Origin of the sequence: Streptomyces sp. NPDC093546 (assembly GCF_044765045.1) — a bacterium.
In the GTDB taxonomy this organism is placed as follows: domain Bacteria; phylum Actinomycetota; class Actinomycetes; order Streptomycetales; family Streptomycetaceae; genus Streptomyces.
The window spans coordinates 56294-112354 of the sequence record NZ_JBIWJG010000001.1; the positions used below are offsets into that span (position 1 = coordinate 56294).

Annotated in this window: 54 protein-coding genes, 2 tRNA genes, 1 pseudogene and 1 riboswitch (2 of these 58 only partly in view); of the genes and pseudogenes, 36 read left to right on the forward strand and 21 right to left on the reverse strand. The window is 71.6% G+C overall.

The window, feature by feature from the left end; genetic code table 11:
* The 3 genes in view from ACIRNI_RS00260 to nudC are tightly spaced (at most 46 nt apart) and all read left to right on the forward strand, a layout consistent with a single transcriptional unit that may run on beyond the window.
* Positions 1-600, forward strand: partial view of an ATP-dependent helicase gene (locus ACIRNI_RS00260; RefSeq protein WP_403546941.1) — the final stretch only. Its footprint begins 2862 nt before the window's first position; the window shows 600 of its 3462 coding nt (coding positions 2863-3462); its start codon lies beyond the left edge, outside the window; it ends in the stop codon at positions 598-600.
* Between the two features lie 10 nt (positions 601-610).
* A complete protein-coding gene (locus tag ACIRNI_RS00265) occupies positions 611-2077 on the forward strand; it encodes a dipeptidase (RefSeq protein ID WP_403546943.1) in 1467 nt (488 codons plus the stop codon).
* A gap of 46 nt (positions 2078-2123) precedes the next feature.
* Positions 2124-3059, forward strand: a complete 936-nt coding sequence (gene nudC / locus ACIRNI_RS00270; protein ID WP_403546945.1) for an NAD(+) diphosphatase — start codon at positions 2124-2126, stop codon at positions 3057-3059.
* Between the two features lie 42 nt (positions 3060-3101).
* Here nudC and ACIRNI_RS00275 read toward each other — a convergent pair whose 3' ends face one another.
* Complete coding sequence (locus ACIRNI_RS00275; RefSeq protein ID WP_355362642.1) at positions 3102-3344, reverse strand: mycoredoxin; 243 nt, start codon at positions 3342-3344, stop codon at positions 3102-3104.
* 194 nt (positions 3345-3538) lie between these two features.
* Between ACIRNI_RS00275 and ACIRNI_RS00280 the strand changes: the two genes are divergently transcribed.
* The 5 genes from ACIRNI_RS00280 to ACIRNI_RS00300 all read left to right on the forward strand — a co-directional run bounded on the left by ACIRNI_RS00280 (position 3539) and on the right by ACIRNI_RS00300 (position 7403).
* Positions 3539-5719 carry an ATP-dependent DNA helicase UvrD2 gene (locus ACIRNI_RS00280; RefSeq protein ID WP_403546947.1) on the forward strand — a complete coding sequence of 727 codons (2181 nt, stop codon included), beginning with the start codon at positions 3539-3541 and terminating at the stop codon, positions 5717-5719.
* A gap of 166 nt (positions 5720-5885) precedes the next feature.
* Positions 5886-6218 (forward strand): hypothetical protein, encoded by a 333-nt coding sequence (locus ACIRNI_RS00285; protein WP_403546949.1) that lies wholly within the window; start codon positions 5886-5888, stop codon positions 6216-6218.
* A gap of 169 nt (positions 6219-6387) precedes the next feature.
* Complete coding sequence (locus ACIRNI_RS00290) at positions 6388-6765, forward strand: WhiB family transcriptional regulator (RefSeq protein WP_355362636.1); 378 nt, start codon at positions 6388-6390, stop codon at positions 6763-6765.
* Positions 6762-7091, forward strand: coding sequence for a hypothetical protein (locus ACIRNI_RS00295; RefSeq protein ID WP_355362634.1), 330 nt, complete (start codon positions 6762-6764; stop codon positions 7089-7091). Before ACIRNI_RS00290 ends, ACIRNI_RS00295 begins: the two co-directional genes overlap by 4 nt.
* Before the next feature lie 114 nt (positions 7092-7205).
* Positions 7206-7403, forward strand: a complete 198-nt coding sequence (locus ACIRNI_RS00300) for a hypothetical protein (protein WP_355362632.1) — start codon at positions 7206-7208, stop codon at positions 7401-7403.
* A gap of 54 nt (positions 7404-7457) precedes the next feature.
* Here ACIRNI_RS00300 and ACIRNI_RS00305 read toward each other — a convergent pair whose 3' ends face one another.
* Entirely contained in the window at positions 7458-8834 is a 1377-nt protein-coding gene (locus ACIRNI_RS00305) for an ABC1 kinase family protein (RefSeq protein WP_403546952.1), read from the reverse strand.
* Between the two features lie 63 nt (positions 8835-8897).
* Positions 8898-10046 carry a ThiF family adenylyltransferase gene (locus ACIRNI_RS00310; RefSeq protein WP_403546954.1) on the reverse strand — a complete coding sequence of 383 codons (1149 nt, stop codon included), beginning with the start codon at positions 10044-10046 and terminating at the stop codon, positions 8898-8900.
* A gap of 200 nt (positions 10047-10246) precedes the next feature.
* Between ACIRNI_RS00310 and ACIRNI_RS00315 the strand changes: the two genes are divergently transcribed.
* The 4 genes from ACIRNI_RS00315 (at position 10247) to ACIRNI_RS00330 (ending at position 14082) form a co-directional block, all read left to right on the forward strand.
* A complete protein-coding gene (locus ACIRNI_RS00315; RefSeq protein ID WP_403546956.1) occupies positions 10247-10822 on the forward strand; it encodes a M48 family metallopeptidase in 576 nt (191 codons plus the stop codon).
* A 108-nt stretch (positions 10823-10930) separates the two neighbouring features.
* Positions 10931-12613, forward strand: a complete 1683-nt coding sequence (locus tag ACIRNI_RS00320; protein ID WP_403546958.1) for a TerD family protein — start codon at positions 10931-10933, stop codon at positions 12611-12613.
* Positions 12614-12626: 13 nt separating this feature from the next.
* The gene (locus ACIRNI_RS00325; RefSeq protein ID WP_403546960.1) at positions 12627-13307 is read left to right on the forward strand and encodes an AIM24 family protein; all 681 of its coding nucleotides are present in this window, start codon (positions 12627-12629) and stop codon (positions 13305-13307) included.
* Between the two features lie 19 nt (positions 13308-13326).
* Positions 13327-14082 (forward strand): AIM24 family protein, encoded by a 756-nt coding sequence (locus ACIRNI_RS00330; RefSeq protein WP_403546962.1) that lies wholly within the window; start codon positions 13327-13329, stop codon positions 14080-14082.
* Between the two features lie 54 nt (positions 14083-14136).
* On the opposite strand, the gene ACIRNI_RS00335 is transcribed toward ACIRNI_RS00330, so the two are convergent.
* Together ACIRNI_RS00335 and ACIRNI_RS00340 are read right to left on the reverse strand one after the other, a co-directional pair.
* Positions 14137-14649 (reverse strand): NUDIX hydrolase, encoded by a 513-nt coding sequence (locus tag ACIRNI_RS00335; RefSeq protein ID WP_403546964.1) that lies wholly within the window; start codon positions 14647-14649, stop codon positions 14137-14139.
* Entirely contained in the window at positions 14646-16073 is a 1428-nt protein-coding gene (locus ACIRNI_RS00340) for a zinc-dependent metalloprotease (RefSeq protein WP_403546966.1), read from the reverse strand. The genes ACIRNI_RS00335 and ACIRNI_RS00340 overlap by 4 nt, the downstream gene beginning before the upstream one ends.
* A 189-nt stretch (positions 16074-16262) precedes the next feature.
* Here ACIRNI_RS00340 and ACIRNI_RS00345 point away from each other — a divergent pair, with 189 nt between their 5' ends.
* The 4 genes from ACIRNI_RS00345 (at position 16263) to ACIRNI_RS00360 (ending at position 19444) form a co-directional block, all read left to right on the forward strand.
* Positions 16263-17375, forward strand: a complete 1113-nt coding sequence (locus ACIRNI_RS00345; protein WP_403546968.1) for an SDR family oxidoreductase — start codon at positions 16263-16265, stop codon at positions 17373-17375.
* Between the two features lie 130 nt (positions 17376-17505).
* A complete protein-coding gene (locus ACIRNI_RS00350; RefSeq protein WP_403546970.1) occupies positions 17506-17967 on the forward strand; it encodes a molybdenum cofactor biosynthesis protein MoaE in 462 nt (153 codons plus the stop codon).
* A gap of 146 nt (positions 17968-18113) precedes the next feature.
* The gene (locus ACIRNI_RS00355; RefSeq protein ID WP_355362611.1) at positions 18114-18284 is read left to right on the forward strand and encodes a hypothetical protein; all 171 of its coding nucleotides are present in this window, start codon (positions 18114-18116) and stop codon (positions 18282-18284) included.
* Between the two features lie 71 nt (positions 18285-18355).
* Entirely contained in the window at positions 18356-19444 is a 1089-nt protein-coding gene (locus ACIRNI_RS00360) for a PDZ domain-containing protein (RefSeq protein WP_403546972.1), read from the forward strand.
* 92 nt (positions 19445-19536) lie between these two features.
* Here ACIRNI_RS00360 and ACIRNI_RS00365 read toward each other — a convergent pair whose 3' ends face one another.
* Positions 19537-20094, reverse strand: a complete 558-nt coding sequence (locus ACIRNI_RS00365) for a PPA1309 family protein (protein ID WP_403546974.1) — start codon at positions 20092-20094, stop codon at positions 19537-19539.
* A gap of 137 nt (positions 20095-20231) precedes the next feature.
* Here ACIRNI_RS00365 and ACIRNI_RS00370 point away from each other — a divergent pair, with 137 nt between their 5' ends.
* The 4 genes from ACIRNI_RS00370 (at position 20232) to ACIRNI_RS00385 (ending at position 25569) form a co-directional block, all read left to right on the forward strand.
* A complete protein-coding gene (locus tag ACIRNI_RS00370; protein WP_403547757.1) occupies positions 20232-23216 on the forward strand; it encodes a UPF0182 family protein in 2985 nt (994 codons plus the stop codon).
* Between the two features lie 37 nt (positions 23217-23253).
* Positions 23254-23327 (forward strand) — tRNA-Met (locus ACIRNI_RS00375).
* A 209-nt stretch (positions 23328-23536) separates the two neighbouring features.
* Positions 23537-25405, forward strand: a complete 1869-nt coding sequence (locus tag ACIRNI_RS00380; protein WP_403546976.1) for a tetratricopeptide repeat protein — start codon at positions 23537-23539, stop codon at positions 25403-25405.
* 90 nt (positions 25406-25495) lie between these two features.
* Positions 25496-25569 (forward strand) — tRNA-Met (locus ACIRNI_RS00385).
* 143 nt (positions 25570-25712) lie between these two features.
* Here ACIRNI_RS00385 and ACIRNI_RS00390 read toward each other — a convergent pair.
* Positions 25713-26129, reverse strand: coding sequence for a Fur family transcriptional regulator (locus ACIRNI_RS00390; protein ID WP_403546978.1), 417 nt, complete (start codon positions 26127-26129; stop codon positions 25713-25715).
* Between the two features lie 143 nt (positions 26130-26272).
* Here ACIRNI_RS00390 and ACIRNI_RS00395 point away from each other — a divergent pair, with 143 nt between their 5' ends.
* On the forward strand, positions 26273-27724 hold the full coding sequence (locus tag ACIRNI_RS00395; RefSeq protein WP_403546980.1) for a catalase: 1452 nt from the start codon (positions 26273-26275) through the stop codon (positions 27722-27724).
* 101 nt (positions 27725-27825) lie between these two features.
* Here the strand turns inward: ACIRNI_RS00395 and ACIRNI_RS00400 are convergent, their stop codons facing one another.
* Positions 27826-28233, reverse strand: a complete 408-nt coding sequence (locus ACIRNI_RS00400; protein WP_403546981.1) for a cyclic nucleotide-binding/CBS domain-containing protein — start codon at positions 28231-28233, stop codon at positions 27826-27828.
* A gap of 190 nt (positions 28234-28423) precedes the next feature.
* Positions 28424-29224 (reverse strand): histidinol-phosphatase, encoded by an 801-nt coding sequence (hisN, locus tag ACIRNI_RS00405; RefSeq protein ID WP_355362597.1) that lies wholly within the window; start codon positions 29222-29224, stop codon positions 28424-28426.
* 120 nt (positions 29225-29344) lie between these two features.
* Between hisN and ACIRNI_RS00410 the strand changes: the two genes are divergently transcribed.
* Positions 29345-29980 carry a TetR/AcrR family transcriptional regulator gene (locus tag ACIRNI_RS00410; protein WP_403546984.1) on the forward strand — a complete coding sequence of 212 codons (636 nt, stop codon included), beginning with the start codon at positions 29345-29347 and terminating at the stop codon, positions 29978-29980.
* On the opposite strand, the gene ACIRNI_RS00415 is transcribed toward ACIRNI_RS00410, so the two are convergent.
* The 4 genes from ACIRNI_RS00415 to ACIRNI_RS00430 form a co-directional block, all read right to left on the reverse strand.
* Positions 29872-30201, reverse strand: coding sequence for a DMT family transporter (locus ACIRNI_RS00415; RefSeq protein ID WP_403546986.1), 330 nt, complete (start codon positions 30199-30201; stop codon positions 29872-29874). The two genes, ACIRNI_RS00410 and ACIRNI_RS00415, sit on opposite strands and share 109 nt — an antisense overlap.
* Before the next feature lie 95 nt (positions 30202-30296).
* Positions 30297-31310 carry a ribosome small subunit-dependent GTPase A gene (gene rsgA / locus ACIRNI_RS00420; protein ID WP_403546988.1) on the reverse strand — a complete coding sequence of 338 codons (1014 nt, stop codon included), beginning with the start codon at positions 31308-31310 and terminating at the stop codon, positions 30297-30299.
* 4 nt (positions 31311-31314) lie between these two features.
* On the reverse strand, positions 31315-32634 hold the full coding sequence (aroA, locus tag ACIRNI_RS00425; protein WP_403546990.1) for a 3-phosphoshikimate 1-carboxyvinyltransferase: 1320 nt from the start codon (positions 32632-32634) through the stop codon (positions 31315-31317).
* 86 nt (positions 32635-32720) lie between these two features.
* Entirely contained in the window at positions 32721-33434 is a 714-nt protein-coding gene (locus ACIRNI_RS00430; protein WP_403546991.1) for a M50 family metallopeptidase, read from the reverse strand.
* Between the two features lie 131 nt (positions 33435-33565).
* On the opposite strand from ACIRNI_RS00430, the pseudogene ACIRNI_RS00435 reads away from it, so the two are divergent.
* The 8 genes and pseudogenes from ACIRNI_RS00435 to def all read left to right on the forward strand — a co-directional run bounded on the left by ACIRNI_RS00435 (position 33566) and on the right by def (position 40922).
* Positions 33566-34380: pseudogene (locus tag ACIRNI_RS00435) on the forward strand (SOS response-associated peptidase).
* 48 nt (positions 34381-34428) lie between these two features.
* Positions 34429-35079 carry an alpha/beta family hydrolase gene (locus ACIRNI_RS00440; RefSeq protein WP_403546993.1) on the forward strand — a complete coding sequence of 217 codons (651 nt, stop codon included), beginning with the start codon at positions 34429-34431 and terminating at the stop codon, positions 35077-35079.
* 255 nt (positions 35080-35334) lie between these two features.
* Entirely contained in the window at positions 35335-35991 is a 657-nt protein-coding gene (locus ACIRNI_RS00445) for a sigma-70 family RNA polymerase sigma factor (RefSeq protein ID WP_355362581.1), read from the forward strand.
* Entirely contained in the window at positions 35988-36299 is a 312-nt protein-coding gene (rsrA, locus tag ACIRNI_RS00450) for a mycothiol system anti-sigma-R factor (RefSeq protein WP_355362579.1), read from the forward strand. The genes ACIRNI_RS00445 and rsrA overlap by 4 nt, the downstream gene beginning before the upstream one ends.
* 122 nt (positions 36300-36421) lie before the next feature.
* Positions 36422-37864, forward strand: coding sequence for an HD-GYP domain-containing protein (locus ACIRNI_RS00455; RefSeq protein ID WP_403546996.1), 1443 nt, complete (start codon positions 36422-36424; stop codon positions 37862-37864).
* Entirely contained in the window at positions 37861-39126 is a 1266-nt protein-coding gene (locus ACIRNI_RS00460; protein WP_403546998.1) for an HD-GYP domain-containing protein, read from the forward strand. Before ACIRNI_RS00455 ends, ACIRNI_RS00460 begins: the two co-directional genes overlap by 4 nt.
* A gap of 111 nt (positions 39127-39237) precedes the next feature.
* On the forward strand, positions 39238-40218 hold the full coding sequence (locus tag ACIRNI_RS00465; protein ID WP_355362573.1) for a hypothetical protein: 981 nt from the start codon (positions 39238-39240) through the stop codon (positions 40216-40218).
* Positions 40219-40289: 71 nt separating this feature from the next.
* Positions 40290-40922 carry a peptide deformylase gene (def, locus tag ACIRNI_RS00470; protein ID WP_403547000.1) on the forward strand — a complete coding sequence of 211 codons (633 nt, stop codon included), beginning with the start codon at positions 40290-40292 and terminating at the stop codon, positions 40920-40922.
* A 62-nt stretch (positions 40923-40984) separates the two neighbouring features.
* On the opposite strand, the gene ACIRNI_RS00475 is transcribed toward def, so the two are convergent.
* The 6 genes from ACIRNI_RS00475 to ACIRNI_RS00500 form a co-directional block, all read right to left on the reverse strand.
* Positions 40985-41995 (reverse strand): ribonucleotide-diphosphate reductase subunit beta, encoded by a 1011-nt coding sequence (locus ACIRNI_RS00475; protein WP_403547002.1) that lies wholly within the window; start codon positions 41993-41995, stop codon positions 40985-40987.
* Positions 41995-44361 carry a ribonucleoside-diphosphate reductase subunit alpha gene (locus ACIRNI_RS00480; RefSeq protein WP_403547004.1) on the reverse strand — a complete coding sequence of 789 codons (2367 nt, stop codon included), beginning with the start codon at positions 44359-44361 and terminating at the stop codon, positions 41995-41997. Before ACIRNI_RS00480 ends, ACIRNI_RS00475 begins: the two co-directional genes overlap by 1 nt.
* 159 nt (positions 44362-44520) lie before the next feature.
* A riboswitch (cobalamin riboswitch) is annotated at positions 44521-44597 on the reverse strand.
* An 88-nt stretch (positions 44598-44685) separates the two neighbouring features.
* Positions 44686-45186: a GNAT family N-acetyltransferase gene (locus ACIRNI_RS00485; protein ID WP_403547005.1), complete on the reverse strand. Its 501-nt coding sequence runs from the start codon at positions 45184-45186 to the stop codon at positions 44686-44688.
* A gap of 88 nt (positions 45187-45274) precedes the next feature.
* Positions 45275-46903 carry a monocarboxylate uptake permease MctP gene (gene mctP, locus ACIRNI_RS00490; protein ID WP_403547007.1) on the reverse strand — a complete coding sequence of 543 codons (1629 nt, stop codon included), beginning with the start codon at positions 46901-46903 and terminating at the stop codon, positions 45275-45277.
* Positions 46900-47145: a DUF3311 domain-containing protein gene (locus ACIRNI_RS00495; RefSeq protein WP_355362562.1), complete on the reverse strand. Its 246-nt coding sequence runs from the start codon at positions 47143-47145 to the stop codon at positions 46900-46902. Before ACIRNI_RS00495 ends, mctP begins: the two co-directional genes overlap by 4 nt.
* A gap of 152 nt (positions 47146-47297) precedes the next feature.
* Positions 47298-48065, reverse strand: coding sequence for a GntR family transcriptional regulator (locus tag ACIRNI_RS00500; protein WP_403547009.1), 768 nt, complete (start codon positions 48063-48065; stop codon positions 47298-47300).
* Between the two features lie 314 nt (positions 48066-48379).
* Between ACIRNI_RS00500 and ACIRNI_RS00505 the strand changes: the two genes are divergently transcribed.
* The 4 genes from ACIRNI_RS00505 (at position 48380) to ACIRNI_RS00520 (ending at position 53147) form a co-directional block, all read left to right on the forward strand.
* A complete protein-coding gene (locus ACIRNI_RS00505; protein ID WP_403547011.1) occupies positions 48380-49657 on the forward strand; it encodes an extracellular solute-binding protein in 1278 nt (425 codons plus the stop codon).
* A gap of 71 nt (positions 49658-49728) precedes the next feature.
* On the forward strand, positions 49729-50739 hold the full coding sequence (locus ACIRNI_RS00510) for a sugar ABC transporter permease (protein ID WP_355362558.1): 1011 nt from the start codon (positions 49729-49731) through the stop codon (positions 50737-50739).
* Positions 50736-51620 carry a carbohydrate ABC transporter permease gene (locus ACIRNI_RS00515; RefSeq protein ID WP_403547013.1) on the forward strand — a complete coding sequence of 295 codons (885 nt, stop codon included), beginning with the start codon at positions 50736-50738 and terminating at the stop codon, positions 51618-51620. The genes ACIRNI_RS00510 and ACIRNI_RS00515 overlap by 4 nt, the downstream gene beginning before the upstream one ends.
* Positions 51621-51629: 9 nt before the next feature.
* A complete protein-coding gene (locus ACIRNI_RS00520; protein ID WP_403547015.1) occupies positions 51630-53147 on the forward strand; it encodes a glycoside hydrolase family 3 protein in 1518 nt (505 codons plus the stop codon).
* 77 nt (positions 53148-53224) lie between these two features.
* Here the strand turns inward: ACIRNI_RS00520 and nagB are convergent, their stop codons facing one another.
* The gene (gene nagB, locus ACIRNI_RS00525; protein WP_403547017.1) at positions 53225-54010 is read right to left on the reverse strand and encodes a glucosamine-6-phosphate deaminase; all 786 of its coding nucleotides are present in this window, start codon (positions 54008-54010) and stop codon (positions 53225-53227) included.
* 111 nt (positions 54011-54121) lie between these two features.
* Here nagB and ACIRNI_RS00530 point away from each other — a divergent pair, with 111 nt between their 5' ends.
* Positions 54122-55171, forward strand: coding sequence for an SIS domain-containing protein (locus tag ACIRNI_RS00530; protein ID WP_403547019.1), 1050 nt, complete (start codon positions 54122-54124; stop codon positions 55169-55171).
* Between the two features lie 47 nt (positions 55172-55218).
* Here the strand turns inward: ACIRNI_RS00530 and ACIRNI_RS00535 are convergent, their stop codons facing one another.
* Positions 55219-55971, reverse strand: coding sequence for an SDR family oxidoreductase (locus ACIRNI_RS00535; RefSeq protein ID WP_403547021.1), 753 nt, complete (start codon positions 55969-55971; stop codon positions 55219-55221).
* A gap of 81 nt (positions 55972-56052) precedes the next feature.
* Here ACIRNI_RS00535 and ACIRNI_RS00540 point away from each other — a divergent pair, with 81 nt between their 5' ends.
* Positions 56053-56061 carry the start of a TetR/AcrR family transcriptional regulator gene (locus ACIRNI_RS00540; RefSeq protein ID WP_403547023.1) on the forward strand. 585 nt of this gene lie beyond the right edge of the window, so only the first 9 of its 594 coding nucleotides appear in the window; its start codon is at positions 56053-56055; the stop codon falls past the right edge of the window.

A 56061-nucleotide genomic window follows, 5' to 3' on the forward strand; every position in this document is an offset into this window, starting at 1 on the left:
CAGCTGCTGCGCCTCGCCGCCGACCCCGACGGCTTCGCGCAGGAGCTCGCCCGGCCCATGCCGCGCCCCCCGCAGCCCGCCGCGCGCCGCGGGACGCGGTTCCACGCGTGGGTCGAGGCCCGCTTCGACGCGGTGCCGCTCCCGATGCTGGGCCCCGACGAGCTGCCCGGCGGGGAGGTGTACGCCGACGAGCCCGAGATCGCCGACGAACGGGACCTCGCCGCGCTGAAGGAGGCGTTCGAGCGCACCCCGTACGCCCACCGCACCCCGTACCGCGTGGAGACGCCGTTCCAGCTCACCCTCGCCGGCCGGGTCGTCCGTGGCCGCATCGACGCCGTCTACCGCGACCGCGAGAGCGGTGCGTACGAGATCGTCGACTGGAAGACGAACCGCTCCCACACCGCCGACCCCCTCCAGCTCGCGGTCTACCGCCTCGCCTGGGCCGAGCAGCACGGGCTCGACCCGGAGGCGGTCGGCGCGGCCTTCGTCTACGTCCGCACGGGTGACGTCGTCCGCCCGTACGACCTGCCCGGACGCGCCGAGATCGAGCGCATCCTGCTCCGTGGGACGCCCGACGGGCCGACCCCCGATCCCGGATAGGCTCAAGGGCATGAGCGACACCCCGGACAGCGCCGTCCAGACCGTACGTACGTACATAGAGCAGCACCGCGCCGCCTTCCTCGACGACCTCGCCGAGTGGCTGCGCATCCCGTCCGTGTCGGCGCAGCCCGCTCACGCCCCGGACGTACGGCGCAGTGCCGAGTGGCTCGCCGCGAAGCTGGCGGAGACCGGCTTCCCGGTCGCCGAGGTCTGGGAGACCGGGGACGGCGCCGGCGCCCCGGCCGTCTTCGCCGAGTGGCCCTCCGGGGACCCGGCGGCACCCACCGTCCTGGTCTACGGTCACCACGACGTGCAGCCCGCGGCCCGCGAGGACGGCTGGAACACGGATCCCTTCGACCCCGTCGTCCTCGGAAACCGCCTCTACGCGCGCGGTGCCGCCGACGACAAGGGGCAGGTGTTCTTCCACACCCTGGGCGTCCGCGCGCACCTCGCGCTGACCGGCCGCACCGCCCCGGCCGTCACCCTCAAGCTGCTCATCGAGGGCGAGGAGGAGTCCGGCTCGACCCACTTCCGGGAGCTCGTCGAGCGGCACCGCACCCGCCTCGCCGCCGACGCCGTGATCGTCTCGGACACCGGCATGTGGTCGGAGTCCACCCCCACCGTCTGCACCGGCATGCGCGGCGTCGCCGACTGCGAGATCACCCTGTACGGGCCCGACCAGGACCTCCACTCGGGCGCCTTCGGCGGCGCCGTCCCGAACCCGGCCACCGCGGCCGCCCGCCTCGTCGCGGCCCTGCACGACGAGGACGAGCGCGTCACGATCCCCGGCTTCTACGACGACGTCGCGGAGCTCACCGACCGCGAGCGCGAGCTGATCGCGGAGCTGCCCTTCGACGAGGCGTCCTGGCTGGCCACGGCGAAGTCGTACGCCACCCTCGGCGAGACCGGCTACACCACGCTGGAGCGGGTCTGGGCCCGCCCGACCGCCGAGGTCAACGGCATCGGGGGCGGCTACCAGGGCCCCGGCGGCAAGACGATCGTCCCGGCCTCCGCCCATCTGAAGCTGTCGTTCCGGCTGGTCGCGGACCAGGACCCGGACAAGATCGAAGCGGCCGTACGCGACTGGGTCGCCGCCCGCGTCCCGGCGGGCATCCGCCACGAGATCGTCTTCGGCGCCCCCACCCGCCCGTGCCTGACGCCGCTCGGCCACCCAGCCCTCCAGGCGGTCGCGCGGTCGATGAGCACGGCCTTCGACGGCGCGAAGATCCGCTTCACGCGCGAGGGCGGCTCCGGCCCGGCCGCCGACCTCCGGGACGTCCTGGGAGCGCCGGTGCTGTTCCTCGGCATCTCCGTACCGTCCGACGGCTGGCACGCGCCGAACGAGAAGGTCGAGCTCGACCTGCTGCTCAAGGGCGTGGAGGCGACCGCCCACCTGTGGAGCGACCTCGCCACGGCACTGCCCGCAGGACCGCCCACGGCGTCGCCCGCAGCACAGTCCGCCGCCGCACTCCGCTGAACAGACACCCATTCACCCGGGGGAGTTGGAACCACCAGTGAGCACGATGAGCAACGAAGCCCACCGGCCGATCAGCCTGACGGCCCCGAGCGGCATCGACCGCGCGGCACACCACCGCCTGGACGAGGCCTGGCTGGCCGCGGCGTGGAGCCACCCGACGACCCGGGTGTTCGTGGTCTCCGGCGGGCAGGCCCTGGTCGACGACACCCCCGACGGCCGCACCGAACTGGTCATGACCCCGTCCTTCGAGGCCCCGGTCACGGAGACCCACCGGTACTTCCTGGGGACGGACGCGGAGGGCGTGAGCTACTTCGCGCTCCAGAAGGACACGCTGCCGGGCCGCATGGACCAGTCGGCCCGCCCGGCCGGCCTGCGCGAGGCGGGGCTGCTGCTGTCACCGCGTGACGCGGGCCTGATGGTGCACGCGGTGGCGCTGGAGAACTGGCAGCGGATGCACCGCTTCTGCTCCCGCTGCGGCGAGCGCACGGTGATCGCGGCCGCCGGTCACATCCGCCGCTGCCCCACCTGCGGCGCCGAGCACTACCCGCGCACCGACCCGGCGGTGATCATGCTGGTCACCGACGAGCAGGACCGCGCGCTGCTGGGCCGCCAGGTCCACTGGCCGGAGGGCCGCTTCTCCACGCTGGCGGGCTTCGTCGAGCCGGGCGAGTCGATCGAGCAGTCGGTCGCGCGCGAGGTCTACGAGGAGGCCGGCGTGACGATCGGCGAGGTGGAGTACGTCGCCAGCCAGCCGTGGCCCTTCCCGTCGAGCCTGATGCTGGGATTCATGGCCCGCGCCACGTCCTCCGAGATCAACGTCGACGGCGACGAGATCGAGGAGGCCCGCTGGTTCTCCCGCGACGAGCTGCGGGCCGCGTTCGAGTCCGGCGAGGTCCTTCCCCCGTACGGAATCTCGATCGCGGCCCGACTGATCGAGCTCTGGTACGGCAAGCCGCTGCCGAAGCCCGGAAACGCCGCCTGAGCGGGTTCCCGCCGCCGAAGCGGGTTCCCGTCGGGCTTTCCGTCAGGCGCCGATCTTCTGCTTGACCTGGGCCAGCGAGGGGTTCGTCAGCGTCGTGCCGTCCGCGAAGAGCACGGTCGGCACGGTCTGGTTGCCCCCGTTGGCCTTCTCGACGAACGCGGCCGACTCAGGGTCCAGCTCGATGTTGATCTCGGTGTACGCGATGCCCTCGCGGTCCAGCTGGCTCTTCAGCCGCCGGCAGTAGCCGCACCACGTCGTGCTGTACATCGTCAGGGTGCCCTGCATCGTCTCTGCGCTCCTCGCGTTCACTGGGGGCGGGTGCCGAACCGGTCGCGGCACCCGGAGACAGAACGTACGCCCGCCGCCCGTCATTCCCGGGGGCGTCCGTGCGGTGACTCAGCGCACGATTAGTACGACCGGAGCCCCCGTCCTGTGGACAACCGGCGGGACCGCCGTCGCCGACCTGGCAGCATGGCAGGGTGACAGCAGCAACGGACTCCACTCTCTTCCCGCAGGTCCCTCAGACGGCCGACGCGGTGCTCGACGGGCTCGACCCCGAGCAGCGCGAGGTGGCGACGGCCCTGCACGGTCCGGTGTGCGTGCTGGCGGGTGCCGGCACGGGCAAGACGCGCGCGATCACCCACCGGATCGCGTACGGCGTGCGCGCGGGCATACTCGCGCCCGCCAGTGTGCTGGCCGTCACCTTCACCAACCGGGCCGCCGGGGAGATGCGCGGGCGGCTGCGCCAGCTCGGCGCGGGCGGCGTCCAGGCCCGCACCTTCCACTCCGCAGCCCTGCGCCAGCTCCAGTACTTCTGGCCGAAAGCCGTCGGTGGCGAGCTGCCCCGCCTGCTGGAGCGCAAGATCCAGCTGGTCGCCGAGGCCGCCGCGCGCTGCCGCATCCGGCTCGACCGCAATGAGCTGCGCGACACCACCAGCGAGATCGAGTGGGCGAAGGTCACCCAGACGGTCCCCGCCGACTATCCGGCCGCGGTCGCCAAGGCCCAGCGCGACGCCCCGCGCGACCCCGCCGAAATTGGCCAGATCTATGCCATGTACGAGCAGCTCAAGCGGGACCGCGGAGTCATCGACTTCGAGGACGTGCTGCTGCTGACCGTCGGCATCCTCCAGGACCGGCACGACATCGCCGAGCAGATCCGCCGCCAGTACCACCACTTCGTGGTGGACGAGTACCAGGACGTCTCGCCCCTCCAGCAGCGGCTCCTCGACCTGTGGATGGGCGACCGGGACAACCTCTGCGTCGTTGGCGACGCCAGCCAGACGATCTACTCCTTCACCGGCGCCACCCCCGACCACCTGCTGAACTTCCGCGCCCGGCATCCCAACGCCACCGTGGTGAAGCTGGTCCGCGACTACCGCTCGACGCCGCAGGTCGTCCACCTGGCCAACGGGCTCCTCGCCCAGGCCCGCGGCCGGGCCGCCGAGCACCGCCTGGAGCTGGTCTCCCAGCGCGACCCGGGCCCCGAACCCGCCTACACGGAGTACGCCGACGAGCCCGCCGAGGCCGAGGGCACCGCCCGCCGCATCCGCGACCTGATCGCCGCCGGCGTCCCGGCCGGCGAGATCGCCGTGCTCTACCGGATCAACGCCCAGTCCGAGGTCTACGAGCAGGCCCTCGCCGACGCCGGCGTGCCCTACCAGCTGCGCGGCGCCGAGCGCTTCTTCGAGCGCGCCGAGGTGCGGGAGGCGGGCATCGCCCTGCGCGGCGCGGCCCGCGCCGGAGGGAACGACCCGCTGCTCGACGACGCCGGAGACCTGCCCTCGCAGGTGCGGGCCGTGCTCTCGACCAAGGGCTGGACCACCGAGCCCCCGGCCGGCTCCGGCGCCGTCCGCGACCGCTGGGAGTCGCTGGCCGCCCTGGTCCGTCTCGCCGAGGACTTCGCCCGCGCCCGGCCGGACGCCACGCTCGGCGACCTGGTCACCGAGCTCGACGAGCGGGCCGCCGCCCAACACGCCCCGACCGTCCAGGGCGTCACCCTCGCCTCGCTCCACGCGGCGAAGGGCCTGGAGTGGGACGCCGTGTTCCTCGTCGGCCTCACCGAGGGCATGATGCCGATCACCTACGCCAAGACGGACGAGCAGGTCGAGGAGGAGCGCCGCCTGCTGTACGTCGGCGTCACCCGGGCCCGGCTGCACCTGTCGCTGTCCTGGGCGCTGTCCCGCTCGCCCGGCGGCCGCGCCTCGCGCCGCCCCACCCGCTTCCTCGCCGGACTGCGCCCCGGCTCGGCGCTCCCCGGCACCCGTGCCGCCGGCGGGGGCGGCGGCGTCGAGCGCGGCAGCGGCGGCTCCCGCCGCAAGCGCCGCGGACCGGTGCAGTGCCGGGTGTGCGGCACCACCCTCACCGACGCCGGCGAGATGAAGCTGATGCGCTGCGAGGGCTGCCCCTCCGACATGGACGAGGGCCTCTACGAGCGCCTGCGCGAGTGGCGGTCGGAGCAGGCGAAGGAGCTGGGCCAGCCCGCGTACTGCGTCTTCACCGACAAGACACTGATGGCGATCGCCGAGGCCGTCCCGTCCACCGACGGCGAGCTCGCCGCCATCTCGGGCGTCGGGGCGCGCAAACTGGACCGCTTCGGCGCCGATGTCCTGGCCATCTGCGCAGGTCAGGAGGTCGGCGACGGCGAGGAGGGGGACTCCTGAAAACTCGTCGGAAAAATAGTTTGCGCCCACAGCAGTGATCCCCATAGGTTCTTAACCACGAGAACAGCGGCTTCTCTGAAGCCCTGTCCTTGTGCTGTACTTATCCGAATACGCGCGGGACCGGCTCCGACCGATCCCCCCGAGACGCCGAGAGGAGGCGATTCCAGTGATCAGCATCAACGCCAGCTTCATCAGCACCACCGCCAAAATGACCGATCCCTCGGTCGTCTCCGCCTGCTCGCTCGGCCTCTCCGGTTCGGCGTTCCCTGGCACCGGTCTGTCCGGCCTCGTGGCCGAGCGTCCCGCCATGCTTCCGATGGGTCTTCCCGTCCGGGAGCGCAATGAGCGACCGACCGAGGCACTGGAAGCAGCAGTAGTGAAGGCGCAGGCCCAGGCCTATGCCTTTGCGGCGACCGGTGCCGAAACGAAGAAGCAGACGCAGCACCACCACACGATGTGGGCCTTCCGTGGGCTCGAACCCTGGAGTGATCCAGCCTGATCCAGCATCAGGCCGGCGCCTTCAGGGCCGCGGAACCCCACCCGGGATCCGCGGCCCTTCTGTTTTCCCTGATGCGGGAGACGGAGCGAAGGGGCCTCGGGACAAGGCAGAACCCGGTACCAGCCCACCGGCCAACAGGCCGGACCGACCAGACGAGGAAGACAGAACCGTGCAACTCGAAGCGCACGCCCCGTCCGTACCGCCTTCACAGACGATCCCCCCGCCCGGCCTCACGGAGGACCCCGCTTTGACCCCCCTCGCCCCCCTCACCGCGCTCACCGCGCTCGACGACGCCATCGAGAACCTGGGCGTACCCGTTCCCTGCCGCGCTTACGACCCGGAGGTCTTCTTCGCCGAGTCGCCGGCCGACGTCGAGTACGCGAAGTCCCTCTGCCGGACCTGCCCGCTCATGGAGGCCTGCCTGGCGGGCGCCAAGGAGCGGCGCGAGCCGTGGGGCGTCTGGGGCGGTGAGCTCTTCGTCCAGGGCGTGGTCGTCGCCCGGAAGCGGCCGCGTGGCCGCCCGCGCAAGAACCCGGTCGTGGCATGAACGCCACTGCCGGAACCATCGACCGCCCCCTGACGCACGATCCCCAGAAGCAGGCCCCCATGTCCTCTTCCGCGAGCGAGCCCAACGGCTCCGCCACCACCCCAGCTGTCACCACCATCGGCGCGAACGTCTCGCGTCAGAACAGGAACCGTGAGATGCAACTCCTCCAAGAAGCCCTGGCCCGTGCCCATATGCACGAGCGCATGCGGGAAGTGAACGCGGAACGCCAGGCCGTGCGCCTGGTTGCCGCCCGCCGCATGCAGCGCCGCGCCGAGCGTGTCTCGCTGCGCGCCCGCCGAGCTCTGGCCATGGCTGTTATGCACTAAGTGCCTCAGGGCACTGAGCCAGACAGTGGAACCTCGCGGGGGCCGGTCCGAACGGACCGGCCCCCGCGGTGCGTTGCGCGCGGGCCCGGGCCCCGGCGGAGTTATCGTCTCGTAGTGAACGAGCGGACTCCTCCCCCCGAGCCGCAGGGCAAGCAGAGCGTGGTGTGCTCCCGCTGCGGCAAGACCGCCGACAAGCTGCCGGTGACCTGGACCTGTTCCGTGGAGAACGGCAGCCGCCGCTACTTCTGCGACGACTGCGCCCGCGCCCACCTCAGAGCCATCGAAAGCAGACTCGATTCCGCCTGGTGGTGACGGCGGTGACGGCGGTGGCGCGGTCCACCGACCGGAACCGCACCACCAGCCGGTTCAGGCCTGGACCTCCACCACGGCCGCGTCCTCCTCGCCGTCCTCCTCCGGCAGGAAGCCCGGCAGCCACGACTCGAGCTCGTCCCGCAGCCGCACCGTCGCGTTCAGCTGGCACAGCACACCGATGGTGCTCAACGTCACCCGGTGGATCAGCAGGTAGGACGGCGGCAGGTTGAGCTGCTTGCCCAACTGGTGCGCGGGCGAACGGACATCGGCGATCCGTGCGGCCTGGGCGCGGATCCAGCCGCGCGTGAAGGTGAACGCGTCCGCCTCCGCCGGCTCGATGATCGGCAGCAGGTACTCCAGCACGGCATCCGGGTCGAGCTCGATCGTCTCCTTGACGAACCCCTCCGCGCGCAGGAGGTCGTAGACCGTCTCCGCCTCTCCCTCCAGGGTCATCCGCAGACAGGTGCCGATGGTGTCCGGCAGACCACCCGGCAGCCGGTCCACCGTGCCGAAGTCCAGCACCCCGAGTCGCCAGTCGCCCTCGCCGCCGTCCGCCGCGGGAAGCAGCCGGAAGTTGCCCGGGTGCGGATCGGCGTGGAGCAGACCCGTGCGGGCGGGACCCGAGAAGAGGAACCGCGCCAGCAACTGCCCCGCCCGGTCCCGCTCCTCCGGCGTACCGTCCGCGATGACGTCCGCCAGCGGTATGCCGTCGATCCACTCGGTCACCAGCACCTGATCGCACTGGTGCACCACGTCCGGCACCACCACATCGGGATCGTCGGCGAACTCCACCGCGTGCTGCCGCTGCGCGTCCGCCTCCAGGCCGTAGTCCAGCTCCTCCGCCACCCGGTCACGCAACTCGGTGATCAGCGGCTTGATGTCCATGCCCGGAACCAGCGGCCCCAGCAGCCGGGCGAAACGGCTCAGCTGCGTCAGGTCGGACAGCAGCGCGTCGCCCGCCCCCGGGTACTGCACCTTCACCGCCACCTGGCGGCCGTCGTGCCACACGGCCCGGTGCACCTGGCCGATCGAGGCGGCCGCCGACGGCTTGTCCTCGAACTCCAGGAACAGCTCGCGCCATTCCGCGCCCAGCCGCTCCTCCAGCACCGAGTGGACCGTGCGGGTCGGCATCGGCGGAGCCGCCTCCTGGAGCTTGGTGAGCGCCGCACGGTAGGGCCCGGCGACCTCCTCCGGAAGCGCGGACTCGAAGACGGACAGCGCCTGCCCGAGCTTCATCGCACCGCCCTTCAGCTCGCCCAGCACGCGGAACAGCTGCTCCGCCGTCCGCTGCTGCAGCTCCCGGGCCACTATCTCCGCCGACTTGCCGCCGATCCGCTTGCCCAGGCCCCATGTGGCCCGACCGGCGAAGCCCAGCGGCAACGCGGCCAACTTGGCGGTACGGGTTACCGCCTTCCGGGGAAGATCAGACATACGCCCCTCCAAATCCCAGACTGCCGTGCCGCGTTGCCTCCGGCATGACTGCGTTGATGCCCGTTACCCCGCCATTGTGTCCTGCCCGGCCCCCGTCCCCGAGGTGCGCTCCCCCTCTCCGCGGCCCGCCGCGCCGCAGGTACAGTCGCGATGCGGGGAGATCCGCTCCGCGCGCCAGTCCAGCAGCGGCAGCGATGTCTCCCAGCGGGTCCCCGTGCTCGTGGGCAGCTCCCCGTCCAGGAACGCCAGCGCGTGCGCCGCCGCCAGCCCCGCGGCCGCCGTCGCCAGGCCAAGGTCGCAGGCCGGCACCCGGCTCCGCCGGCCCGAGCGCCACTGCGCCAGCATCCGCGGCCACGCCGGGTCGCGATCCGCCCGCTCCAGATCCAGGCACCGCGCGCACGCCGTGCCACCGGGCAGCACCAGCGGCCCCACCACACCCGTGGCCTCGACGACCCCCGCGTACAGATGGGGTGTCCCCGTGGCCACCCAGTCGTCCGCGGTCAGCGGGTCCGGGGCGTACGCCGACAGTCCGTCCCGCGGAGCCACCACGACCAGCGACAGCCCCGGCTCCGAGCCCGCCGGGCGCCCCACGCGCGGTGCGGTCCGTGGCGCGCGGCCCCCCGGGGCCGACCTGCCCACCAGCCGCCGGGCCGCCGCGTCCCGCCGCTCGCCCACCGCCTCCGCCGGCAACCCGCCGGGCGCGACGTCCCACGGCTCCACCCGATCGCCGTCCAGCACCTCCACCCGGCCGACGCCCGACGCGGACAGCAGCGCCGCGATGCTCGCGCCCACGCGCCCGGCCCCCCGCACCTGCACCCGCATCGACCGGCGGGCCGCCAGCCGCCGTATCGCACCGCCCGGCTCACGGTGGACGACGGAGAGCGACGCCAGATCGGCGCGCAGCCGGTCGAGCGCGCCGTCCTCCTTGCGCAACGCGTCCGCCGCCGGATCGCCCGCCGCCGCGTCGTCCAGCAGCCCGGCCTCCGCGAGCCGGGCGACGAGCGCCTCCATCCGGCCCTCCGGCAGCCCCAGCGCCCGCGCCTCCTCGCGCAGCAGCGGGAGCCCCCGCGTCCCGTCGAACAGGCCGAGCAGACTGCCCGTCGTCGTGTCCACCGGGCCCAGCACCACCGCATGCGCGGGCGTCGCCCCGAACTGCACGAACTGCAGATTCCGCCATGCCCGCCGCAGCGCGGGCTTCACCATCGGATGCATATCCGCCCCCGTGATCCCTGCCGAATCCCCGTTGATCCGTGCAGCCAGAATGCCCGCCGCGGCCGATACCGGCCGAGCGTTGTCCACAGGGCCGATGTATTAGTCGTTTAGTCGTTCAAATGGTGCAGGCTATGGATGGATCATGCGGGAACCAGTCCGGAGGTGGGACTTCCCCCGCTGACAGCGGGTAACGTCGGGGCGTGCCCGCCGACCCACAGCCCAGCCTGGCCAGCGACCCGCCACGCCCCTCGGGGACGAGCGCGGTCGAGGTCCGAAGGAGCTCCCGGCGCCGCCGGACGGTATCCGCCTACCGCGAGGGCGATCGGACGATCGTGCTCATCCCCGCCCGCATGTCGGAGGCGGAGGAGCGCCGCTGGGTGACCGTGATGCTCGACAAACTCGCGGCCCAGGAGAGCAGGCGCACCCCGGGCGACAGCGAACTGGCCGAGCGCGCCGCGCGCCTGTCCGACCAGTACTTCGAGGGCCGGGCCAGGCCGACCTCCGTGCGCTGGGTTACCAATCAGAACACCCGCTGGGGCTCGTGCACACCCGGGGAGGGCAGCATCCGCCTCTCGCACCGGTTGCAGGGCATGCCGGAGTACGTCATCGACTACGTACTCCTCCACGAACTGGCCCACCTGCTCGTGCCGGGCCACGGGCCGCGGTTCTGGCGGCTGCTGGAGGCGTACCCCCGTACCGAGCGGGCCCGCGGCTATCTCGAAGGAGTCGTCGCCGCGGCCCGCCTGCCGCATCCGCCGCCCGCTCGCGGAGAGTGATATTCACCGATCCTGTACCGAACGTGTACCGGCTTGGCTCGATGTCGTCGGGAGCCGTTAGCCTGGCGCGACGGATTCACGTTTCGGGATGGGGGACGGTCGTTACGCATGGCCAGGGAATTCCAACGCGGCCACAAGGCCAAGATCAGTGACCTGACACCCGGGACCGATCTGTACGTGGGCGTGCAGATCGCGGCGCCCGGTCTGACCTTCGACATCAGCTGTTTCGGCCTCGACGCCGACGAACGGCTCTCCGACGACCGGTACTTCATCTTCTTCAACCAGCCGAAGTCGCCCGAGGAGTCCATCCAACTGCTGGGCCCGCAGGCCGGTGACACCGAGTCCTTCCGGGTCACGCTCGACCGCGTCCCCGCGAACATCCACAAGCTGTCCTTCACCGCGACGATCGACGGCGCCGGGCAGATGTCCCAGGTCGGCCCCGGGTACATCCGCATCGTCGCGGGCGGCGAGGAAGTGGCCCGGTACGCCTTCACGGGCGCCGAGTTCAGCACCGAGCGCGCGGTCATGCTGGGCGACTTCTACCGCAAGGACGTCTGGCGGTTCGCCGCCGTCGGCCAGGGCTTCGACGGTGGCCTGGAGGCGTTGCTCAAGAACTTCGGCGGCGAGGTCGCCGAGGAGGAGCCGGCCGCCCCGCAGCCGCCGCAGACCGCGACGCTGGGGTTCGCCCCGCCCGCCTTCGCCGCACCGGCCGCTTCCGCACCCCCTGCCCAGCCGCAGGCTCAGCCGCAGCAGCCGGCACCGTCGTTCGGCGCCCCGGTCGCCCCCGCGGCCCCGGCCCCGGTGCCCGCGCCCGCCCCGGAGCCCCCGGCGCAGCCCGTGCACGCCGCCCCCACCATGGCCGCACCGATGGCCCCGCCGGTCGCACCGACGCCGCCGCCCGGACCGTCCCCGTACGGACCCCCGCAGCAGCAGCCGCACTTCGGCCAGGGCCAGGTCCCCGGCCAGACCCCGCCGTACGGCCAGCAGGCCCCGGCCCCGTACGGCCAGCCGGCTCCGGTCCAGACCCCGGCCCCGGCCCCGTATGGCCAACAGCAGTACGGCCAGCCCGCCTACGGCCAGCCGCAGTACGGCCAGCAGCCGCCCGCCGGCATGGCGTCGCCGGGCCTCGGCGCCGGGCTGGAGGCGGCGCTCCAGAAGTACCGCGAGACCCCCACCGGTCAGCGCTGGACCCCGCAGAACCAGCAGCTCATGCGGGTCGACCTCGCCATGGGCGGCATGCCCGTCCTCGCCCGCCAGGGCAGCATGGTCATGTACCAGGGCAAGGTCGAGTTCGGGTACAAGGGCGCGGGCTTCTCCGGCCGTATCGTCGGCAACGCCACCGGTCAGGAGATGCAGCTCATGCGCTGCACCGGCCGCGGCCAGGTCTTCCTCGCCGAGGACGGCGCCCACCTGCACCCCATCGAGCTCCAGGGCGACGGCATCTGCGTCTCCGCGGAGAACGTTCTCGCGTTCGACGAGTCGCTCCAGTACGAGGTGCGCCGCATCGAGGGCCACGGCATTCCGGGCGGTGCCCTGTTCACCATGCAGTTCACCGGCACGGGCACGGTCGTCGTCAAAACGCACGGCGTCCCCGTCGTCCTCCCCGTCACGCCGACCACCTTCGCCGACTGCAACGCCGTCGTCGCCTGGTCGTCCGCGTCCCAGGTGATCCTCTCCAGCCAGGTCCGGCTGCGCCGAAACGCCTACCCCGGCCACAGCGGGGAGACCGTCAACCTGCAGTTCCGGGGCGCCCCCGGCAACTTCATCGTCGTCCAGCCGTACGAGGTCTGAGGGAGCCCGAAGAATGAACCAGCAACTCGCGGGCTACGCCCCCACCCCCGTCGCGGCCCGGATGGAGAACCACGGCCGCCACATGCTCAAGGTGGCCATGGCCTCCGGCCAGGACCTGTACGCGCGCACCGGCTCGATGGTGTCCTACGAGGGCTTCGTCCAGTACGAGCCGAACCCGCCCGCCGTCCGCCAGATCGCCTCCCAGTGGATGACCGGCGAAGGCGCGCCGATCATGAAGTGCTCCGGCGACGGCCTGCTGTACCTCGCCGACTACGGCGCCGACGTCGTCGTCATCAACCTCAACAACGACGCGATCTCCGTCAACGGCACCAATGTGCTGGCCTTCGACGCGCACCTCCAGTGGGGCGCCGAGAGGGTGAAGGGCCTGGCCAAGTTCGCCGGACAGGGCCTGTGGAACGTGCAGATCGCCGGCACCGGCTGGGTCGCCCTCACCTCGCGCGGCACCCCGGTGGTGGTCGACTGCGGCCGCGGCGAGGACGAGACGTACGTCGACCCCGACGCGCTCGTCGCCTGGTCGCCGACGCTCAAGGTGAAGGGCAAGCGCAGCTTCAAGGCCTCCTCCCTGATCGGGCGGGGCAGCGGGGAGGCGTACCAGATGGCCTTCTCCGGCCAGGGCATCGTCGTCGTACAGCCGAGCGAGGACAGCACCGACCGCCTGCGGATCCGGGGCTGAGGGGGAGCGAGAACACACCATGCAGAGCCCGCTTTTCAGCTACACGGAACAGCAGACCCAGGACCGGTACGCCGTCCAGAACCCGCAACTGCTGCGGGTGGCGCTCACCGGCCACGACGACGTCCTCGCCCGCAAGGGGGCCATGGTCGCCTACCAGGGCCTGATCGACTTCGACGGCGAGATCCAGAACCAGACGCAGCGCCGCGCCCATGCCAACACCGGTGAGGGCTTGGACCTGATGCGCTGCTCCGGCCAGGGCACCGTCTACTTCGCCAACCTGGCGCAGTACATCCACGTCGTGGACGTGGACCAGGAGGGCATGACCGTGGACAGCGCCTATGTGCTGGCGCTCGACTCCACGCTGCACACCGAGGTCATCGCCGTGGACAGCCAGTACGGCATCTCCGGCTCCGGCAGGTACCAGCTCAACATCTCCGGCCGCGGCCAGGTCGCCCTGATGACGTCGGGGCAGCCGCTGATGATGCACGTCACGCCGGAGAAGTACGTCAGCGTCGACTCCGACGCGATCGTCGCGTGGTCGTCGTCGCTGCGCGTCCAGATGCAGGCCCAGACCCACTCCTCCAGCGTGCGCCGCCGCCGCGGGACCACGGGGGAGGGCTGGGAGCTGAGCTTCCTGGGGCAGGGCTTCGTGCTCGTCCAGCCCAGCGAGGTCATGCCGCCGCAGGCGGCCCAGATCGGGCAGGGTGCCGCCGCGCAGTTCGGCGTCGGCCAGCACGGTGCGCACGCCCAGAACCAGAACAACGCCTGGAACTGAGCGCCGCGGCGGGTAAGGGGCGGCCGCCCGTGGCGACCGCCCCTTACCCGATGCTCAGCGTGCTGCTTCCACCAGCCGTACGACCGAGCCGTCGGCCACCGCCGCCACCTCGTCGTACGCGAACCAGCGCAGGTCCAGCGACTCGTCGCTGATCGCCTCCACCGCGTCCGGCGGTGCGACCGCCACGTACTGGAGGTCCAGGTGCCAGTGGCAGGGCGCGGGAATCGGGTGCCGGTCCAGCCGGACCGGCCCGCCCGGGCGCAGCGTGAGCCCCGGGATCCCGGACTCCTCCGTCGCCTCCCGCAGCGCCGCCCCGGCCACCGTCTCGTCGCCGGGCTCGCAGTGGCCGCCCATCTGCAGCCACATGCCGAGCTTCTTGTGCAGGGTCAGCAGCACCCGGCCGCGCTCCGGGTCGACCACCAGCGCGCTCGCCGTCAGGTGCCCGGCCTCGCACGCCTTCCACATGCCGTCCGGGTGCGCCGCCAGGTGGTCCAGATAGAGCTGTCGCAGCTCGGGCTGATCCTCGTACGCCTTCAGTACGAGGACGGCGTCGTCGTGCAGGCTCACTTGTCGGTGTCGTCCTCGTCGTCGCCCTGGGGCCCCTTGGGCCGCTCCTGGTTGCCCGCGGCCTCGCCGAGCATCTTGTCGAGCTCCGAGAAGTCCAGGTGCTCGCGGTGGACGAAGCCGTCCGGGTCGTCCAGGTCGGACGCCGTCGGCAGCATGTCCGGGTGCTGCCACAGATCGTCGCGGCCGTCCACACCCCGTGCGTCCGTCAGCGACGCCCACAGCCGGGAGGCGTCCCGCAGGCGGCGGGGGCGCAGCTCCAGGCCGATCAGCGTGGCGAAGGTCTGCTCGGCCGGACCGCCCGAGGCCCGGCGCCGGCGCAGCGTCTCGCGCAGCGCGGCCGCCGACGTCAGCCGGGACTTCGCGGCCTCGTGCACCACGGCGTCCACCCAGCCCTCGACCAGCGCCAGCGCCGTCTCCAGGCGGGCCAGCGCGGCCTTCTGCTCAGCCGTGTCCTCGGGCTGGAACATGCCCTGCTGGAGTGCCTCCTGGAGCTGCTCCGGGTTGGACGGGTCCAGCCCGCTGACCGCGTCCTCCAGCTTGGACGTGTCGACCTTGATCCCGCGTGCGTACCCCTCGACCGCGCCGAACAGGTGCGAGCGCAGCCACGGCACATGCGCGAAGAGCCGCTGGTGGGCGGCCTCCCGCAGCGCCAGGTACAGACGCACCTCGTCCTTCGGGACGCCCAGGTCCTTGCCGAACGCCTCCATGTTCAGCGGGAGCAGCGCGGCCTTGCCGGCCGGGCCCAGGGGGAGGCCGACGTCCGTCGAGCCGACCACTTCGCCCGCCAGCACGCCCACGGCCTGACCGATCTGCTGGCCGAACATGGCGCCGCCCATGGAGCGCATCATGCCGAGCAGCGGCCCGGCCATGGCCTGCATCTCCTCGGGGAGGACGTCGCCCATGGCCGCGCCCACCCGCTCGGCGACCGGGTCCACCAGCTGCTGCCAGGCGGGGAGCGTCGCCTCGACCCACTCCGCGCGGCTCCACGCGACGGCCGTGTGCGCGCCGGACGGCAGGGACGTCACGCCGTCCAGCCACAGGTCCGCCAGACGCACGGCCTCCTCGACCGCGGCGCGCTCGGCCGGGCCCACGCTGGAGTCCTTGGTGCCGTCCGAGGTGCCCTGGGAGACGGTCTGGCGCGCGATCTGCTTGGCCATGTCCCAGTTGACGGGACCGCCCTCGTAGCTCAGCATCTGGCCGAGCTGCTGGAAGGCCGCCCCGAGGTCGTTCGGGTTCAGCGAGCCGAACATCGCGGCGAACGGGTTGTCCGCGCCGCCCATGCCGCCCGGCAGACCGCCGAACCCGAAGGGGTTGCCACCGGCACCACCGGCACCCTTGTCACCTTCGGAGGGCTTCTTCTTGCCCTCGTCGCCGTCCTCCGGCTCCTCCGGCGGAAGGCCGAATCCGAATGGGGTGTCACTCACGGGTTTCCTCGGCTCGTAGGGCCGCCGGCTTCTGCCGGCGGCGGCTGCCCGACAACACCACCAGCGTAGACATCCGAGCCGGACATGGGCTCGGTGCTCCGCTGAGTCCTGGCCTGCGGCAGGATGGACGCCACCTGGTACGTACGCGTCATTCGCGTACGTACTGAAGACAACCGCTGGAGACGCCCGGTGAGTTCCCCAGATCCGCAGGTTCGCGCAGCGCGAAACCTCTCAACCCAGTCCGCCGCCCGCCGCCCCGTCGTCGCGGTCACCGGTGCCGCGTCCGGCGTCGGTGACCTGCTGGCCCGGCGCCTCGTCGAGTCCGAGGAGGTCAAGCAGGTCATCGCCATCGACGAGCGCCGAGGCGAGGTCGCCGAGGCGCACTGGAACATCCTGGACGTACGGGACCCGGCCATCGCCGAGAAACTGCGGGGCGCGGACGTCGTCGTGCACCTCGCCCTAGACCTCGACCTGGAGACCGACGCGGCCGCCCGTACGGCGTACAACGTGCGGGGCACCCAGACCGTGCTGACCGCGGCCGCGGCCGCGGGGGTCCACCGGGTGGTGCTGTGCACGTCGGCCATGGTCTACGGGGCCCTGCCCGACAACGACGTCCCGCTCTCCGAGGACGCCGAGCTGCGGGCGACCGCCGAGGCCACCGGGGTGGGGGACCTGCTGGAGATCGAGCGCCTCGCACGCCGGGCGCCCCGCGCGCACCCCGGCCTGAACGTCACGGTCGTGCGCCCCACGGTCCTGGTCGGCGGCGGTACGGACACGGCGCTGACCCGCTACTTCGAGTCGCCGCGCCTGCTCGTGGTGGCCGGATCCCACCCGACCTGGCAGTTCTGCCACGTCGAGGACCTGGTCAGTGCGCTGGAGTACGCCGCGCTGGAGAAGGTCGAGGGGGATTTCGCCGTCGGCTGCGACGGCTGGCTGGAGCAGGAGGAGGTCGAGGAGCTCAGCGGCATCCGCCGCATGGAGCTGCCCTCCGCCGTGGCCCTCGGCGCGGCCGCGCGGCTGCACCGGATCGGCCTCACGCCGTCGCCGGCCGGTGACCTGGCGTACACGATGCACCCGTGGGTGGTGAGCGTCGGGCGGCTGCACGACGCCGGCTGGCGGCCGCGGTGGACCAACGAGGAGGTCCTCGCGGCGCTCCTGGAGGAGGTCCAGGGCCGCCACACGGTCGCCGGCCGCCGCCTCGGCCGCAAGGACGCCACCGCGGCGGGCGCGGCCGGCGCGACGGTGGCCCTGCTCGGCACGGCGGCCCTGGTACGGCGCGCCCGCAGGCGCCGCGGCCTGTAGCCGGCGGCCAGAGGCCCGGCCCGCGCGGGCGGGCGGGCGGCCGAGCTGTAGAAGGCTCCAACGCGCGCGGGGACGGGCCGGGCGAAAACGCTATTCCGTGATGTCAGTGCCGTACGGCACGATGGGCGGCATGGCACCCACGTACGACCACCCCGGCGAGCACGCGGCGGCGGACCCGATCCGGCTGCTGGAGATCCGCGACACCCCGCTGTCCCTGGACGAGGTCTTCCAGGCCGTCGGTGACGACGCGGCCGGGGGCACCGCGCTCTTCGTGGGCACCGTGCGCAACCACGACGGCGGCGCCGACGTCGACACCCTCGGGTACTCCAGCCACCCGAGCGCCGAGGCCGAGCTGCGCCGGGTCGCCGAGAAGGTCGTCGCGGAGTTCCCGGTCCGCGCCCTGGCCGCCGTGCACCGCGTGGGGGACCTGGCCGTCGGGGACCTGGCGGTGGTCGTGGGCGTGTCGTGCCCGCACCGCGCGGAGGCCTTCGCGGCCTGCCGCAAGCTGATCGACGACCTCAAGCACGAGGTGCCGATATGGAAGCACCAGCGCTTCTCGGACGGCACCGAGGAGTGGGTAGGGGCCTGCTGAGCCTCGGATACCGGTCGGGTGGGACGATCGTCCGATTTGCGTAACCGCACCCCGGGCACGAGCGTTGAAACGGCGGATGGTTAATCTGCTGATCGGCCAGTGGCGTATGAGCCGGTGGCGTTCGCTCATGGGGACGGGAGGTCGCGATGGCAGTACTGGCGTGGTTGCTGATTCCGCTGTTCGCTGCCGTCGGTGCCGCGATATGGGGGAGCTGGGCCTCGCGCACCCGTACCACGGAGGACGTGGCCGAGCTCGCGGGGTACGCCCGCTTCCGTGACGCGATGGAGAAGTCCCACTCCCGCGGCGGTCCCGCCTGAGGGCCTGGGAGGCACCCCGGACGGACCGGCCCCAGGGGTGCACTGACAGACGCGTCCCGTACTGTCGTTCCATGCCACGCCGCACTGCGACGATGCTCGCTTCGACCCTCATCCTCATCGCGCTGCTCTGCGCGGGCGTGTTCATCAAGGTGCCGTACTCCGAGATGAGCCCGGGACCGACGGTCAACACGCTCGGCGAGTCCGGCGGCGAGCCGGTGCTGCAGATCTCCGGCCACAAGACGTACCCGGCGTCCGGGCACCTCAATATGACGACGGTCAGGGTCACCGGTGCGGACTACAGGATGAACCTGGTCGAAGCCGTGTACGGATGGCTCGCCCACGACAGCGTCGTGGTGCCGCACGAGACCCTCTACCCGAACGGCAAGACCGAGGAGCAGTCCACCCAGGAGAACGCCGAGGAGTTCAGCCAGTCCCAGGAGAGCGCCAAGGCGGCCGCGCTCGGGCAGCTCGGCATCCCGGTGGCCTCGCGGGTCGTGGTCTCCTCCGTCCAGAAGGGCAGCCCCGCCGAGAGCACGCTCCACGCCGGTGACGTGATCAAGGCGGTGGACGGCACGGCCGTCAAGGAGCCGCAGGACGTCGCGAAGCTGGTGACCGAGCACAAGCCCGGCGAGAAGGTCGTCTTCACCATCGTCCCGGCCAAGGCGGCGGCCGCGGCGGAGAAGGCGGGCCGGGAACCCACCGCCACCGAGCAGCTCACGATCACCACGAGGAAGTCCGCCGAGGGCGACCGGGCGATCGTCGGCATCCAGGCGGGTGTCGATCACGCGTTCCCGTTCCCCATCGACATCTCCCTCGCCGACGTGGGCGGCCCCAGCGCGGGCCTGATGTTCTCGCTGGGCATCCTCGACAAGCTGACGCCCGGTGACCTGACGGGCGGCACCTTTGTCGCCGGTACGGGCACCATCGACGACAAGGGCACGGTGGGCCCGATCGGCGGTATCGAGATGAAGCTGGTCGGCGCGCGGAACGCGGGCGCCCGCTACTTCCTGACGCCCGCCGACAACTGCGCCGCGGCGGCCTCGGACACGCCCGAGGGCCTCACCCTGATCAAGGTGGAGACGATCGACGGCGCGGTGAAGGCCCTGGACAAGGTCCGCAAGGGCGACACCGCCGGCCTCCCGAGCTGCTCGGCGTCGTAAGGCCCCACAGCCTCTTTACGCCGTAGAGCCGCCCCGAGCCGCGGGGAGCCCGGGCGGCCCCCCGCCCCCCCCGGGCCTGTACTTGCGCGTCCTCAGCCCTCGAACGTCGCCGACAGCGCCTCCGCCAGGCCCGGGACCAGGTCGGCGCCCGTGAGGACCTCCGTCGGGGAGTCCTTCTCGCGCAGCCGCAGCGCCGACTCCCGGGCCCCGTTGCGCAGGACGGCCACCGTCATCCGGACCTCCTGGCGGTCCGGGTGGTCGCCGACCCACTTCGCCAGCGCCGCCTCGTCGAGGCCCTCCGGCACGGACGCCTCGGCGGACGGGGGCAGCATCAGCCGCTCCACCGTCATCGCGCACCCGGCGACCGCATCCGGCCAGGCGATCGTGGCGAGGAACTCGTCGAGGGGCCGGTCGGCGGGGATCTCGTCCTGCTCGATCGGGGTGAGCGGCGCGGCGGCCTCTTCGGCGTCGAGACCGAGCTGGGACGCCAGCCCCGGCTCCTGGGAGCGCAGCTGCGCGGTGTCGACGAGGGCGAAGAGCCGGGCCGGCTGGTCCCAGCCGAGGCCGGACGCGTACTCGTCGATTTCGAGCACCGCGCGGGTGAGTGGACTGGCGGCCATCGGGGGGCCGGAGGGAGAAACGTTGGACATGAGCAATATCCTGCCTCCTTTCCACCCGGATACGGGAACTAGGTAAAGCCTGAGTAAGTTGCATCAGTGGGCCCTACGCTCACTGGGCCCGCTCAGACACGACCGCGAACTTCGAGGGGCGCACGTTGGCTTTCCAGATGCCGGACCGCGGCGGAGGCCCGACCGGGCCACGGATCAGAGTCGGCCGGCCGTCCCGGCGGGCCCGCACCCTGCTCATGACGCTGGGGGTGCTGGCCGTGCTGGCCATGCTCTTCGTCATGTTCGCCGGGTTCTGGACGGACTGGCTCTGGTACCGGTCGGTCCACTACTCCTCCGTCTTCACCACCACCCTGTGGACCAAGATCGGCCTGTTCGCCGTCTTCGGCCTGCTCATGGCCACCGCCGTCGGGCTGAACATCTGGCTCGCCCACCGGCTGCGCCCGCCGCTCAGCGCCATGTCGCTGGAGCAGCAGAGCCTGGACCGCTACCGGATGGGCGTGGCGCCCTACAAGAAGTGGGTGCTCCTGGCGATCACCGCCCTCGTCGGGCTGATCGCCGGCGCCTCCGCCTCCGGCCAGTGGCGCACCTGGCTGATGTGGGTGAACGGCGTGTCGTTCGGTCAGAAGGACCCGCAGTTCGGGATGGACGTCTCCTTCTTCACGTTCGACCTGCCCTGGTACCGGTTCCTGCTCGGCTTCGGCTTCGCCGCGACCGTGCTGTCGCTGATCGCCGCGGCCCTGACGCACTACCTGTACGGCGGGCTGCGCATCACCAGCCCCGGTGCGCGTGCCACCGCGGCCGCCACCGGCCACCTCTCCGTCCTGCTCGGCGTCTTCGTCTCGCTCAAGGCCGTGGCGTACTGGCTCGACCGGTACGGCCTCGCCGTGAAGTCCAGCGACTTCAAGGCGACCGGCAACTGGACGGGCCTGCGGTACGTCGACGCCAACGCCTACCTGCCGGCCAAGACGATCCTCTTCTGCATCGCCGTCATCTGCGCCGTGCTGTTCTTCGCGACCCTCTGGCGCCGCACCTGGCAGCTCCCCGTCATCGGCTTCGGCCTGATGGTGCTGTCGGCGATCCTCATCGGCGGGCTGTACCCGGCGATCGTGCAGAAGTTCCAGGTCCAGCCGAACGAGCAGGCCAAGGAAGCCCCGTACATCGCCAAGAACATCGAGGCGACGCGCAAGGCGTACGACATCGACGAGGCGGAGCCGGAGAACTACTCCGGCAAGTCCACCGTCAAGGCCAAGGACCGGCTGCGCACCGACGCCGACTCGGCCGCCAGCTACCGCGTGGTGGACCCGAACATCGTCTCGCCCACCTTCCAGCAGCTCGAACAGCGCCGGAAGTACTACCAGTTCCCGACCACCCTCGACGTCGACCGGTACCAGGGCAAGGACACGGTCGTCGGTCTGCGCGAGCTCAACATCCGCGGCATCCCGAAGCGGAACTGGATCAACGACCACTTCACGTACACCCACGGCTATGGCGCGATCATGGCCACGGGCACGGGGACGGACGCCAACGGCTCGCCCATCTTCACCGAGGCCGGTCTGCCCACCTCCGGCCAGCTCAAGACGTACGAGCAGCGGATCTACTACGGCGAGAAGACCGAGCAGTACTCGATCGTCGGCGGCCCGCAGAAGGAGCTCGACTACGAGCAGAACGGCGAGAAGACCACCAGCTACAAGGGCAAGAGCGGGGTCAGCCTCGAGAACACCTTCAACCGGGCGGCGTACGCGGTGGCCTTCAGCGAGCCGCAGATCCTCTACTCCGGAGCCATCGGCGACGGTTCGCGGATCCTCTACAACCGCACGCCCAAGCAGCGCGTCGAGGCGGTCGCCCCGTGGCTGACCATCGACGGCGACGCCTACCCGGCGGTCGTCGGCGGCCGCATCCAATGGATCGTCGACGCCTACACGACGACGAACGGCTACCCGTACGCGTCCCGTACGACGCTGGGGGCGACGACCACGGACTCGCTGACCGCCGGCAACGAGACCCGCGCGGTGGTCGCCCAGCAGAACCAGGTCAACTACATCCGCAACTCGGTGAAGGCCACCGTCGACGCCTACGACGGCACGGTGAAGCTGTACCAGTGGGACACCGAGGACCCGGTCCTGAAGACCTGGATGAAGGCGTTCCCGGGGACCGTCCTGCCGAAGGACGCCATCAAGCAGGACCTCAAGGAGCACCTGCGCTACCCGCAGGACATGTTCAAGGTCCAGCGCGAGCTGCTCACCCGCTACCACGTCAAGGACGCCGCGCAGTTCTACAGCGGCAGTGACGCCTGGCAGGTGCCGGACGACCCGACCAACAAGAACGGCAACGCCGTTCCGCCGTACTACCTGAGCATGAAGATGCCGGGCGACACGGCGCAGCGCTTCTCGCTGACGACGACGTTCACCCCCAACGGGCGGCCCAACCTGGGCGGCTTCATGGCGGTCGACGCCGATGCCAACAGCAAGGAGTACGGCCGCATAAGGCTGCTGCGGGTGACGCAGGACGTGCCGGGACCGGCGCAGGTGCAGAGCAAGCTCAACGGTCTGCCGTCCGTCGCCCAGTTCGTCCGCGACATGAAGGGCGCCGACTCCGACATCCAGTACGGCAACCTGCTGACCGTGCCGCTCGACGGCGGGTTCCTGTACGTCGAGCCGGTGTACGCGCAGGGCCGCAACGCGCTCTACCCGCTGCTGAAGAAGGTGGCCGTGTCGTACGTCGACGCGGACCAGCCGGAGGGCGACACCACCAAGGACACCACGGTGTTCGAGGACAACCTCGGCAAGGCGCTGAACGCGGTCTTCGGGGTGGAGGGCGCCACGCCCACCACGCCACCCCCGCCCGGCGACACCACCAAGCCGCCGGCCACCGGTGACGCGGCGCTGAAGCAGGCCATCGCGGACGCGCAGAAGGCGTTCACGGACGGCGAGGAGGCGCTGAAGAAGGGCGACTGGACGGCGTACGGCAAGGCCCAGGAGGCCCTGTCGGACGCGCTGCGGCGCGCTGCGGCGGCGGACGCGGCGGCCAAGGCCGACCAGAAGCCGGCGGACCAGAAGCCGGCCGACGGGAAGCCGGCCGACGGGAAGCCGGCCGACGGAAAGCCTGCGGACCAGAAGCCCGCCGACCAGAAACCCGCAGGCTGAGAGCCCGCCCCGCGTCGTGATACTGTGGTTTCACCGACGCGGGGTGGAGCAGCTCGGTAGCTCGCTGGGCTCATAACCCAGAGGTCGCAGGTTCAAATCCTGTCCCCGCTACTGAAGTCAAGGGCCCGGATCTTTCGAGATCCGGGCCCTTGGTGTGTGCGGGGGAAGAGAGCAAGGATCGGGCGCCAAGCCGTGGCCGGGTGGGGGCAGTTGGAGTGACTCGTGTTTGACTTGTCTCCCTGTGGGCATGTCGACAAAACGCTGAAGTGACCTCACTGGCTGCGGTATACCAGGTGTACGCGGTTGCGGGTGGTGCGACGATGGAATTCATGGGGGACAGGGCAACGCTTTTGGAAACAGGGCGGTTTGTGGACGGCGCGGAGACCGGCGACGCCGTCGAGACCGAGGCACGGCACCGCCGCGCCGCCGACGACGGCGACACCGCGTCGATGAGCATCCTCGGAGCCATGCTGCTGCGCCGCGGCGACCTCGACGGCGCCGAGCCGTACCTGCGCGCCGCCACCGCCGACGGCGACCGTGCCGCCGCCAACAACCTCGGCGTCCTGCTGCACCAGCGCGGATACACCGAAGAGGCCGCCGGCTGGTGGCGCATCGCCGCCGTGGCCGGCTCCGCCGCCGCCGCACACGCGCTGGGCCGCTACCACCGCGAACGCGGCGACGAACCCGCCGCCGAGTACTGGCTGCGCCAGTCCGCCGAGCAGGGCCACGCCCTCGGCGCGTACGCCCTCGCCGACCTGCTGGAGCACCGCAGCGACGTCGGTGCCGAGCGCTGGCTGCGCGCCGCCGCCGAGCAGGGCCACCGCGAGGCCGCCTACCGCCTCGCCCGCGCCCTGGAGCGCAAGGCGGAGGAGCAGGGCGACGGCGCCACCGAGACCGGCACCGGCCCCAGCACCGGCACCCGCCTCGGGAGCAGCACCGGCACCCGCCTCCGCACCGGCGCCGGCACGGGTACCGGCGCCGCGACCGAGACCGCCGAGCAGTGGTACCGGCAGGCCGCCGCCCGCGGGCACCGCCGCGCCGCGCTCCACCTCGGCGCCATCCTCGAAAAGCGCGGCGAGCTCAAGGAGGCCGGCCGCTGGTACCTCACCTCCGCCAAGGACGGCGAGCCCCGCGCCGCCTGCGCGCTGGGCTTCCTCCTGCGCGACGCGGGCGACGAGGACAGCGCCGCCGTGTGGTGGCTGCGCGCCGCCCAGGACGGCGACGGCAACGCCGCCAACGCGCTGGGCGCCCTCCACGCCGCCCGCGGCGAGCACCAGACCGCCGAGCGCTGGTACCGCGCGGCCACCGACGCGGGCGACGACAACGGCGCCTACAACCTCGGGCTGCTGTACGCCGCCCAGAACCGCGTCGCCCAGGCCGAGCAGTGGTACCGCCGCGCCGCCTACGCCGGCCACCGCGAGGCCGCCAACGCCCTCGCCATCCTGCTGCTCCAGAGCGGCGACCCGAACGGCGCCGAGCCCTGGTTCTCCAAGGCGGCCGAGGCGGGCAGCGTCGACGCCGCCTTCAACCTCGGCATCCTCTACGCGGGTCGCGACGACGACCGTACGGCGCTGACCTGGTACGAGCGGGCCGCCGCGGCCGGCCACACCGAGGCCGCGCTCCAGGTCGGCATCGCCAGGCTCCGCGACGGCGACGAGCAGGAGGCGGAGCGCCACCTGCGGATCGCCGCGGGCGGCGGCAGCGCCGAGGCGGCGTTCCGCCTGGCCAGCGTCCTCGACGCGCGCCAGCCGCCGCCGGGCGCACCCGCGCTGGGCGAGCCGCAGGCGGCGAAGAGCGAGTGCGAGGAGTGGTACGAGCGGGCGGCCGAGCAGGGCCACCGCCGTGCCCAGGTGCGGATCGGCATGCTCGCCGCCGCGCGCGGGGACACCACGGAGGCGGCCCGCTGGTACCGGGTGGCCGCCGAGGCGGGCAGCCGGAACGGCGCGTTCAACCTTGGCCTGCTGCTCGCCCGCGACGGGAACGAGCGCGAGGCGGCCCTGTGGTGGACCCGCGCCGCGCGCGCCGGGCACGGCCGGGCGGCCCTGCGCCTGGCGCTGCTCGCCGCGCGCCGGGGCGAACTGGCCGAGGGGCGCCTCTGGTGCACCCGCGCGGTCGAGCTGGGTCCGGCGGAGGTGGCCGAGCGGGCGGCGCGGCTCAGCGAGGCGCTGCACCAGGAACTCACCGCGTAGCGCGACCCGTCGCGTAACGCAGCTCACTCTCCAAGGCCCGCTTATGGATTTGCACTGGTCCACGCCGTCCCGTAAGGTTGTGTTCAACGACGCGGGGTGGAGCAGCTCGGTAGCTCGCTGGGCTCATAACCCAGAGGTCGCAGGTTCAAATCCTGTCCCCGCTACTGAAACCGAAGGCCCGGATCCTCAGGATCCGGGCCTTCGGCATTTCCGTGTGCAAGCGTGCAACGCCACGGAAAAGGCCCCCGGTGTACACCGGGGGCCTTTCACTCGAACGAGTCAGGCGGTCAACGTCAGGCAGTCGACGTCAGGCGGTCGCGCAGCTCGGGCACACGCCGCGGTACGTGACCTCCACGTCCGAGATCGTGAAGCCGAAGCGCTCCGTGTCCGGCAGGTCGGACAGCGGGTCACCGGACGGGTGCACGTCGCGGATCGCGCCGCATTGGGCGCAGACCAGGTGGTGGTGCGGCCGGTGGGCGTTCGGGTCGTACCGCTTCGCGCGGCGGTCGGTGGAGACCTCCAGGACCTCGCCCAGGGTCACCAGCTCACCCAGCGTGTTGTACACGGTCGCTCGGGAGATCTCCGGGAGTCGCTCCACCGCGCGCGCGTGGACCTCGTCAGCCGTCAGATGGACGTGTTCGCCATCGAGGACCTCGGCCACGACACGGCGCTGCGCGGTCATACGCCAGCCGCGTCCGCGCAGTCGTTCCAACAGGTCGCTCATGGAAACCAGCCTAACAGGGAGGGGACTCAGTCCCGAACGGGTGTGGCTTTGGATAGACGCTTGACTTAGACAATGTCCATTGTAGGATCGGGGACGGCATTAGCCAAGGGACAGGACTTGCAGGAATGACGCAGGAGGCGCACGTGACGCAGGGACCGCTTACCACGGAGGCCGGCGCGCCGGTCGCCGACAACCAGAACAGCGAGACCGCGGGCGTCGGTGGTCCCGTTCTGGTCCAGGACCAGCTGCTGCTGGAGAAGCTCGCGCACTTCAACCGCGAGCGCATCCCGGAGCGCGTGGTCCACGCGCGTGGCGCCGGTGCCTACGGCACGTTCAAGGTGACGGCCGACGTCACCCCGTACACCCGCGCGAAGTTCCTCTCGGAGGTCGGCAAGGAGACCGAGGTCTTCCTCCGCTTCTCGACCGTCGCGGGCAACCTCGGCGCGGCCGACGCCGTGCGCGACCCGCGCGGCTTCGCGCTGAAGTTCTACACCGAAGAGGGCAACTACGATCTCGTCGGCAACAACACCCCGGTGTTCTTCATCAAGGACGCCATCAAGTTCCCCGACTTCATCCACACCCAGAAGCGCGACCCGTACACCGGCTCGCAGGAGGCGGACAACGTCTGGGACTTCTGGAGCCTGTCGCCCGAGTCGACCCACCAGGTGACCTGGCTCTTCGGCGACCGCGGCATCCCCGCCTCGTACCGCCACATGGACGGCTTCGGCTCGCACACCTTCCAGTGGAACAACGAGGCCGGCGAGGCCTTCTGGGTCAAGTACCACTTCAAGACGGACCAGGGGATCAAGAACCTCACCCAGGCCGAGGCCAACAAGCTCGCGGGTGAGGACCCGGACTCGCACCAGCGCGACCTGCGCGAGGCGATCGAGCGCGGCGAGTACCCGTCCTGGACCGTCGGTGTGCAGATCATGCCCGCCGCCGACGCCGCGACGTACCGCTTCAACCCGTTCGACCTGACCAAGGTGTGGCCGCACGCGGACTACCCGGTCATCGAGATCGGCAAGCTGGAGCTCAACCGCAACCCGGAGAACATCTTCGCCGAGGTCGAGCAGTCGATCTTCAGCCCCGCCCACTTCGTGCCGGGCATCGGTCCGTCGCCGGACAAGATGCTCCAGGGCCGCCTCTTCGCGTACGGCGACGCCCACCGCTACCGCGTCGGCATCAACGCCGACCACCTGCCGGTGAACCGCCCGCACGCCACCGAGGCGCGGACGAACAGCCGTGACGGCTTCCTGTACGACGGCCGCCACAAGGGCGCGAAGAACTACGAGCCGAACAGCTTCGGCGGCCCGCACCAGATCGACCGCCCGCTGTGGGCGCCGATCCAGGTGACCGGTGCGACCGGTGAGCAGCCGGCGCCCGTCCACGCCGAGGACAACGACTTCGTCCAGGCGGGCAACCTCTACCGGCTGATGTCGGAGGACGAGAAGAACCGTCTGATCGAGAACCTCTCCGGCTTCATCGCCAAGGTCTCGCGTGACGACATCGTCGAGCGTGCGATCAACAACTTCCGTCAGGCCGACGGAGACTACGGCAAGCGGCTGGAGGCCGCGGTCCAGGCCCTGCGCGGCTGACAGCACTGGATCGCTTGACGTAGGCAGAGGGCCGGCTCCCGCACGGGGGCCGGCCCTCAGGCCTGTCCGTGGCCGTGGTGTGGCCGCGGTGGGGCCGCCTCCTACGCCAGGGCCGCCGCCGCCTCACGCCGCCGCACGGGCGACGCCCAGCAGCGGATGATGTCGCGTACGGAGACGATGCCGACCGGCCCGGTGCCGTCCAGCACGATCAGATGCCGGAATCCGCCGTGGGCCATGGCGGTGGCGGCCTCGTCCAGGGTCCACCCCGGTGCGGCGAAGACCACGTCGGTCGTCGTGTGCGCGCCGGCGGTCTCCAGGTCCGGGTTCTGGCCAGCGCCGACGGATACGAGGATGTCGCGTTCGGTGAGGATGCCGAGGCCGCTGGTGTCGTGGTCCAGGACGACGGCCGCGCCGACGCGGCGCGCCGCCATCAGAGCGGCCGCCTGGCGGAGTGTGTGGGCGGGTCCGATGGTGAGGACCACCGTGCTCATGGCGTCACGGACGAGCATGGATGGAGCCACCTCCTTGGGTGAACCTTCTCTTCGAGAACGGATTCACAAGTTCACAAGTGGGGGGACTCTCAGAGTGGCAGCCCGGCAGGGTGGCAACAAGAGGTCTGCATCACCTGGCGCACATACGCCACGACACTCCGTGCGCGGACAGCCGCCCGTCAGGAACGCTGGTTCAGGAAACGCGGGTTCAGGAACGCTGGTTCAGGTACCCCAGCAGCTCCTCGTGCAGCAGGCCGTTCGACGCCGCCGCGTTCCCGCTGTGCGGGCCCGGCTTCCCGTCCAGGCCGGTGAAGACACCGCCCGCCTCCTGGACCACGATCGCGTTCGCCGCCATGTCCCACAGGGACAGCTCCGGCTCCGCGCACATGTCCACCGAGCCCTCGGCGACCATCATGTACGGCCAGAAGTCGCCGTAGCCGCGCGTACGCCAGCACGCGCGCGTGAGGTCCAGGAAGCCGTCCAGGCGGCCCTGCTCCTCCCAGCCGCTCAGCGAGGAGTACGCGAACGACGCGTCGGACACGTCCGCCACCTTCGACACGTGGATGCGCGTCGCCGACGACAGGCTCCGCCCGGTGTACGCGCCCAGCCCCTTCGCCGCCCACCAGCGGCGCCCGAGCGCCGGCGCCGACACCACGCCCACCACCGGCTGGAAGCCGCCCTCGCCTGCCTCCATGAGGGAGATCAGCGTCGCCCACACCGGCACGCCGCGGACGTAGTTCTTGGTGCCGTCGATCGGGTCGATCACCCAGCGGCGCGGGCCCGTGCCCTCGACGCCGTACTCCTCGCCGAGGATCGCGTCGCGCGGCCTCGCCCGCTGGAGCTGGCCCCGGATCAGCTCTTCGGCGGCCCGGTCGGCCTCGCTCACCGGCGTCATGTCCGGTTTGGTCTCGACCTTGAGGTCGAGCGCCTTGAACCGGTCCATGGTGGCGGCGTCGGCGGCATCCGCGAGGACGTGGGCAAGACGCAGATCATCGTGGTAATCGGCCATGGCTCGCACTCTATCCCGGCGGACCGGGGCCTTCCGCAGGGAGTCTTGACAGTGCGTGGCCACCCGTCAACTCTGAGCACAGAGCCGCCTGGTGCAGAGCCGCTGGTCTGGGAGGCGACGTTGCCCACTGCCCGAGACGCCCTGCTCGACGCCGCGTTCGCGGTGCTCGCCGACCTGCCCTGGCCGGCGGTGCGGATGGTGGAGGTGGCGGCCGTCGCGGGAGTGTCGAGGCAGACCCTCTACAACGAGTTCGGCAGCAAGGAGGGCCTGGCCCGCGCCCTGGTGCGGCACGAGACGGACGCGTACCTGCGCGGGGTCGAACGGGTCCTGGCCGAACGGACCGACCCTGTCGACCGGTTCCTCGCACTGACCGAGTGGACCGTCCGGGAGGCCCGGGCGAAACCCCTGCTGCGCGCCCTGCTCACCGGCTGCTGGACCGAACGGCTCCCGGCGCCCCGCCCCGCCCGCCCCCGTACGCGCGTGGCGGCCGCCCCGCCCGCGCAGCGCCGCGCCGACGAGGGGCCCCCGGAGCCCGGACAGCTGGTGGCCGTGGTGCGGGACCGGATGCGGGCGGCGGCGGGTCCGGGCATGGACCGGGACGCGTGCGAGCTGCTCGTACGGCTGGCGCTGTCGTACGTCGTGGCGCCTCAGTGGGAGGAGCCGGACAGCTGGAGGCCGATGACCCCGACGATCACCAGCGTGATCGAGACGATCTTCAGCGTCGACACCAGGTCACCGAGGAAGATCATGCCGTAGATGGCGGTCCCCGCCGCCCCGATGCCGGTCCACACGGCGTACGCCGGACCGACGTCCAGCTTCCGCAGCGAGAGGGTCAGTAGGCCGAAGCTGCCGAGCGCGAAGCAGGCGAAGGCGACCGTCGGCCACAGCCGGGTGAAGCCGTGCGAGAGCTTGAGGCAGACCGCGAAACCCGTCTCCAGTAAGCCGGCGACGATCACCAGCAGCCACGCCGTCCTCACAGTGCCTCCCGCGTCCGTGGTGATCCGTGACTGCTTCGTCCGACTTGGTGCGATTATGCACTCGCCGGGCGGCGGGAAACGCAGACGTGCGCGCGTCAGTCGCCTTCGCGTCGCTCGCGCGTGGCGAGAAGTCGCCGCAGCGAGTACAGCCGCGCCGGATCCGCGTGGCCCTCGGCCACCCACTCGTCCAGCGCGCAGTCCGGCTCGTCGTGGCTGCACGCGCGCGGGCAGCCCTCCGTGCCCGGCACCAGATCGGGGAAGGCGTTGATGACCCGGGACGGGTCCACGTGGTGCAGCCCGAAGGACCGCACGCCCGGGGTGTCGATCACCCATCCGTCCGCGCGGTCGAGCGGCAGGGCCAGCGCCGAGGTGGTGGTGTGCCGGCCGCGTCCCGTCACCGCGTTGACGTCACCGGTGAGCCGGCGCCTGTCCTCCGGGACCAGCGCGTTGACGAGCGTCGTCTTGCCGACGCCCGAGTGGCCGACGAACGCGGTGGTGCGGCCGGCGAGGTACTCGCGGACCCGGTCGGCGGCGGTGTGCCCGTCGTACAGCTCCTCGCGGCTGGTCACCACGTACGGGATGTCGAGCGCGCCGTACAGCTCCAGCAGCTTCTCGGGCGGCGCCAGGTCCGACTTGGTCAGCACCAGCAGCGGTTCGAGCCCGCCGTCGAACGCCGCGACCAGGCAGCGGTCGACCAGCCGGGGCCGGGGCTCCGGGTCGGCCAGGGCGGTGACGATGGCCAGCTGGTCGGCGTTGGCGACCACGACCCGCTCGAACGGATCGTCGTCGTCGGCCGTACGGCGCAGGACGGAGGCGCGGGGTTCGATCCGTACGATCCGGGCCAGCGTGTCCTTCTTGCCGGACAGGTCGCCGACGAGCGAGACCCGGTCACCCACCACGGCGGCCTTCCGGCCCAGTTCGCGGGCCTTCATCGCCATGACCGAACGGCCGTCGACGAGCACCGTCAGACGGCCCCGGTCCACGGTCAGGACCATCCCCTCCGCCGCGTCCTCGTGCTTCGGGCGGATGCTGGTGCGGGGACGGTTGCCCTTGCGGTTGGGCCGCGAACGGATGTCGTCCTCGTCCGTGTGCTTGCCGTAGCGGCGCATGTCGTCAGGCCTCGAGCATTCCGGTCCACATCTGCGGGAAGTCCGGCAGGGTCTTGGCGGTCGTCGCCACGTTCTCGATCAGTACGCCGTCGACGGCGAGGCCGATGATCGAACCGGCGGTCGCCATGCGGTGGTCGTCGTACGTGTGGAAGACGCCGCCGTGCAGCGGGCGGGGGCGGATGTGCAGCCCGTCCGCGGTCTCGGTGACATCGCCGCCCAGCTCGTTGATCTCCTTGGTGAGCGCGGCCAGGCGGTCCGTCTCGTGCAGGCGCAGATGGGCCACGCCGCGCAGGGTCGAGGGCGAGTCGGCGAGGGCGGCGACGGCGGCGATGCCCGGCGTGAGCTCGCCGACCTCGCTCAGGTCCACGTCGATGCCGTGGATCGTGCCCGTACCGGTGAAGGTCAGGCCCTGCTCGGTGAGCTCGCAGGAACCGCCCATCTCGGTGAAGATCTCGCGCAGCGCGTCACCGGGCTGCGTGGTGTGGGACGGCCAGTCGGGGATGGTGACCCGCCCGCCGGTGACCAGGGCGGCGGCCAGGAACGGCTGCGCGTTGGACAGGTCCGGCTCGACGGTCAGGTCGCGGCCGAGCAGCGCGGAGGGGGAGACCCGCCACACGTTCGGCTCGCCGCCCGTCTCCGGCTCGTCGACCTGGGCGCCGACCGCGCGCAGCATGTCGACGGTCATCCGGATGTGCGGCATGGACGGCAGCTTGGCGCCGGTGTGGCGGACCTCGACGCCCTGGTTGAAGCGCGGCGCGGACAGCAGCAGGGCGCTGACGAACTGCGAGGACGAGGAGGCGTCGATCTCCACCGGGCCGCCGTCCAGCGCGCCGCCGCCGTGCACGGTCAGGGGCAGGCAGCCCCGCCCGTCGTCGTCGATGCGGGCGCCCAGGGCGCGCAGGGCGTCGATCACGCCGTGCAGCGGCCGCTCGTGGGAGCGCGGGTCGCCGTCGAAGTGGACCGGGCCGTCCGCGAGCGCGGCGACCGGCGGCAGGAAGCGCATCACCGTGCCGGCGTTGCCGACGTCGACGGTGGCCGGGCCGTGCAGGCCCGCCGGGATGATCCGCCACCGCTCACCGGTGCCGTCGGGACCCACGCCCTCCTCGATGCCGACGCCCATGGTGCGCAGGGCCTCGGCCATCAGCAGGGTGTCGCGCGAGCGCAGCGGTCGGCGCAGCCAGCCGGGCTCGGAGGCGAGCGCGGCGAGGACCAGGCCACGGTTGGTGACCGACTTGGACCCGGGCACGGTGACGGTCGCGTCGACGGCGCCGCGTGCGTGGGGAGCGGGCCAGAAGTCGGAGGGCGCGGGGCTGCTATCGGTCATGCCCCTCACTTTAGACGGGCCCTATGGCCAGAGGTCACCTGCGCCGGGTTCTCATGATCAGCTGACCGGCCCGCTCCCCGCGGGGCTCACAGCCCCAGCATCCAGCGCGCCCCGCCGATCAGCGAGCACACCGACACCGCGTGGAACAGGAACAGCCACAGCACGGGCGGTACGTGGGTGAGCCGGGAGAGCTGGTCGGCGTCCGAGTCCGGCGCCCCTCCGTGCCGCCGCTTCGCCTGGAGCTCGAAGGCGGGGCGGACACCGCCCAGAAGAAGGAACCACACGGCGCTGTACGCGAACGCCGACTGGACGTCCGGCCCCGTCAGCCACGACACCAGCAGGAAGGCGGTGCCGGTGACGATCACGGTGAGCGCGCCGTACGCGTTGCGGATCATGACGAGCATGGCCGCGAGGAGCGCCGTCGCCACCCACAGCAGCAGCGTGACGCGGTGCGCCGCCAGCAGCCAGGCGCCGCCGAGGCCGAGCAGGGGCGGCGCGGTGTAGCCGGCGGCCGCCGTGAGGATCATGCCGAGCCCGGTCGGCTTGCCGCGGCTGACGGTCAGGCCGCTGGTGTCGGAGTGCAGCCGGATGCCCTGTAGGCGGCGGCCGCTGACCAGGGCGACGAGGCCGTGGCCGCCCTCGTGGGCGATGGTGATGGCGTTGCGGGCGACGCGCCAGAGTCCGGGCGGCACCGTGACGGCGAGGGCGGCGACGGCCGTGGCGATCACGAGCCACCTGTCGGGGGCCGGCTGGGTACCGATGAGGCGGTCCCAGAGGGCGGCGAGGCTCGTGCTGTCCATGGTGGGGCTGCTCCCTGGGGTCGTGGGCGTACGGAGCATCCTCCGCGTCCGGCGGGCCCGGGCTCAAGCCCCGCCCGTCCGGGGACAGGTCCTAGGCTCGTATCCGCACACACAGGAGGGGTGGTCACACGATGTGCGGACGGTACGCGGCGAGCCGGAGGCCCGAGGACCTGACGGGTCTCTTCGGCGTCGAGAAGTGGGATCCCAAGGAGAGCCTGGACGCCGACTGGAACGTGGCTCCCACCAAGGACGTCTACGCGGTCCTCGAACGCCCCCTCAAGGGAGCGGACACCCGGCGCCCGGTCCGGCAGCTGCGGGCCCTGAAGTGGGGGCCGTCCCGTCCTGGGCGAAGAACCCGGAGGGCGCCGCCCGGATGATCAACGCACGGGCGGAGACCGTCCACGAGAAGCCCTCCTTCCGGCAGGCCTTCACCACGCGCCGGTGCATCCTGCCCGCCGACGGTTATTACGAGTGGGTGACCGGCGCCGACGAGCGGCAGCTGGAGGAGCAGGGCAAGCGCAAGCGCACGCGCAAGCAGCCGTACTTCGTCACGCCCGCCGACGGTTCGGTCTTCGCGATGGCGGGCCTGTACGAGTTCTGGCGCGACCCCACCCTTCCGCCCGACCATCCGCAGGCGTGGTGGGCCACCTGCTCGGTGATCACCACGGAGGCGGACACCGACCCCCTGGGTGTGGCCCCCGCGGAGGGACCGCGTTCGCTGGGCGACATCCACCCGCGCATGCCGCTGATGCTGACGCCCGACCGCTGGGACGCCTGGCTGGACCCGGCCCGTACGGAGGTGGAGGACCTGCGCTCGCTGCTCTCGCCGCCGCCCGCGGGCCTGATGCGGGCCTACCCGGTGACGCCGGCCGTCAGCAACGTCCGCAACAACGGCCCCGAGCTGGTCGAGGAGCTGCCCGGCCCGGTGGAGGAAACCCTCTTCTAGAGAGGCTCACGGCCCGGGTTTCCGGGGCGGGCGCGGCACCATGGCACCGTGACAGAAGCTGAGATCGTGCCGACCGGTGTCGGTGACGCCCGTATCACCTGGTACGCCGCCGAGGGCGACGCCCGCCTCGTCCTGGCCCTCGGCCACGGCGCCGGGGGCGGTGTCGAGGCCCGGGACCTCCAGGCGCTCGCCGCGAGCCTGCCCGCCGCCGGGGTGACCGTCGCCCTCGTCGAACAGCCGTGGCGCGTCGCCGGGAAGAAGCTCGCCCCCGCGCCCAAGACCCTCGACGCCGCCTGGCGGGACCTGTGGCACGCCCTGCGCGTGCCCGGCCTGCCGATCGCGGCAGGAGGGCGCAGCGCCGGGGCCCGGGTCGCCTGCCGCACCGCCCGCGAGCTGGGCGCCCGGGCCGTCCTGGCGCTGAGTTTCCCGCTGCACCCGCCGGGCAGGCCGGAGAACTCCCGGGCGGACGAGCTCCTCGGCGCGGGCGTACCGACCCTCGTCGTCCAGGGCGGGAACGACCCCTTCGGCAAGCCGGCCGAGTTCCCGCAGGGGCGGGAGGAAGGCCGGTACGAGCTCGTGGAGGTCCCCTACGGGGACCATGGGTTCGCCGTGCCGAAGCGGGCGCCGCTGACCCAGGAGGAGGCGCTCACGGTGATCACCGGCGCGGTCGGGACGTGGGCGGGTGCCCTGCGGGAATGAGGAGCCGGCAGGACGTTGTTGTGACGGGCGTCGGTGAACAGAGCAGAGCCAGGAGAGGGAGTCCGTCGCATGGGTTCGATGATCTGCCCGAGCCGGTCCACGGCCACTGAGCTGGAGTGGACCGTGCTTCCCGCGGCCAGGACCGTCCCTGTCCGGGCACCGGGCGGAGCGAATCGGAAGGGACTGGCGCCGGAAGGTCGACTATTCTCCGATTCGAGCGGGTCCGCACTCGGTCTCGCCACAGCGCTGGAGGAGGTGGGTCCGGTCACTGGGACCGACACAGGGACCAACGAAGGCCCCGAGGAGACGGAGTCCGAGCGCAACGCGCGCTTCGAGCGGGACGCCCTCGGCTACCTCGACCAGATGTACTCCGCGGCCCTGCGCATGACGCGCAACCCGGCCGACGCCGAGGACCTGGTCCAGGAGACGTATGCCAAGGCGTACGGGTCCTTCCATCAGTTCCGGGAGGGGACCAACCTCAAGGCCTGGCTGTACCGGATCCTCACCAACACCTTCATCAACTCGTACCGCAAGAAGCAGCGGGAGCCCCAGCGCAGCGCCGCCGAGGAGATCGAGGACTGGCAGCTCGCCCGCGCCGAGTCGCACATGTCCACCGGTCTGCGCTCCGCCGAGTCGCAGGCGCTGGACCACCTGCCCGACTCCGACGTGAAGGAAGCCCTCCAGGCCATCCCGGAGGAGTTCCGCATCGCCGTGTATCTGGCCGACGTAGAGGGCTTTGCGTACAAGGAGATCGCGGACATCATGGGGACGCCCATCGGTACGGTGATGTCCCGACTGCACCGTGGCCGCCGCCAGCTGCGCGGCATGCTCGAGGACTACGCCCGCGAACGCGGACTGGTCCCCGCGGGCGCCGGAGAGTCGTCGAACAACGGGAAAGGCTCGGGCTCATGAGCTGCGGAGAGCCGCACGAGACGGAATGCGCAGAGGTCCTGGACCATCTCTACGAGTTCCTCGACCGTGAGATGCCCGACAGCGACTGCACCAAGTTCGAGGTGCACTTCGAGGAGTGCTCCCCGTGCCTGGAGAAGTACGGGCTGGAGCAGGCCGTGAAGAAGCTGGTCAAGCGGTGCTGCGGCCATGACGACGTGCCGAGCGACCTGCGGGCCAAGGTCATGGGCCGCATCGAGCTGATCCGCGCGGGCGAGACCGTGCCCGACCACGACGTGTCCGCCGGGCCCGCACCCGCCACCCAGGAGTGAGCGCGGGGCCGATCTGCGGGTCTGTCACCCGAAGGGGCTAATCGATTCCGTCCGCCGCCACCGGAAGGGCACCGGCTCGTAGCCTGGCGCTCGATTCGGAGGGCCGGCGGGAGGCGGAAACGGTGGCGGGCATTCCGGTGGGGGCTTGGGCTTACCTCGCGGGCGCCGTGCTGTGCGCCTCCGCGTGCGCGCTGCCCGCGCTCGACCCGGCCGCCGAGACCCCGTGGGGAGCGGTCGCGCTCCTCGCCGCGCTCTACGCCTTCTGCGAGTGGCCCGCCCGGTGGTCGGCCACCGGCCGCGCGACCTGGCGGGTGCCCGGCGGCTCCTCCGTACCGGTGAGCGCCGGGTCGTTCTTCCCCGTCCTGCTCGCCGCCGCGCTGCTGCTGCCGCCCGCCGCGGCCGCCCTCGTCGCCGTACCCGGGGCCCTGGCCGCCCCCGTAGAGCAGCGGCCCGCCGCACCCCGGCGGATCTGGCGCGCCGCACGGCTGGCCATCGCCGCCTGGGCGGCCGCGTGGGCCGCCGCCCGGACGTCGGTCGCCTTCGGCGGCGGCCCCGACGCCCTGGCGGCCGCGCCCGGCTTCCCGTACGTGCTGCTCCCCGCGAGCGTCTCGACGCTCGCCTTCTGCCTCGTTCTCACCGCCCTCGACGGCGGGATCCTGGCCACCGCCGAACGCCTGCCGCTGCGCAGCGCCTGGCGCGGGCTGCTGCCGCGCTCGCTGGCGCCGCACGCCGTGCACGGGCTGGCCGGGCTGATGATGGCCGTCCTGTGGCGCAGCCCGTACGGCTGGCCCGCCGCGCTCTTCGTGCTGCTGCCCATGTACGTCTCCTGCTGGATGTTCGCGCAGGTCCACCGCGAGCGCGCCGCCCACCAGGCGACGATCCGGGCCCTGGTCCAGGCCGTCGACATCAAGGACACCTACACACGCGGCCACAGCGAGCGCGTCGGCCACGCGTCGGTGCTGATCGCCCGCGAGCTGGGCATGGACGAGGCGCGCCTGGAGGTGATCCGCTTCGCCGGGATCCTGCACGACGTCGGAAAGCTCGGCGTGCCGACGCGGGTGCTGCGCAAGGACGGGCCGCTGACCCCGGAGGAGCGGCGGGTGATCGAGCTGCACCCGGAGTACGGGCACGAGATGGTGCGCGGCATCGGGTTCCTCGGGGAGGCGCGGGCGGCGATCCTCCACCACCACGAACGGATGGACGGCAGCGGCTACCCGTACGGGCTGAGCGGCCGCCAGATCCCCGAGTTCGCCCGGGTCGTGGCCGTGGCGGACGCCTTCGACGCGATGACGTCGACCCGCTCCTACCGCCGCGCGCGGCCGATCGCCACGGCGCTGGCGGAGCTGGAGCGGTGCGCGGGCACGCAGTTCGACCCCCGGATGGTACGGGCCCTGGTGCGGGCGCTGGAGCGGCACGGCTGGGAGCCGGCCGTCACCGCCGACGACTCCCGCGACCCGGCACGCCGAAACGTCCCTCCACCGCGTGACCGGCCGCGCCCCCCGGAGCCGCCGCCCCCCGGCACGTCCGAGGGCGCCGCGGACACCTCGCGGGGCCGGGCCCGGTGAGGGCGCTCAGGGCCGTCCACGCGACGGCCGCCGCGCTCACCACCGCCGGGCTCGCCTGGACGCTGTGGCACGGCATCGCCGAGCCCGGCACCGCGCTCGCCTTCGGCCTGCTCATCGCGGTCGGGGAGCTCGCCCGCTGGGCCGCCCGGCCCGGCGTGGCGGCGCCCGTGCTCGCGGAGCCGTGGGGGCGCGAAGCCGCGCCCCTCGGTGCCGCCGGGGCGCTCGCGTACGCCCTGCTCGGCGAGTCCGCCGGGCGGCCCACCACGCACGGGGTGCTCCAGACGGTCGCCGTCGTCTTCGCCGCGGCGCTCGCCGGAGCCGTACCGCACGTAGCCCGGGGCTGCGGGCCGGCGCTGGACCACCTGGCCCGCCGAGTGCTGACCACGGCGTTCGCCGCCGTCTGCTTCCAGCCCCTCTACAACTCCGGCCGGCTTGACCAGACCGTCGGACAGGGCCCCTTCTACGCCCTGTTCCTGGTCCTGCTGCTGGTGCTGACCGCCCTGTGCGACGCCGTCCTCGCCGCCCTCATGCTGCGGGCCCGCACCGGATACCGCTTCGGGCCCCTCCTCCGCGACGAACTGCGCGCCCTGCTCGGCGTCGGCTCCGCGGTGTGCGCGACCGGTGCCGTCATCGCCCTCGCCGTCGCGGCGGCCGGACTGTGGGCGCTGCCCCTCTTCTGCGTGCCCCTGCTCCTGACCCAGCTGTCCTTCCGCCGGTACGCCGCCGTCCGGGCCACGTACCGCCAGACCATCGCCTCCCTCGCGCGTGCCACCGAGATCGCCGGGTACACGACCCCGGGACATGCCCACCGGGTCGCCGCGCTCAGCCTCGCCGTGGGGCGGGAGCTGGGGCTGTCGGAACCCGACCTGACCGTGCTGGAGTACGCCGCACTGATGCACGACATCGGACAGCTGTCCCTGGTCGACCCCGTACCCGAGGGCGCCACCGCCCTCCTCCCGGCCGCCGAGCAGCGGCGCATCGCCCTCCTCGGCGGGGCCGTGGTCCGCCAGACCGGCGTCCCGGCGGCCGTCGCGGTCGTCGTGGAGCGGCAGGCCGACCCGTACCGGGAGCAGCCGCTGCCCGCCCGGATCGTCCGCGCCGTCAACGCGTACGACGACCTGGCGGGGGAAACCGCTCAGGGGTCCCTCACCGCCCTGGAACAGCTGAGGCTGGGCACCGCGCGCGACTACCACCCCGCGGTGGTGGAATCCCTGGCCAGAGTGGTGGCCCGGGGCTGCGTCACCGGTCGCACACCTGGGTAACCCATGGGTAATGAGCGGGCGCCCGACCCGGCATGGTTGGATGCGAACAAGAGGGTGTCCGGGGGCAGAGACCTTCAGCGGAAGCGACCGGCAGACCGGCAGGCGGGAATCGTGAGGATCTTCGGGAAGGTACGGCATCGGCCCTCCGCCTCGTGGCGGCAGGCCACCGACCGCGCGTTCACGCTGATCGGGGACGGGCGGTACGAGGACGCGGGGGCGCTGCTGACGCGCGCGGCGGACCTGGAGCCCTGGCTCTCGGAGTCCTGGTTCAACCTGGCGCTGCTGCACAAGTTCCGGCACGACTGGGAGCAGGCGCGCACGGCGGGCCTGCGGGCGGTCGCGCTGCTCGACAAGGACACCGGCGCCCCGGACTGGTGGAACGTCGGCATCGCCGCCACCGCGCTCCAGGACTGGCCGCTGGCGCGCCGCGCCTGGCAGGCGTACGGCCTGAAGGTGCCGGGGGACGCCGCGGCGAGCGGTGAGCCGACCGGGATGGAGCTGGGCAGCGCCGCCGTACGGCTGTCGCCGGAGGGCGAGGCCGAGGTGGTGTGGGGCCGCAGGCTCGACCCGGCCCGGATAGAGGTGCTCTCCATTCCGCTGCCGTCCTCCGGCCGGCGCTGGGGCGAGGTCGTCCTGCACGACGGGGTCCCCAATGGAGAGCGCACCACGTCCGCCGGGCACAGCTTCCCGGTGTTCGACGAGATCGAGCTGTGGGCGCCGTCGCCCGTACCGACCTGGGTGGTGCTCCTGGAGGCGGCCACCGAGGCCGACCGGGACGCCCTGGAGCAGCTGGCGGCCGACGCCGGGTTCGCCGCCGAGGACTGGTCCTCGTCGGTACGGCTGCTGTGCCGGCCCTGCTCCGAGTCGCGCATGCCGAGCGCCGAGGGCGAGGGCGAGCACCTGGACCCGCACGACCACAGCGAGCCGGGGCACCCGGGGCCGCTCGGGCACCGCTCGCCGGGCGAGCTGTGGGTCCCGGAGCGCGAGTGCGGCATCGCGGCGCCCGCCGGGCTGGTGCGCGGGCTGCTGGACGGCTGGGTGGCCGACAGCCCCGACAGCCGCGAGTGGCGGGATCTCGAAGAAGTCTGCTGAGCCGGGCCGTAGGCTGTACCAGCACATCAGGCACGCATGCATCGGGTACTGAGAAAGGCGCAGAGGCGGACATGGCGCAGCAGGAGACGGTTCCGTACGTCGACGACGAGGGTTTCATCATCGACACGGAGGACTGCGAGGAGCGCGAGCGCGCCCACCGGGAGCGCGGCACGTCCCGCCCGATCACCGTCGTCGGGAACCCGGTGCTCCACAAGGAGTGCAAGGACGTCACCGAGTTCGACGACTCGCTGGCCCAGCTGATCGACGACATGTTCGCCAGCCAGCGGACCGCGGAGGGCGTCGGTCTGGCGGCCAACCAGATCGGTGTGGACCTGAAGGTGTTCGTCTACGACTGCCCGGACGACGAGGGCATCCGGCACGTGGGCGTCGTCTGCAACCCCGTGCTGGAGGAGCTGCCGCCGGAGCTGCGCGTGCTCGACGACTCCAACGAGGGCTGCCTGTCCGTCCCGACGGCGTACGCCTCGCTGGCGCGGCCTGACTACGCCGTCGTGCGCGGCCAGGACGCCAAGGGCAACCCCATCAAGGTGCGCGGGACCGGGTACTTCGCCCGCTGCCTCCAGCACGAGACGGACCACCTGTACGGCTACCTGTACATCGACCGGCTGTCGAAGCGGGACCGCAAGGACGCGCTGAAGCAGATGGAGGCGGGTACGCCGCGCTATCCGGTCGTCGCCAACGACTGACCTGTACGAGCCCGAAGGGCCCCGCTCACCCGGTGAGCGGGGCCCTCCTCGTACGTCAGAGGTCAGAAGTCCTCGTCGAGGTCGACCGAGCCCTCCACCGCCACCTGGTAGGCGGAGGGGCGGCGCTCGAAGAAGTTCGTGAGCTCCTGGACGCCCTGGAGCTCCATGAACGAGAACGGGTTCTCCGAGCCGTACACCGGCGCGAAGCCGAGGCGCATCAGGCGCTGGTCGGCGACGCACTCCAGGTAGGCGCGCATGGAGTCGGTGTTCATGCCGGGCAGGCCGTCGCCGCACAGGTCGCGGGCGAACTGCAGCTCCGCCTCGACGGCTTCCCGCAGCATGTCGGTGACCTGCTGCTGGAGCTGGTCGTCGAAGAGGTCCGGCTCCTCCTTGCGGACCGTGTCGACCACGTCGAAGGCGAAGCTCATGTGCATCGTCTCGTCGCGGAACACCCAGTTGGTGCCGGTCGCCAGGCCGTGCAGCAGACCGCGCGACCGGAACCAGTACACGTAGGCGAAGGCCCCGTAGAAGAACAGGCCCTCGATGCACGCGGCGAAGCAGATGAGGTTGAGCAGGAAGCGGCGGCGGTCGGCCTTCGACTCCAGCCGGTCCAGCTTCTCGACGGAGTCCATCCACCGGAAGCAGAACTCCGCCTTCTCGCGGATGGAGGGGATGTTCTCCACGGCGGCGAAGGCGGCCGCCCGGTCCTCCGGATCGGGGAGGTAGGTGTCGAGCAGCGTCAGATAGAACTGGACGTGCACGGCCTCCTCGAACAGCTGCCGCGACAGGTACAGCCGCGCCTCGGGGGAGTTGATGTGCTTGTAGAGCGTCAGCACCAGGTTGTTCGCGACGATCGAGTCGCCCGTCGCGAAGAACGCGACCAGCCGGCCGATCAGGTGCTGCTCGCCGGGCGTCAGCTTGGCGAGGTCGGCGACGTCGGAGTGGAGGTCGACCTCCTCCACGGTCCAGGTGTTCTTGATGGCGTCCCGGTAGCGCTCGTAGAAGTCCGGGTAGCGCATGGGGCGGAGGGTGAGCTCGAAGCCCGGGTCGAGAAGGTTCTTCGCAACGGACATTACTGGCAGGCCTCGCAGGACTCGGGGTTTTCCAGGGAGCAGGCGACCGCGTCCTCCGGGGTCACCTGGGCGGGTACGGGGGCGGACGCCTGGGCGGCGCGCGCGATACGGGTCGCCGGGCGCGAGCGCAGGTAGTACGTCGTCTTCAGGCCCTGCTTCCAGGCGTACGCGTACATCGACGACAGCTTGCCGATGGTCGGCGTCTCCATGAACAGGTTCAGCGACTGCGACTGGTCCAGGAACGGCGTACGCGCCGCCGCCATGTCGATCAGGCCGCGCTGGGGGATCTCCCACGCCGTGCGGTACAGCGTGCGGATCTCCTCCGGCACCCACGAGAAGCCCTGCACCGAGCCGCTCGCCTCGCGCAGCGCCTCGCGGGTCTGCGCGTCCCACACGCCGAGTCGCTTCAGGTCCTCCACCAGGTACGAGTTGACCTGGAGGAACTCGCCGGACAGCGTCTCGCGCTTGAAGAGGTTGGAGACCTGCGGCTCGATGCACTCGTACACACCGGCGATCGAGGCGATCGTCGCGGTCGGCGCGATGGCGAGCAGCAGCGAGTTGCGCATGCCGACGGCGGCGATGCGCTCGCGCAGGGCGGCCCACCGCTCCGGCCAGGTCAGCTCGGTGTCGTAGTGGTCCGGGTGCAGCACGCCGCGCGCGGTGCGGGTCTGCTCCCAGGCGGGCAGCGGGCCGTTGCGCTCGGCGAGGTCGGCGGAGGCCTCGTACGCCGCCAGCATGATCCGCTCGGCGATCCGCGTGGACAGGGCGCGCGCCTCGGGGGAGTCGAACGGCAGCCGCAGCTTGAAGAAGACGTCCTGGAGGCCCATCGCGCCCAGGCCGACCGGCCGCCACCGGGCGTTGGACCGCCCGGCCTGCTCGGTCGGGTAGAAGTTGATGTCCACCACCCGGTCGAGGAAGGTCACGGCGGTGCGGACGGCCTCGTCCAGCCGCTCCCAGTCGATGTCCCCGCCGCTGACGAACGCGCCGAGATTGACCGAGCCGAGGTTGCAGACGGCGGTCTCGCCGTCGTTCGTCACCTCGATGATCTCGGTGCAGAGGTTGGAGGAGTGGACGACCGCGCCGGGCTCGGCGGTCTGGTTGGCCGTACGGTTCGAGGCGTCCTTGAACGTCATCCAGCCGTTGCCGGTCTGGGCCAGGGTCCGCATCATCCGCCCGTACAGGTCACGGGACGGCATGGTCTTGCGGGCGAGACCCTTGGCCTCGGCGGCGCGGTACGCGGCGTCGAACTCGTCGCCCCACAGGTCGACCAGCTCGGGCACGTCCGACGGCGAGAACAGCGACCACTCGGCGTCGGCGTTGACCCGGCGCATGAACTCGTCCGGGATCCAGTGCGCGAGGTTGAGGTTGTGGGTGCGCCGGGCGTCCTCGCCCGTGTTGTCGCGCAGCTCCAGGAACTCCTCGATGTCCGCGTGCCACGTCTCCAGGTACACGGCGGCCGCACCCTTGCGCCGCCCGCCCTGGTTCACGGCCGCGACCGAGGCGTCGAGGGTCTTCAGGAACGGCACGATGCCGTTGGAGTGCCCGTTCGTGCCCCGGATCAGCGAACCGCGGGCGCGGATGCGCGAGTACGACAGGCCGATGCCGCCCGCGTGCTTCGACAGCCGCGCCACCTGGTGGTAGCGGTCGTAGAGGGAGTCCAGCTCGTCCAGCGGCGAGTCCAGCAGGTAGCACGACGACATCTGCGGGTGGCGCGTACCGGAGTTGAACAGCGTGGGCGAGGAGGGCAGGTAGTCGAGGCGGCTCATCAGGCCGTACAGCGCGGCGACCTCGTCCAGGGCGCGCACGCTGTCGTCCTCGGCCAGCCCGCAGGCGACCCGCAGCAGGAAGTGCTGCGGCGTCTCGATCACCTTGCGCGTGATCGGGTGCCGGAGCAGATAACGCGAGTAGAGCGTGCGCAGCCCGAAGTAGCCGAACCGGTCGTCGGCCGCCGGATCGACCAGCCCGTCCAGCCGCTCGCGGTGGACGCGGACGAACGCGGCGGTGCGGTCGGCGATCAGCCCCTCGCGGTGGCCCACGGCGACGGACCCGGAGAACGAGGTGACCCCCTGCGAGGCCGCCTCCGCCGCGATGCCGATGGTCAGCAGCCGGGCCGCGAGCCGCGAGTACGCCGGGTCCTCGGCGATCAGGCCGGCGGCCGCCTCGGTGGCGAGCTCCCGCAGCTCCGCCTCGTCCGACCCGGCGTGCCGGCCGCGCAGCGCGGCGGCGGCGACCCGGCCGGGGTCGGTGTCGGGCAGGTCGGCGGTCAGGTCGGTCAGGGTGCGGAGCAGTACGGTCCCGGGACCGTCGCTCGCGTCGTTCCCGTCGCTCTGGCTCGCTGACACCGGTTCGGCTGGCGCGATGGTCACGTGGGGCTCTCCCTCGCTCGGCTCGGGGCCACCGGCGGCGCGGGCAGGGGAGCGGGGCGCCACCGGGCACAGGGGCGCACGTATCCGCGTCCACCGGCCCATTCCGCGAGGCCCGGACGTCTGGGCACCCGGACCGGACGGCCGGGCGCGCTGCCGGCAGGTGCTCGGACTCGTGGAGGCACAAAGGCACACCAACACACCGTTGCGGGACAGTTCCGGATTCGCACCGGATTCCCCTGCGGCGACAGCGAGATGAGCATACATGTGGGGGGCGGTCGCTGGACCGCCCCCCACATCTTGTGTCGGCCGACACAAGTCATGCCCTCACAGATGCAGCGCGTACGTGTGCAGCGTGACCCCGGGAACCGGGGTCCAGTCGCGCTCCGGGGTCCGTACGAACCCCAGCCGCTCGTACACCCGGTGGGCCGCCCGCATCGCCTGCTGGGAGGAGAGCACCACCCGGCGGCAGCCGTCGGTCGCCCGCGCCCGCTCGACGCACGCCCGGACGAGCGCCTCCCCGGCACCCCTCCGTCGGTCCTGGCGCGCGACCGCGAGCATCCGGATCTCGGCCTCGCCGTCCCCGGCCGTCTCTGCCAGAGGCCCGCCGCCCGCCACGAACGTCACGCCGCCCACCAGCCGCTCGTCCCGCTCCACGGCCACGAGGACCTCGGCCTCGGCGGCCCGGCGGGCCACGTCCCGCAGTTCGATCAGATACTCGTCGCTGTCGGCGAAGGCCAGCAGCCCGTCGCCGAGGTACGCCTGCGCCGTGAGCTCGCCCAGCGCCTCGTGCTCCTCCGGCCGTACCGCCCTGATGGTGATGTCCATGGGCTCAGAGTGCACAAGAACGGGCCGCCGCGCTTCCGCTGGGGAAGCGTGACGGCCCGTCGTACGCGGATGGGTCAGTCGTGCGGCCTCAGTGGCCGGAGCCCGCCGTGGCCTTGGGGAGCTCCACCTGGACGCCCGGGTCGCCCGCGTCCGCCGTGTAGTCCTCCGGCGAGGTCTCGTCGATGCCCTCCGGAGCCTTGACGGCCTTGAGGACGAAGGTGAGGACGACCACGACCAGGGCGTTGAGGACGAACGCGGTGAGGCCGATGTAGCCGATCTCGCCGATGCCGGGGATCTCGGCGGACGAGCCGCCGAAGTGCTTCTGGGTCGGGCTCGCGACGCCGTACGCGGCGGCCGTGCCGTAGACCATGCCGACCGCCCAGCCGGCGAGCAGCGCCCAGCGGTGGAACCAGCGGGTGAACAGGCCGCCCACCAGCGCCGGCAGGGTCTGGAGGATCCAGATGCCGCCGAGCAGCTGGAAGTTGATGGCGACGGTCTTGTCCATGGTGAGGACGAAGGCCAGCGCGCCCACCTTCACCAGCAGCGACACCAGCTTGGACACCTTCGTCTCCTGCTCCGGGGTGGCGTCCGGTTTCAGGAAGTCCTTGTAGATGTTGCGGGTGAAGAGGTTGGCCGCGGCGATGGACATGATGGCCGCGGGGACCAGCGCGCCGATGCCGATGGCCGCGAAGGCGACGCCCGCGAACCAGTCCGGGAACATGTTCTCGAACAGCTGCGGGATGGCCAGCTGGCCGTTCTGCACCTTCACGCCCGCCGCGATCGCCATGAAGCCGAGCAGCGCCAGCAGGCCCAGCATCAGCGAGTACAGCGGCAGGATCGTGGTGTTGCGGCGGATCACGTCACGGCTGCGCGAGGAGAGCGTCGCCGTGATCGAGTGCGGGTACATGAAGAGCGCCAGCGCCGAGCCGAGCGCGAGGGTCGCGTACCCCCACTGGCCCATCTCGCCCGGCACCAGGGCACCGCGTGGCTTGTCGGTCGCCGGGTTGACCTGCGCGTACGCCTCGCCCGCCTTGCTGAAGATCTCGTCGAAGCCGCCCAGCTTGATGGGGATGTAGATGATCGCCACCGCGATGACGATGTAGATCAGCGTGTCCTTGACGAAGGCGATCATCGCTGGCGCGCGCAGCCCGGAGGAGTACGTGTACGCCGCGAGGACACCGAAGGCGATCAGCAGCGGCAGGTCCTTGATGAACCAGTGCGTGGTCTCGCCGCCGCCCACGCCCATCACGTCCAGCACCGCCTGGATGCCGACGAGCTGGAGCGCGATGTACGGCATGGTGGCGAGGATGCCGGTCAGGGCCACCGCCAGCGACAGGCCCTTCGAACCGAAGCGGCCGCGCACGAAGTCGGAGGTGGTGACGTACCCGTGCTTGTGCGACACCGACCACAGGCGCGGCAGGAAGGTGAAGATCAGCGGGTAGACGAGGATCGTGTACGGGACGGCGAAGAAGCCCGCCGCGCCCGCCGCGTAGATGGCCGCCGGGACGGCGACGAAGGTGTACGCCGTGTAGAGGTCGCCACCCAGCAGGAACCAGGTGATCCAGGTGCCGAACGACCGGCCGCCCAGGCCCCATTCGTCCAGGCTGTGCTCGTTCTCGGCCTTGCGCCAGCGGGAGGCCATGAAGCCCATGACCGTGACGGCCAGGAAGAAGAAGATGAAGACGGCGAGTGCGACGCCGTTCACGCCGTCCTTCACTGCGACGCACCCCCCTTGCGGGACCGCTGGTCACGGTGCCACAGCTTGTACGCCACCATCGTCAGCAGGGTCGATATGACGACCCAGGCCATCTGGTACCAGTAGAAGAACGGGATCCCGATGAGCGTCGGCTCGACCTTCGCGTACGAGTCGACCCAGAGCATCGCCACGAACGGCGCGAGCAGGCAGAGCGCCACCACCACCCGCACCGGGGTGACCACTGGTTGTTTCTCCTGTGTCATACGGCGTCCCGTCCCCTCACTGATCACCTGGCGTCGTGCGCACGCAATCTAAGGGACCGTTCCGCGCCATGGAACCCCGGTCCGCATAACGGACGTGTCTCGGGCGGACCGGGGAGGCCGGGGTGGGGGAGGGCCGTGGCCGGGGGCGGGTGTCAGCCGTTCGGGCGCTTCAGCCGCGCCACGAACTTGTACCGGTCGCCCCGGTACACGGAGCGCACCCACTCGACCGGGTGGCCGTTCTCGTCCAGCGAGTGACGCGACAGCATCAGCATCGGCAGGCCGACGTCCGTGCCGAGCAGCCCCGCCTCGCGCGGTGTGGCCAGCGAGGTCTCGATGGTCTCCTCGGCCTCCGCGAGCCGGACGTCGTACACCTCCGCCAACGCCGTGTACAGCGAGGTGTACTTGACCAGCGAGCGCCGCAGCGCGGGGAAGCGCTTCGCGCTCAGGTGCGTGGTCTCGATGGCCATCGGCTCGCCGCTCGCCAGCCGCAGCCGCTCGATGCGCAGCACGCGCCCGCCCGCCGAGATGTCGAGCAGCCCGGCGAGGGTGTCGTCGGCCGTGACGTACCCGATGTCCAGGAGCTGCGAGGCGGGTTCGAGGCCCTGGGCGCGCATGTCCTCGGTGTACGAGGTCAGCTGGAGCGCCTGCGACACCTTCGGCTTCGCGACGAACGTCCCCTTGCCCTGGATGCGTTCCAGGCGGCCCTCGACGACCAGCTCCTGAAGCGCCTGGCGCACGGTGGTGCGAGAAGTGTCGAACTCGGCGGCGAGCGTGCGCTCCGGGGGCACCGGGGTGCCCGGGGGCATGGTCTGCGTCATGTCGAGCAGATGCCGCTTGAGCCGGTAGTACTTGGGCACGCGTGCGGTGCGAGTGGCCGTCCCGGTCTCGCTCTCGGTGCTGCCGCCCCCGTCCGTGGCCATGGCCGCCCGCCTTCCCGACTCCTGTGCTGCTGCCGTCACCGGCTCCTCCGTCCCTTGCGGCTCACATGGTGGCACGGACCGGTCACGGGTCGTCGCCCCTCCTCAGGTGTCGGTCTCGTAACGGAGCCGACTGCCCTTCTTATACACCCTTGACACCCCAGAAGGTCTAGGCCAAGCTCCGGGCTACTGGTCTAAACCATTAAAGACCGGTCCCAGTCCCACGGGCAGCACGGGCAGTACACGTACACGTCGTATGGCCGTCGTATGGCTTCGCGGTGGGGGCAAAGGGTTGCAGGCATCCTGAGGAGGGTGGCGTGAAGCGCAAGCTCATCGCGGCGATCGGCGTCGCGGGCATGATGGTCGGCGTGGCGGCGTGTGGTTCCGACAAGGGCGGGGACGCCGCGGGGGGCGGCGCCAAGGAGCTCACCGTCTGGCTGACGGTCGACGCCCAGAACAACTGGCCGGACCTGGTGAAGGCGGCCGACGACGCGATGGCGCAGAAGTACCCGGGCATCAAGATCAAGCACGAGTACTACGGCTGGCCGGACAAGAACGCCAAGCTCGACGCCGTACTCGCCACGGACAAGGCGCCGGACGTGGTCGAGATGGGCAACACCGAGATGCTCGGCTACATGGTGAAGGGCGCCTTCGCCGAGGTCGACCCGAAGAAGTTCGAGCAGTCGGACCAGTGGCTGGACGGACTCAAGGAGTCCGTCACCTACGAGGGCAAGACCTACGGCGTCCCCTACTACGCCGGCGGCCGCGTGGCCACGTGGCGCAAGGACGTCGCCGCCGAGGTTGGCGTGAAGACCCCGCCGAAGACGTACGCCGAACTGACCGCCGCCCTGGACAAGATCCAGGCGAAGAAGGGCGACAAGTTCAGCGGCTGGTACCAGCCTTCGCCGGACTGGTACGCCGCGATGTCCTTCGTGTACGACGCGGGCGGCTCCATCGCCAAGAAGGACGGCGACACCTGGAAGGCCAACCTGTCCTCGCCCGAGTCCCTCAAGGGCCTCAACGAGTACAAGAAGGTCCTCGACACCTACATGAAGGCCGACAAGACCAAGGACGAGTCCGACCGTCCGATCGTCTTCGGCCAGGGCAACGCCGCGATGATCTTCGCGGCCGCCTGGGAGGGCGGCACCGCCGCCGACCCGAAGAACGACAAGACGGGCAAGCTCAAGGACTCCCTCGAGAACTTCGTGATGCCCGGCCCGTCCGGCAAGAACATCCCCGTCTTCCTCGGCGGTTCGGACCTCGCCATCCCGGTCAAGTCCAAGGCGCAGGACGTCGCGGCCGAGTGGATCAACGCCTACACCGGCGCCAAGGGCCAGAAGGGTCTGCTCGCCAAGGGCAACCTGCCCAACAACAAGACCGACCTCGCGACCCTGAAGGCCGACCCGAAGACGGCGGTCGCCGCCACCGCGGCCGAGTCCAACTGGTTCGTCCCCATGGCACCCGGCTGGGGCCAGGTCGAGAAGGCGCAGACCCTCAAGACCCTGCTCCAGGAGATCGGTACCGGCAAGAAGTCGGTCGAGGCCGCCGCGAAGGACGCGGACGCCGCGATCGACAAGGTCATCAACACCAAGTGACCTGACGCCGGGGCCCCGCCACCGCCGGGCGGGGCCCCGGCGCCCGTACGAGAAGAGGGACCGCTGTCGCGATGAGTGCCGCCGACACAACCACTGCCAAGGTGCCGCCCACGCGGCCATCGCCGGTACGGGATTCCGCCCCGACCGGTGGCCCCGCGAAGGGGCCCGGGAAGCGGGCCGGGAAGCCCGGAACCGGGGGAGCCGCGGTGCCGTGGGCGCTGCTCGCGCCCTGCCTGCTCGTTCTCCTGCTGGTCCTCGGCTATCCGCTGGTGCGGCTGGTCACCCTCGCCTTCCAGAAGTTCGAACAGCCCCAGCTGTGGGGCTTCAAGGAGCCCGAGTCCGTCGGCTTCGGGAACTTCGCCAAGATCCTCGGGGACGGCGAGTTCTGGGCCGTCGTGCTGCGGACCGTGGTCTTCGCCGCCGGCGCGGTGGTCTTCACCATGGTCATCGGCATGCTGATCGCCCTGCTGCTCCAGCGCGTCTCCGGCTGGGTCAAGACTCTGATCAACATCGCGCTGGTCGCGAGCTGGGGCATGCCCATCATCGTCGCCACCGCCATCTTCAAGTGGCTCTTCGACGCCGACTACGGCGTCCTGAACTGGCTGCTCAGCAAGGTGCCCGGCGTCGACATGATCGGGCACAACTGGTTCGCCAGCGGCCCCCAGGGCCTGGCCGTGATCATGCTGCTGGTCGTGTGGGGCGCGGTGCCCTTCGTCGTCATCACGCTCAGCGCCGGCCTCACCCAGGTGCCCAAGGAGCTGGAGGAGGCCGCGCGCCTCGACGGCGCCGGCGCCTGGGGCGTCTTCCGGTACGTCACCCTGCCGATCCTCAAGCCGATCATCGTGATGCTCACGACGCTGTCGGTGATCTGGGACATGGGCGTCTTCCCGCAGGTCTTCGTGATGCGCAACGGCCACCCGGAGGCCGAGTTCCAGCTCCTGACGACGTACTCGTACGACAAGGCCTTCGTGGTCAACGACTACGGCGGCGGTTCGGCGATCGCGGTCGTCACCGTGGTCCTGCTGCTCGGTGTCGTCGCCGTGTACATGCGTCAGATGCTCAAGATCGGAGAAGTCGAGTGAGCGCCACGACCACCGCGCCGCGCACCAAGCCCGGGGGTACGTCCGAGGGCGCGTCCGCGCGCAAGCCCGGCGGCAAGCTCGGCTGGAACCTGATCGGCCTGCTCGTCTTCGTCTCCATCGGCTTCCCGGTCTACTGGATGCTGAACACGGCGTTCAAGCCGGCCAAGGACGCCATCGACCCCGATCCGCACTTCTTCCCCCGCACGTTCACCCTGGAGAACTTCGAGCGCGCCCTCCAGATCGCGGACTTCTGGGGGCCGGTCGGCCGCTCGCTGGTCGTCTCGTTCGTCGTCGTCCTCATCGGCATCGTCGTCGGCCTGCTGGCCGCGCTCGCCATCTCGCGCTTCGCCTTCCGCGGCCGCAAGATCGTGATCGTCGGCATCCTCGCGATCCAGATGGTCCCGCTCGTCGCGATGATCATCCCGGTCTTCCTGCTGCTCAACGACCTCGGTCAGTACGACAAGCTCACCGGCCTGATCATCACGTACCTCACCTTCATCCTCCCCTTCACGGTGTGGACGCTGCGCGGCTTCATCGTCAACATCCCCAAGGAGCTGGAGGAGGCGGCGATGGTCGACGGCTGCACCCGCACCGGCGCCTTCGTCCGGGTGGTGTTCCCGCTGCTCGCCCCCGGCATGGTCGCGACCTCCGTCTACGGCTTCATCCAGGCCTGGAACGAGTACCTGTACGCCCTGATGCTGATGAGCCAGCAGAACCAGACGGCCACCGTCTGGCTGGGCAACTTCACCACCAAGAACGGGACCGAGTACGCCCCGATGATGGCCGGCGCCACGATGATGGCCGTTCCCGTCGTCATCCTCTTCCTCCTCGTCCAGCGCAAGATGGCCGCGGGTCTGACCGCCGGCGCAGTGAAGGGATAACGGCCCTCCATGACGACCCTCGTACGCGGTGCCTCCCCGACCCTCGTCCGGGACGCGCTCACCGTCCTGCAGCCGGGCTTCACCGGCACCACGCCGCCCGACTGGCTGCTGCGCCGCATCGGCGAAGGGCTCGCCTCCGTCGGCGTGTTCGGGCGCAACGTCACCGACCCCGAGCAGCTGACCGCGCTGACCGCCCGCCTGCGGGCCGAGCGGGACGACCTCCTCGTCGCGATCGACGAGGAGAGCGGCGACGTCACCCGCCTGGAAGTGCGCACCGGCTCGTCCTTCCCCGGCAACTACGCGCTCGGCACGGTCGACGACACCGACCTGACCCGGGCGGTGGCGGCGGAGCTCGGCCGCCGGCTCGCCGCCTGCGGCATCGACTTCGACTGGGCGCCCTCCGCGGACGTCAACTCCGACCCGGACAACCCGGTCATCGGCGTACGCGCCTTCGGCGCCGACCCGCAGCTGGCCGCCCGCCACACCGTGGCCTACATCGAGGGCCTGCAGTCCGCCGGCGTCGTCGCCTGCACCAAGCACTTCCCCGGGCACGGCGACACCAATGTCGACTCGCACCACGCGATTCCCCGCATCGATGTGGACCTCGCCACACTGCACGCCCGTGAGCTGGTACCTTTCCGCGCCGCCATCGCCGCGGGTTCCAAATCGGTGATGAGCGCGCATATCCTGCTTCCCGCGCTCGACCCGGACCGCCCGGCGACCCTGAGCCCGCAGATCCTCACGGGTCTGCTGCGCCAGGAGCTGGGCTACGACGGCCTGATCGTCACCGACGGCATGGAGATGCAGGCCATCGCCTCGACGTACGGGATCGAGCGCGGCTCCGTCCTCGCGCTCGCGGCGGGCGCCGACGCCCTCTGCGTCGGCGGCGGCCTGGCGGACGAGGGGACCGTACTGCGGCTGCGCGACGCGCTGGTGGCGGCGGTACGGACCGGCGAACTGCCCGAGGAGCGGCTGGCCGACGCGGCGGCGCGGGTGCGCTCGCTCGCCTCCTGGACCCAGGCGCACCGGGCCAGGGGGGCTGAGACGGGGCCGGGCGCGGCTTCAGAGGAGGGGACCGCGCCCGGCGCCGACATCGGTCTCGTGGCGGCGCGACGGGCGCTGCGCGTCACGGGCACGCGCGAGCCGCTCACCGGCCCGGCGTACGTCGCCGCCTTCACCCCCGTCACCAACTTCGCGGTGGGCGACGAGACCCCGTGGGGCGTCGGCCCCGAGCTGGCGCGGCTGCTGCCGTCCACGACGACCGGTACGTACGCCTCCGACGTGGCCGTGGACCGGGTGCTGCGCGACGCGGGGGAGCGGCCGATCGTCGCGGTGGTGCGGGACACCCACCGCCACCCGTGGATGGCGCGGACACTGGACGCCCTGGTGACGGCCCGCCCCGACACGGTCGTGGTGGAGATGGGCCTGAACCAGGCGCCGCCGCGCGGGGCGCTGCACATCGCCACGCACGGCGCTGCGCGGGTGTGCGGCACGGCGGCGGCGGAGGTCATCGCGGGCGTCGCCTGAGCATCGCGCGTACGCCGAGGGCCCGGCTCCGGGGGGAAGCCGGGCCCTCGGCGTTGCGCGTGAGCCGTACGCGCGCGTCAGATGCCCTGCCAGGCGGGCTTGTTCGCGTAGGTGTGCCGGAAGTAGTCGGCGAGCTTCAGCTTGGACGCGGCGGCCTCGTCGACGACGACCGTGGCGTGCGGGTGCAGCTGCAGCGCGGAGGCGGGTACGAGCGCGGCGACCGGCCCCTCGACCGTCTGCGCGACCGCTTCCGCCTTGCCCTCGCCGGTGGCGAGGAGCACCAGGTGGCGGGCCTCCAGGATGGTGCCGATGCCCTGCGTGATGACGTGGTGCGGCACCTGGTCGATGTCACCGTCGAAGAAGCGCGCGTTGTCCACGCGGGTCTGCTCGGTGAGCGTCTTGATGCGGGTGCGGGAGGCCAGCGAGGAGCACGGCTCGTTGAAGCCGATGTGCCCGTCGGTGCCGATGCCGAGGATCTGGAGGTCCACGCCGCCCGCCTCGGCGAGCGCCCTGTCGTACGCCTCGCAGGCGGCCTGGACGTCCTCGGCGGAGCCGTCGGGGCCCATGAAGGCGTCGGAGCTCAGCCCGAGCGGCTCGACGACCTGGCGCAGCACGGTCGAGCGGTACGACTCGGGGTGGCCCACGGGCAGCCCGACGTACTCGTCGAGCTGGGCTATGCGGGCGCGCGAGGCGTCCACGGCCCCGGAGCGGACCTTGGCGATCAGCGCGTCGTAGATGGGCAGCGGGGTCGAGCCGGTGGCCACGCCGAGCAGAGCGTCGGGCTTGCGGCGCAGGAGGGCGGCGATGCCCTCGGCGATCAGCTCGCCGCCTGCCTTGGCGTCCTGGACGATGACAACTTCCACGCTGGGCCTGCCGATCTGATGGGTGTCGGGTGACTATGTGGTATAGACCAATCTAGCAGAATGGCCCTCTCCGCTGGCGGGTTCTCACGGGCCCGTGTTCGACTGGTGCGCATGAGCGAGCAGCCGGGCCGGATCATGGCGGGGGAGATGGCGGAGCAGCCCGCGGTGCTGCGACGGATCCTCGACCAGGGTGCGCCGCGGATCCGGGCGGTCGCCGAGGCGATCCGGGAGCGCCGGCCGCGCTTCGTCCTGCTGACGGCGCGCGGCACGTCGGACAACGCCGCGCTGTACGCCAAGTACCTGCTGGAGATCCGGCTGGGCCTGCCCTGCGGCCTGACCTCCATGTCCACGACCACGGCGTACGGCGCCAGGCCCGACTACGCCGACGTCCTGGTCGTCACCGTCAGTCAGTCCGGCGGCTCCCCGGACCTCGTCGCCTCCACGCGGGCGGCGCGGGAGGCGGGCGCGATCACCCTGGCGGTCACCAACAACCCCGACTCGTCGCTGGCGGCGGTCTCCGAGCATCACATCGACATTCTGGCGGGCCCCGAGAAGGCGCTGCCCGCCACCAAGACCTACACCGCCTCGCTCCTCTCGCTCTACCTCCTGGTCGAGGGCCTGGCCGGCGACGGCGGGCCCGCCGCCGCCGAGCCCCTCCCGGACCGGGCGGCGTCCGTCCTGGAGCGGCGCGACGAGGTCCGCGCCCTGGCGGCCCGGTACCGCTTCGCCGAGCGCATGGTCATCACCTCGCGCGGCTACGGCTACCCCACCGCGAAGGAAGCGGCCCTGAAACTGATGGAGACCAGCTACATCCCGGCTCTCTCCTACTCCGGCGCCGACCTGCTGCACGGCCCGCTCGCCATGGTCGACAACATCTCGCCCGTCATCGCCGTCGTCCCGGACGGCAAGGGCGGCGAGGCTCTCCAGCCGGTCCTCGACCGCCTCCGCGGCCGCGGCGCGGACCTCGTGGTCATCGGCCCCCGCCCCCAGGTCGAAGCGGCCTCCGCGGGCTTCGTCCTCCCGACGGAGGGCATCCCGGAGGAGCTCCAGCCGATCCTGGAGATCCTCCCGCTCCAGCTCCTCGCCTACGAGGTCACCATCGCCCGCGGCCAGGACCCGGACGCCCCCCGCGCCCTGGCGAAGGTCACCGAGACGCGCTGAGCGGTCCGGGCGGGCGCTCCCGGCTAGCGGTCCCCCGGCGGGCGGTCCTACGGCATCGAGCCGTTCGTCGCGTCCAGCCAGTGCCCCGTTATCGCGCGGGCGTCGTCCGATGCCAGGAAGGCCACCACGTCCGCGATGTCGGCGGGGGCACCGACGCGGCCCAGGGCCGAGAAGGCGGCCGCGCCCGCCCACGCCGCCTCGTCGCCACGCAGCCACGCCGCGTTCACGTCCGTGTCGACGATGCCGGGCGCCACCGTGTTGACGGTGATGCCCCGCGCGCCCACCACCTTCGCCAGATACCGCGTGAAGGTGTCCAGCGCGCTCTTGCTCATCGCGTAGGCGATCGCGTCCGGCATCAACGCCGCCCGCGACAGGCCCGTCGACACGTTGACGACCCGGCCGCCGTCCCGCATCCGGTCCAGGCCCAGCCGCGTCACGAAGAACGGCGCCTTCGTGTTGACCGCGAACACCCGGTCGTACTCGGCCTCACCGATCGTGCCGAAGGGCTCGGACGCGCCGATGCCCGCGTTGTTGACGAGGATGTCCAGGCCCTCGGCGTGCCGGTCGAACGCCGCCCACAGCGCCTCCGCGTCCCCCGGTACACCGAGCTCCTGGCCGATCGCGAAGGCGGCGCCGCCGCCCGCCTCGATCGCCGCGACCGTCTCCTTCGCGGCCGCCTCGGCGGTGCCGTAGTGCACCGCGACCCGAGCCCCTTCGCGGGCGAGCCGCTCCGCGATGCCCCGCCCGATGCCCCGGCTGCCGCCCGTGACCAGCGCTGTCCTGCCCGTGAGTACGCCCATGGCGCCGCCCCCCGTTTCTATAGCGATCGGTACAGAAAGACCGTATCAGACTTTCTTTAGTGCGCGCTATAGAATGAGGTCATGGCGACG

What these genes read in the sequence shown, in the direction of transcription:
- ACIRNI_RS00265 (WP_403546943.1), top strand. Translation starts at nt 611, where the DNA reads ATGAGCGACACCCCGGACAGCGCCGTCCAGACCGTACGTACGTACATA.
- nudC (WP_403546945.1), top strand. Translation starts at nt 2,124, where the DNA reads ATGAGCAACGAAGCCCACCGGCCGATCAGCCTGACGGCCCCGAGCGGC.
- ACIRNI_RS00275 (WP_355362642.1), bottom strand. Translation starts at nt 3,344, where the DNA reads ATGCAGGGCACCCTGACGATGTACAGCACGACGTGGTGCGGCTACTGC.
- ACIRNI_RS00295 (WP_355362634.1), top strand. Translation starts at nt 6,762, where the DNA reads ATGAACGCCACTGCCGGAACCATCGACCGCCCCCTGACGCACGATCCC.
- ACIRNI_RS00305 (WP_403546952.1), bottom strand. Translation starts at nt 8,834, where the DNA reads ATGTCTGATCTTCCCCGGAAGGCGGTAACCCGTACCGCCAAGTTGGCC.
- ACIRNI_RS00310 (WP_403546954.1), bottom strand. Translation starts at nt 10,046, where the DNA reads ATGCATCCGATGGTGAAGCCCGCGCTGCGGCGGGCATGGCGGAATCTG.
- ACIRNI_RS00320 (WP_403546958.1), top strand. Translation starts at nt 10,931, where the DNA reads ATGGCCAGGGAATTCCAACGCGGCCACAAGGCCAAGATCAGTGACCTG.
- ACIRNI_RS00325 (WP_403546960.1), top strand. Translation starts at nt 12,627, where the DNA reads ATGAACCAGCAACTCGCGGGCTACGCCCCCACCCCCGTCGCGGCCCGG.
- ACIRNI_RS00330 (WP_403546962.1), top strand. Translation starts at nt 13,327, where the DNA reads ATGCAGAGCCCGCTTTTCAGCTACACGGAACAGCAGACCCAGGACCGG.
- ACIRNI_RS00350 (WP_403546970.1), top strand. Translation starts at nt 17,506, where the DNA reads ATGGCACCCACGTACGACCACCCCGGCGAGCACGCGGCGGCGGACCCG.
- ACIRNI_RS00355 (WP_355362611.1), top strand. Translation starts at nt 18,114, where the DNA reads ATGGCAGTACTGGCGTGGTTGCTGATTCCGCTGTTCGCTGCCGTCGGT.
- ACIRNI_RS00360 (WP_403546972.1), top strand. Translation starts at nt 18,356, where the DNA reads ATGCCACGCCGCACTGCGACGATGCTCGCTTCGACCCTCATCCTCATC.
- ACIRNI_RS00365 (WP_403546974.1), bottom strand. Translation starts at nt 20,094, where the DNA reads ATGTCCAACGTTTCTCCCTCCGGCCCCCCGATGGCCGCCAGTCCACTC.
- ACIRNI_RS00370 (WP_403547757.1), top strand. Translation starts at nt 20,232, where the DNA reads ATGCCGGACCGCGGCGGAGGCCCGACCGGGCCACGGATCAGAGTCGGC.
- ACIRNI_RS00380 (WP_403546976.1), top strand. Translation starts at nt 23,537, where the DNA reads ATGGAATTCATGGGGGACAGGGCAACGCTTTTGGAAACAGGGCGGTTT.
- ACIRNI_RS00390 (WP_403546978.1), bottom strand. Translation starts at nt 26,129, where the DNA reads ATGAGCGACCTGTTGGAACGACTGCGCGGACGCGGCTGGCGTATGACC.
- ACIRNI_RS00400 (WP_403546981.1), bottom strand. Translation starts at nt 28,233, where the DNA reads ATGCTCGTCCGTGACGCCATGAGCACGGTGGTCCTCACCATCGGACCC.
- hisN (WP_355362597.1), bottom strand. Translation starts at nt 29,224, where the DNA reads ATGGCCGATTACCACGATGATCTGCGTCTTGCCCACGTCCTCGCGGAT.
- rsgA (WP_403546988.1), bottom strand. Translation starts at nt 31,310, where the DNA reads ATGCGCCGCTACGGCAAGCACACGGACGAGGACGACATCCGTTCGCGG.
- aroA (WP_403546990.1), bottom strand. Translation starts at nt 32,634, where the DNA reads ATGACCGATAGCAGCCCCGCGCCCTCCGACTTCTGGCCCGCTCCCCAC.
- ACIRNI_RS00430 (WP_403546991.1), bottom strand. Translation starts at nt 33,434, where the DNA reads ATGGACAGCACGAGCCTCGCCGCCCTCTGGGACCGCCTCATCGGTACC.
- rsrA (WP_355362579.1), top strand. Translation starts at nt 35,988, where the DNA reads ATGAGCTGCGGAGAGCCGCACGAGACGGAATGCGCAGAGGTCCTGGAC.
- def (WP_403547000.1), top strand. Translation starts at nt 40,290, where the DNA reads ATGGCGCAGCAGGAGACGGTTCCGTACGTCGACGACGAGGGTTTCATC.
- ACIRNI_RS00475 (WP_403547002.1), bottom strand. Translation starts at nt 41,995, where the DNA reads ATGTCCGTTGCGAAGAACCTTCTCGACCCGGGCTTCGAGCTCACCCTC.
- ACIRNI_RS00485 (WP_403547005.1), bottom strand. Translation starts at nt 45,186, where the DNA reads ATGGACATCACCATCAGGGCGGTACGGCCGGAGGAGCACGAGGCGCTG.
- ACIRNI_RS00495 (WP_355362562.1), bottom strand. Translation starts at nt 47,145, where the DNA reads ATGACACAGGAGAAACAACCAGTGGTCACCCCGGTGCGGGTGGTGGTG.
- ACIRNI_RS00500 (WP_403547009.1), bottom strand. Translation starts at nt 48,065, where the DNA reads ATGGCCACGGACGGGGGCGGCAGCACCGAGAGCGAGACCGGGACGGCC.
- ACIRNI_RS00510 (WP_355362558.1), top strand. Translation starts at nt 49,729, where the DNA reads ATGAGTGCCGCCGACACAACCACTGCCAAGGTGCCGCCCACGCGGCCA.
- ACIRNI_RS00520 (WP_403547015.1), top strand. Translation starts at nt 51,630, where the DNA reads ATGACGACCCTCGTACGCGGTGCCTCCCCGACCCTCGTCCGGGACGCG.
- ACIRNI_RS00530 (WP_403547019.1), top strand. Translation starts at nt 54,122, where the DNA reads ATGAGCGAGCAGCCGGGCCGGATCATGGCGGGGGAGATGGCGGAGCAG.
- ACIRNI_RS00535 (WP_403547021.1), bottom strand. Translation starts at nt 55,971, where the DNA reads ATGGGCGTACTCACGGGCAGGACAGCGCTGGTCACGGGCGGCAGCCGG.